The sequence below is a fragment of the Streptomyces hokutonensis genome, assembly GCF_042751305.1.
In the GTDB taxonomy this organism is placed as follows: Bacteria; Actinomycetota; Actinomycetes; order Streptomycetales; family Streptomycetaceae; genus Streptomyces; species Streptomyces hokutonensis_A.
In genome coordinates, this window is record NZ_JBHYWD010000006.1 from 311,629 (window position 1) to 368,392 (window position 56,764).

General features: G+C 70.3%; 47 protein-coding genes (2 of these 47 running past the window's edge). 30 read left to right on the forward strand and 17 right to left on the reverse strand.

Annotation, left to right across the window (positions count from 1 at the left end; genetic code table 11):
• Both ACFXC1_RS18965 and purU read left to right on the forward strand, forming a co-directional pair.
• On the forward strand, positions 1 to 446 hold the 3' portion of the coding sequence (locus ACFXC1_RS18965) for an SCO4402 family protein (protein WP_026179576.1). It extends 55 nt beyond the left edge of the window; the window shows 446 of its 501 coding nt (coding positions 56-501); its start codon lies off the left edge, out of view; it ends in the stop codon at positions 444 to 446.
• Positions 447 to 553: 107 nt separating this feature from the next.
• A complete protein-coding gene (gene purU, locus ACFXC1_RS18970; protein ID WP_019075657.1) occupies positions 554 to 1,435 on the forward strand; it encodes a formyltetrahydrofolate deformylase in 882 nt (293 codons plus the stop codon).
• 233 nt (positions 1,436 to 1,668) lie between these two features.
• On the opposite strand, the gene ACFXC1_RS18975 is transcribed toward purU, so the two are convergent.
• Both ACFXC1_RS18975 and ACFXC1_RS18980 read right to left on the reverse strand, forming a co-directional pair.
• Positions 1,669 to 2,859, reverse strand: coding sequence for a maleylpyruvate isomerase N-terminal domain-containing protein (locus ACFXC1_RS18975; RefSeq protein WP_381244316.1), 1,191 nt, complete (start codon positions 2,857 to 2,859; stop codon positions 1,669 to 1,671).
• A 59-nt stretch (positions 2,860 to 2,918) separates the two neighbouring features.
• Positions 2,919 to 3,500: a sigma-70 family RNA polymerase sigma factor gene (locus ACFXC1_RS18980; RefSeq protein WP_359606971.1), complete on the reverse strand. Its 582-nt coding sequence runs from the start codon at positions 3,498 to 3,500 to the stop codon at positions 2,919 to 2,921.
• Between the two features lie 321 nt (positions 3,501 to 3,821).
• On the opposite strand from ACFXC1_RS18980, the gene ACFXC1_RS18985 reads away from it, so the two are divergent.
• Both ACFXC1_RS18985 and ACFXC1_RS18990 read left to right on the forward strand, forming a co-directional pair.
• A complete protein-coding gene (locus tag ACFXC1_RS18985) occupies positions 3,822 to 4,211 on the forward strand; it encodes an STAS domain-containing protein (protein WP_381244072.1) in 390 nt (129 codons plus the stop codon).
• 141 nt (positions 4,212 to 4,352) lie between these two features.
• Positions 4,353 to 4,865 carry an EF-hand domain-containing protein gene (locus ACFXC1_RS18990; protein ID WP_381244074.1) on the forward strand — a complete coding sequence of 171 codons (513 nt, stop codon included), beginning with the start codon at positions 4,353 to 4,355 and terminating at the stop codon, positions 4,863 to 4,865.
• Here the strand turns inward: ACFXC1_RS18990 and ACFXC1_RS18995 are convergent.
• A complete protein-coding gene (locus ACFXC1_RS18995) occupies positions 4,849 to 6,402 on the reverse strand; it encodes a class I adenylate-forming enzyme family protein (protein WP_381244076.1) in 1,554 nt (517 codons plus the stop codon). The two genes, ACFXC1_RS18990 and ACFXC1_RS18995, sit on opposite strands and share 17 nt — an antisense overlap.
• A gap of 86 nt (positions 6,403 to 6,488) precedes the next feature.
• Here ACFXC1_RS18995 and ACFXC1_RS19000 point away from each other — a divergent pair, with 86 nt between their 5' ends.
• From ACFXC1_RS19000 to ACFXC1_RS19015, 4 genes are all read left to right on the forward strand, one after another.
• Positions 6,489 to 7,685, forward strand: coding sequence for an amidohydrolase family protein (locus tag ACFXC1_RS19000; protein ID WP_381244078.1), 1,197 nt, complete (start codon positions 6,489 to 6,491; stop codon positions 7,683 to 7,685).
• Positions 7,685 to 8,818: an acyl-CoA dehydrogenase family protein gene (locus ACFXC1_RS19005; RefSeq protein WP_381244080.1), complete on the forward strand. Its 1,134-nt coding sequence runs from the start codon at positions 7,685 to 7,687 to the stop codon at positions 8,816 to 8,818. Before ACFXC1_RS19000 ends, ACFXC1_RS19005 begins: the two co-directional genes overlap by 1 nt.
• A 1-nt stretch (position 8,819) precedes the next feature.
• On the forward strand, positions 8,820 to 9,734 hold the full coding sequence (locus ACFXC1_RS19010) for an acyl-CoA dehydrogenase family protein (RefSeq protein WP_381244082.1): 915 nt from the start codon (positions 8,820 to 8,822) through the stop codon (positions 9,732 to 9,734).
• A 509-nt stretch (positions 9,735 to 10,243) separates the two neighbouring features.
• Positions 10,244 to 10,714, forward strand: a complete 471-nt coding sequence (locus ACFXC1_RS19015) for an ATP-binding protein (RefSeq protein ID WP_019075564.1) — start codon at positions 10,244 to 10,246, stop codon at positions 10,712 to 10,714.
• A gap of 341 nt (positions 10,715 to 11,055) precedes the next feature.
• Here the strand turns inward: ACFXC1_RS19015 and ACFXC1_RS19020 are convergent, their stop codons facing one another.
• Positions 11,056 to 12,003, reverse strand: coding sequence for a cyclase family protein (locus tag ACFXC1_RS19020; RefSeq protein WP_381244084.1), 948 nt, complete (start codon positions 12,001 to 12,003; stop codon positions 11,056 to 11,058).
• Between the two features lie 95 nt (positions 12,004 to 12,098).
• On the opposite strand from ACFXC1_RS19020, the gene ACFXC1_RS19025 reads away from it, so the two are divergent.
• The 5 genes from ACFXC1_RS19025 to ACFXC1_RS19045 all read left to right on the forward strand — a co-directional run bounded on the left by ACFXC1_RS19025 (position 12,099) and on the right by ACFXC1_RS19045 (position 18,141).
• Positions 12,099 to 13,010 carry an SDR family NAD(P)-dependent oxidoreductase gene (locus tag ACFXC1_RS19025; protein WP_381244086.1) on the forward strand — a complete coding sequence of 304 codons (912 nt, stop codon included), beginning with the start codon at positions 12,099 to 12,101 and terminating at the stop codon, positions 13,008 to 13,010.
• Positions 13,011 to 13,119: 109 nt separating this feature from the next.
• Positions 13,120 to 14,268: an acyl-CoA dehydrogenase family protein gene (locus tag ACFXC1_RS19030; RefSeq protein WP_381244088.1), complete on the forward strand. Its 1,149-nt coding sequence runs from the start codon at positions 13,120 to 13,122 to the stop codon at positions 14,266 to 14,268.
• The gene (locus tag ACFXC1_RS19035) at positions 14,268 to 15,317 is read left to right on the forward strand and encodes a Zn-dependent alcohol dehydrogenase (RefSeq protein ID WP_381244090.1); all 1,050 of its coding nucleotides are present in this window, start codon (positions 14,268 to 14,270) and stop codon (positions 15,315 to 15,317) included. The genes ACFXC1_RS19030 and ACFXC1_RS19035 overlap by 1 nt, the downstream gene beginning before the upstream one ends.
• 101 nt (positions 15,318 to 15,418) lie before the next feature.
• Entirely contained in the window at positions 15,419 to 16,711 is a 1,293-nt protein-coding gene (locus ACFXC1_RS19040; RefSeq protein ID WP_381244092.1) for an MFS transporter, read from the forward strand.
• 251 nt (positions 16,712 to 16,962) lie between these two features.
• Entirely contained in the window at positions 16,963 to 18,141 is a 1,179-nt protein-coding gene (locus ACFXC1_RS19045; RefSeq protein WP_381244093.1) for a lactonase family protein, read from the forward strand.
• Positions 18,142 to 18,168: 27 nt separating this feature from the next.
• Here the strand turns inward: ACFXC1_RS19045 and ACFXC1_RS19050 are convergent, their stop codons facing one another.
• Complete coding sequence (locus ACFXC1_RS19050) at positions 18,169 to 19,230, reverse strand: GlxA family transcriptional regulator (protein ID WP_381244095.1); 1,062 nt, start codon at positions 19,228 to 19,230, stop codon at positions 18,169 to 18,171.
• 84 nt (positions 19,231 to 19,314) lie between these two features.
• Here ACFXC1_RS19050 and ACFXC1_RS19055 point away from each other — a divergent pair, with 84 nt between their 5' ends.
• Positions 19,315 to 20,628, forward strand: a complete 1,314-nt coding sequence (locus tag ACFXC1_RS19055; protein WP_381244097.1) for an MFS transporter — start codon at positions 19,315 to 19,317, stop codon at positions 20,626 to 20,628.
• A 3-nt stretch (positions 20,629 to 20,631) separates the two neighbouring features.
• Here ACFXC1_RS19055 and ACFXC1_RS19060 read toward each other — a convergent pair whose 3' ends face one another.
• Positions 20,632 to 20,925, reverse strand: coding sequence for an SCO0607 family lipoprotein (locus tag ACFXC1_RS19060; RefSeq protein WP_381244099.1), 294 nt, complete (start codon positions 20,923 to 20,925; stop codon positions 20,632 to 20,634).
• A 126-nt stretch (positions 20,926 to 21,051) separates the two neighbouring features.
• On the reverse strand, positions 21,052 to 21,660 hold the full coding sequence (locus ACFXC1_RS19065; RefSeq protein ID WP_381244101.1) for a flavin reductase family protein: 609 nt from the start codon (positions 21,658 to 21,660) through the stop codon (positions 21,052 to 21,054).
• A 215-nt stretch (positions 21,661 to 21,875) separates the two neighbouring features.
• Here ACFXC1_RS19065 and ACFXC1_RS19070 point away from each other — a divergent pair, with 215 nt between their 5' ends.
• Entirely contained in the window at positions 21,876 to 22,469 is a 594-nt protein-coding gene (locus tag ACFXC1_RS19070; RefSeq protein ID WP_381244104.1) for an HAD family acid phosphatase, read from the forward strand.
• 55 nt (positions 22,470 to 22,524) lie between these two features.
• On the opposite strand, the gene ACFXC1_RS19075 is transcribed toward ACFXC1_RS19070, so the two are convergent.
• The 4 genes from ACFXC1_RS19075 to ACFXC1_RS19090 all read right to left on the reverse strand — a co-directional run bounded on the left by ACFXC1_RS19075 (position 22,525) and on the right by ACFXC1_RS19090 (position 28,380).
• Positions 22,525 to 24,012 (reverse strand): oxidoreductase, encoded by a 1,488-nt coding sequence (locus ACFXC1_RS19075; protein WP_381244107.1) that lies wholly within the window; start codon positions 24,010 to 24,012, stop codon positions 22,525 to 22,527.
• Positions 24,013 to 24,049: 37 nt separating this feature from the next.
• The gene (locus ACFXC1_RS19080; protein WP_381244109.1) at positions 24,050 to 24,838 is read right to left on the reverse strand and encodes an enoyl-CoA hydratase/isomerase family protein; all 789 of its coding nucleotides are present in this window, start codon (positions 24,836 to 24,838) and stop codon (positions 24,050 to 24,052) included.
• Entirely contained in the window at positions 24,835 to 27,060 is a 2,226-nt protein-coding gene (locus ACFXC1_RS19085) for an acetate--CoA ligase family protein (RefSeq protein ID WP_381244111.1), read from the reverse strand. Before ACFXC1_RS19085 ends, ACFXC1_RS19080 begins: the two co-directional genes overlap by 4 nt.
• 126 nt (positions 27,061 to 27,186) lie before the next feature.
• Complete coding sequence (locus ACFXC1_RS19090) at positions 27,187 to 28,380, reverse strand: flavin-containing monooxygenase (protein ID WP_381244113.1); 1,194 nt, start codon at positions 28,378 to 28,380, stop codon at positions 27,187 to 27,189.
• 259 nt (positions 28,381 to 28,639) lie between these two features.
• On the opposite strand from ACFXC1_RS19090, the gene ACFXC1_RS19095 reads away from it, so the two are divergent.
• Genes ACFXC1_RS19095 through ACFXC1_RS19115 form a run of 5 tightly spaced genes read left to right on the forward strand, consistent with a single transcriptional unit; the run spans position 28,640 to position 31,699 of the window.
• A complete protein-coding gene (locus ACFXC1_RS19095; RefSeq protein ID WP_381244115.1) occupies positions 28,640 to 29,092 on the forward strand; it encodes a DoxX family protein in 453 nt (150 codons plus the stop codon).
• A complete protein-coding gene (locus ACFXC1_RS19100) occupies positions 29,089 to 29,496 on the forward strand; it encodes a Zn-ribbon domain-containing OB-fold protein (protein ID WP_381244117.1) in 408 nt (135 codons plus the stop codon). Before ACFXC1_RS19095 ends, ACFXC1_RS19100 begins: the two co-directional genes overlap by 4 nt.
• A 37-nt stretch (positions 29,497 to 29,533) precedes the next feature.
• Positions 29,534 to 30,133 carry a GNAT family N-acetyltransferase gene (locus ACFXC1_RS19105; RefSeq protein WP_381244119.1) on the forward strand — a complete coding sequence of 200 codons (600 nt, stop codon included), beginning with the start codon at positions 29,534 to 29,536 and terminating at the stop codon, positions 30,131 to 30,133.
• Complete coding sequence (locus tag ACFXC1_RS19110) at positions 30,130 to 31,011, forward strand: GNAT family N-acetyltransferase (protein WP_381244121.1); 882 nt, start codon at positions 30,130 to 30,132, stop codon at positions 31,009 to 31,011. The genes ACFXC1_RS19105 and ACFXC1_RS19110 overlap by 4 nt, the downstream gene beginning before the upstream one ends.
• A 10-nt stretch (positions 31,012 to 31,021) precedes the next feature.
• Positions 31,022 to 31,699, forward strand: a complete 678-nt coding sequence (locus tag ACFXC1_RS19115) for a pyridoxine/pyridoxamine 5'-phosphate oxidase (protein WP_381244122.1) — start codon at positions 31,022 to 31,024, stop codon at positions 31,697 to 31,699.
• Between the two features lie 13 nt (positions 31,700 to 31,712).
• Here ACFXC1_RS19115 and ACFXC1_RS19120 read toward each other — a convergent pair whose 3' ends face one another.
• Positions 31,713 to 35,216, reverse strand: coding sequence for a DNRLRE domain-containing protein (locus ACFXC1_RS19120; protein ID WP_381244123.1), 3,504 nt, complete (start codon positions 35,214 to 35,216; stop codon positions 31,713 to 31,715).
• A gap of 276 nt (positions 35,217 to 35,492) precedes the next feature.
• On the opposite strand from ACFXC1_RS19120, the gene ACFXC1_RS19125 reads away from it, so the two are divergent.
• The 3 genes from ACFXC1_RS19125 to ACFXC1_RS19135 all read left to right on the forward strand — a co-directional run bounded on the left by ACFXC1_RS19125 (position 35,493) and on the right by ACFXC1_RS19135 (position 44,850).
• Entirely contained in the window at positions 35,493 to 43,694 is an 8,202-nt protein-coding gene (locus tag ACFXC1_RS19125; RefSeq protein WP_381244318.1) for an RHS repeat-associated core domain-containing protein, read from the forward strand.
• A gap of 8 nt (positions 43,695 to 43,702) precedes the next feature.
• The gene (locus ACFXC1_RS19130) at positions 43,703 to 44,095 is read left to right on the forward strand and encodes a hypothetical protein (protein ID WP_381244125.1); all 393 of its coding nucleotides are present in this window, start codon (positions 43,703 to 43,705) and stop codon (positions 44,093 to 44,095) included.
• Positions 44,096 to 44,469: 374 nt separating this feature from the next.
• Positions 44,470 to 44,850 (forward strand): Imm32 family immunity protein, encoded by a 381-nt coding sequence (locus ACFXC1_RS19135; RefSeq protein WP_381244126.1) that lies wholly within the window; start codon positions 44,470 to 44,472, stop codon positions 44,848 to 44,850.
• Between the two features lie 99 nt (positions 44,851 to 44,949).
• Here ACFXC1_RS19135 and ACFXC1_RS19140 read toward each other — a convergent pair whose 3' ends face one another.
• Positions 44,950 to 46,122, reverse strand: coding sequence for a thiolase C-terminal domain-containing protein (locus ACFXC1_RS19140; protein ID WP_381244128.1), 1,173 nt, complete (start codon positions 46,120 to 46,122; stop codon positions 44,950 to 44,952).
• Positions 46,123 to 46,198: 76 nt separating this feature from the next.
• Between ACFXC1_RS19140 and ACFXC1_RS19145 the strand changes: the two genes are divergently transcribed.
• Both ACFXC1_RS19145 and ACFXC1_RS19150 read left to right on the forward strand, forming a co-directional pair.
• Complete coding sequence (locus tag ACFXC1_RS19145; protein ID WP_381244130.1) at positions 46,199 to 47,389, forward strand: acyl-CoA dehydrogenase family protein; 1,191 nt, start codon at positions 46,199 to 46,201, stop codon at positions 47,387 to 47,389.
• Entirely contained in the window at positions 47,386 to 47,871 is a 486-nt protein-coding gene (locus ACFXC1_RS19150; protein ID WP_381244132.1) for a nitroreductase/quinone reductase family protein, read from the forward strand. The genes ACFXC1_RS19145 and ACFXC1_RS19150 overlap by 4 nt, the downstream gene beginning before the upstream one ends.
• Positions 47,872 to 47,932: 61 nt before the next feature.
• On the opposite strand, the gene ACFXC1_RS19155 is transcribed toward ACFXC1_RS19150, so the two are convergent.
• Positions 47,933 to 48,568: a TetR family transcriptional regulator gene (locus tag ACFXC1_RS19155; RefSeq protein WP_381244320.1), complete on the reverse strand. Its 636-nt coding sequence runs from the start codon at positions 48,566 to 48,568 to the stop codon at positions 47,933 to 47,935.
• A gap of 134 nt (positions 48,569 to 48,702) precedes the next feature.
• On the opposite strand from ACFXC1_RS19155, the gene ACFXC1_RS19160 reads away from it, so the two are divergent.
• The 3 genes from ACFXC1_RS19160 (at position 48,703) to ACFXC1_RS19170 (ending at position 52,516) form a co-directional block, all read left to right on the forward strand.
• A complete protein-coding gene (locus ACFXC1_RS19160) occupies positions 48,703 to 49,425 on the forward strand; it encodes a VOC family protein (protein WP_381244133.1) in 723 nt (240 codons plus the stop codon).
• A gap of 179 nt (positions 49,426 to 49,604) precedes the next feature.
• Entirely contained in the window at positions 49,605 to 51,950 is a 2,346-nt protein-coding gene (locus ACFXC1_RS19165) for an outer membrane protein assembly factor BamB family protein (RefSeq protein ID WP_381244135.1), read from the forward strand.
• A 32-nt stretch (positions 51,951 to 51,982) separates the two neighbouring features.
• A complete protein-coding gene (locus ACFXC1_RS19170) occupies positions 51,983 to 52,516 on the forward strand; it encodes a hypothetical protein (protein ID WP_381244136.1) in 534 nt (177 codons plus the stop codon).
• A gap of 6 nt (positions 52,517 to 52,522) precedes the next feature.
• On the opposite strand, the gene ACFXC1_RS19175 is transcribed toward ACFXC1_RS19170, so the two are convergent.
• Genes ACFXC1_RS19175 through ACFXC1_RS19185 form a run of 3 tightly spaced genes read right to left on the reverse strand, consistent with a single transcriptional unit; the run spans position 52,523 to position 54,863 of the window.
• Positions 52,523 to 53,296, reverse strand: a complete 774-nt coding sequence (locus ACFXC1_RS19175; RefSeq protein ID WP_381244138.1) for an enoyl-CoA hydratase/isomerase family protein — start codon at positions 53,294 to 53,296, stop codon at positions 52,523 to 52,525.
• The gene (locus tag ACFXC1_RS19180) at positions 53,293 to 53,709 is read right to left on the reverse strand and encodes a Zn-ribbon domain-containing OB-fold protein (RefSeq protein WP_381244140.1); all 417 of its coding nucleotides are present in this window, start codon (positions 53,707 to 53,709) and stop codon (positions 53,293 to 53,295) included. The genes ACFXC1_RS19175 and ACFXC1_RS19180 overlap by 4 nt, the downstream gene beginning before the upstream one ends.
• A gap of 5 nt (positions 53,710 to 53,714) precedes the next feature.
• On the reverse strand, positions 53,715 to 54,863 hold the full coding sequence (locus tag ACFXC1_RS19185; RefSeq protein WP_381244321.1) for a lipid-transfer protein: 1,149 nt from the start codon (positions 54,861 to 54,863) through the stop codon (positions 53,715 to 53,717).
• A 114-nt stretch (positions 54,864 to 54,977) separates the two neighbouring features.
• Here ACFXC1_RS19185 and ACFXC1_RS19190 point away from each other — a divergent pair, with 114 nt between their 5' ends.
• Entirely contained in the window at positions 54,978 to 56,558 is a 1,581-nt protein-coding gene (locus ACFXC1_RS19190) for a FadD3 family acyl-CoA ligase (protein WP_381244141.1), read from the forward strand.
• A 30-nt stretch (positions 56,559 to 56,588) separates the two neighbouring features.
• Positions 56,589 to 56,764, forward strand: partial view of a ribbon-helix-helix domain-containing protein gene (locus ACFXC1_RS19195; RefSeq protein ID WP_381244143.1) — the 5' portion only. It continues 103 nt past the right edge of the window; the window shows 176 of its 279 coding nt (coding positions 1-176); it begins with the start codon at positions 56,589 to 56,591; its stop codon lies off the right edge, out of view.

A 56,764-nucleotide genomic window follows, 5' to 3' on the forward strand; every position in this document is an offset into this window, starting at 1 on the left:
TGGGCGGCATGCCACTGAACGACATGCCGTGGTGGCGCTGGCGCAGCAACGTGCGTTCCGCGCTGCACATGCTCTCCGATCCGGTGTTCCAGCAGAACGTCTGGCTGGCCGGTGTCGACGGGTACGGGGACGTCACCGACGCCGTCTACCGCCTCGTCGAGGACACCTGGCTGGACAACTGGTCCGCCGAGAAATACGTCGGCACGATCTTCCGCGACTCCCAGGAGGCGGCCCTCGTCGACTCCGCCGTCCTGCGCGTGCTGCGGATCATGCACCAGGTCGGGCCCGACGCCCCGGTCTCCGCGTACGTCGACCACCAGGCGTGGCCCGAGGCGGTGCGGGCGGCCCGCGACGCGCACGTCCGCATGGCGTCCAGCGACGGGGAGGACCCGGACGCGCCGCCACGCACGCTCGAGGTGCTGCAGATCATGACGCGCTCGGCGTAGCCCGCGGGTCGGCTACGGCGACTCGTCTCCACGGCCGCGCGTCCGCCGCCGGTCCGGGTGGCGGACGCCGGTCCCCCCTCCCAGGGGGATATGGGACCCTGTCCTGCATGAACGCGCAGTCCACCCGAGCCGCGGCGCCCGCCGACCAGTACGTCCTGACCCTGTCCTGCCCCGACAAACAGGGCATCGTGCACGCCGTGTCGAGCTACCTCTTCATGACCGGCTGCAACATCGAGGACAGCCAGCAGTTCGGCGACCACGACACGGGACTGTTCTTCATGCGCGTCCACTTCTCGGCGGAACCCCCAGTGACCGTGGACAAGCTGCGCGCGAGCTTCGCGGCGATCGGTGACTCCTTCCACATGGACTGGCAGATCAACCGGGCCGACGAGAAGATGCGCATCGTCCTCATGGTCAGCAAGTTCGGCCACTGCCTGAACGACCTGCTGTTCCGCGCGCGGATCGGGGCGCTGCCCGTGGAGATCGCGGCCGTGGTCTCCAACCACACCGACTTCGCCGAGCTGGTGGACTCGTACCACATCCCCTTCCACCACATCCCCGTGACGAAGGACAACAAGGCCGAGGCCGAGGCGCGGGTCCTGGACCTGGTCCGCGAGGAGAACGTCGAACTCGTCGTCCTCGCCCGCTACATGCAGGTCCTCTCCGACGACCTCTGCAAGGCGCTCAGCGGCCGGATCATCAACATCCACCACTCCTTCCTGCCGAGCTTCAAGGGCGCGAAGCCGTATCACCAGGCGCACGCGCGGGGCGTGAAACTCATTGGGGCGACGGCACATTACGTGACCGCCGACCTCGACGAGGGCCCGATCATCGAGCAGGAGGTCGAGCGGGTGGGGCACGACGTGACCCCGGACCAGCTGGTGGCGATCGGGCGTGACGTGGAGTGCCAGGCGCTGGCGCGGGCGGTCAAGTGGCACGCCGAGCGGCGGATTCTGCTCAACGGGCGACGGACGGTTGTGTTCGCCTAGGAGCTCGGGGGGTCGGGTGCGTGGGCGGCTGCGGGTGCGTTGTGGCTGGTCGCGCAGTTCCCCGCGCCCCTTCTTGACTCGGGCCCAGTTTCGTCTTCAGGGGCGCGGGGAACTGCGCGAGCAACCACGGACTACCCGCACCCGCACTGAAACCGAAGCCCCCCAAGGGGCGCGGGGAACTGCGCGAACGGCCCCCACCGGCCCGCAGCCGCCCACGAAACCGCAACCCACCCCTACATCCGGCTCAAGCTCGCCGTCGCGAACAGAACGTCCCTGATCGCCCCCCGATCCCCCAACTGCCCGGCCGCCGCGTCCTCCGGCGACACATGCCCGGCCGCCAGATGACAGAACTCCACGCCGTCCAGGGCGATATGGGCCACTTCACGCTCAGCGGACCCCACCGCCCCCGGTGAGTCGAGAGGGATCAGCCACTCGCCCCCACCGTGCCCCTCGATCTCCAGCCGCAGGGTGCGTCCGGGATCCCCGGCCGGGACCAGGTGCCGCCCCTCGGCCGGCGCAGCCAACCCGTGGCGCCGGCGCTCGGCGAGCACCGCGGGCAGCATGCGGGCCGCGAGGTCGATCATGCGGTTCAGGCTGCGCGGTGCCGGCGGCTCGTAGGGATAGTCGACCGCGTCCGCGATGTCCTCCGCGTGGACCCAGCACTCGAAGGCCCGGTCGAGCATCGCGTCGTGCAGCGGCAGCTCGAAGTCGCCGTAGGAGACGGCCCGTTTGCCGGTGGTGGTGCCGGTGAAGGACACCGTGCGGACGATGGTGTGGCTCTGCTCGCGCCAGGGTGCGCGGATGGAGCGGGTGGGCGGGAAGTACGAGGCCCGCCAGTACGCCTCGGTGCGCGCAGCGGGGTTCGTGGCCTTGTCGGCCGACTCCCCGGTCAGCGGGTCGTCGAGGCCCAGCGCCGTCGCGACCAGGCCGTCGACGGTCAGCAGGTGCGCGATGACCCCGGCGACGGTCGTACGGCGGCTCGCGGGGGCCCGGCCGTCGAACCAGCGCAGTCGCACGGGCGCGTGCCACTCGGCGTCGCCTATGTCCTGCAGCAGGGCGTCAAGGCGCGCGGTCTCGGCGTCGTACGGCGTCGCCCACTCGGGGACCGGGATGCGCGGCGGCCGGCGGTCGAAGGAGCCGGTGAGGACGCGGGTGCGCAGGCCGGGGTCGAGGTCGAGGGGTTCGACGGGGTGGAGGAGGCCGACCGCTCCGCGCAGGCGCAGCGCCTCGTCCGCGCAGGCGCCGCACTCGCCGAGGTGTTCCTCCACGGCGGCCGTCTCGGCCGCCGAGCACGCGGCCAGCGCCCACGCGCCGAGCAGCGCCTTCAGCACGGGGTGCTCCAGCACCAGCGGCGCGGGCCGGGACGCGGTCTCGTCGAGCTCGGGCAAGGGCTGGCCACCGTCCTCGACCGAGGCCCGGGGCATGGGAATGCGCGGCGGCACGGAAGCCTCTTCGTACGACTCGTGCTCGTCGTTCGCGTCGCTCACACCGCACCCCCTGGTCCCGCTGGTTCCGGCGGTGCGCCGGTGTCGTGGGCGGTGGACAGGAGCTGGAGGCCCAGGCGCAGCCGGCGGCGGGCCTCGTCCTCGGTGACGCCGAGGTCGACGGCCGTCTGGCGGTAGTCGCGGCGCTGGAAGTAGGCCAGCTCCAGGGCGGCCCGCAGCGGGGCGGGCATGGACGTGACGATGTAGTCGGCGCGGGCGGCGACGGAGGCGCGGCGGACCTTGCGCTCCAGTTCCTCGGTGGAGCCCTGGCCGCCCTGGGCGAGGGCGGCGGTCTCGGTGGCGCGCAGCCGCTGCACGGCGAGGCGGGCGGTCAGCGCGGCCACCCAGGAGCGCAGCGGGCCCTGCTTGGGGTCGTAGGTGTCGGGGTGTTCCCAGACGTGGGCGAAGACCTCGCGGGTGATGCCGTCGGCGGCGCGCTCGTCGCCGAGGACGCGGTGGGCGAGGGCGTGCACGAGGGAGGCGAAGCGGTCGTAGAGCTCACCGAGGGCCGCCGCCTCGCCGCGGGCCAGCCGCTGCTGCATCTTGCGGTCCCAACGGGGCGGTGCGTCCTTCGTCGCCATGCGGCCCCCTCACCGTGTCCGTGCCCAAGTCAAGCGTGCGCCCACCGTCTCTTCGAATGTAGTCGGCACCTCGGACAGCGCACGCCCCTTCGTGCAATCGCACGCCCCCGAGGGGGCGCTGGTGGTAGCGGACGGTTGCCTACCCGGTCCACAACTGATCGAACAGGATCGAAGGCGACTAAAACAAGCCTCTTCGGACCGGTTTCCGTTTCTGTCCCCGTGTTTCAGGGAACGGCCGCTGGGCAGCCGCGCTGCAAGGAAGCGTAGGTACGGCTTCCGTTTCCGGACGGTCTCCGGGAGTTCCGGCTAGCGAAAGGCGCGATGGTGGCCTTCAAAGTGAACGACGGCGAGCGCGGCGGCTGGTCCGTGCTCCTCGTGTCCGGCGAACTGGACCTGGTGACCTCGCCGGTGCTGCGCCAGCGGGTGCACGACGTGGTGGCGGACGGTCACCACAGCCTGGTCGTGGACCTCTCCGAGGTGCTGTTCTGCGACTCGAGCGGCGTCGGGGTCCTGATCGCCGCCCGCCGGCTGATCCGCTCCTGCCAGGGGCATCTGCGGCTGATCCTGCCGGCCCAGGGCGCCGTCGACGGCTCGCACGTCAACCGGGTGCTCGGCGCCCTCGGAGTGCGCCGCCTCTTCGACGTCTACCCCGATGTGATGACCGCCACAGAAGAGGGCCCCGAGGAAGAGGCGGACCCCCTCTCGGCGTGACACGTCGGTTTCCGGGGTGACGCCGTTGTTTCGGAATTTCCCCGGTCTTGGTACAAGCGACGTTTTCGGCTCCCGGACCCGCCCGGGCGTCGTACGCTCCAGCCAAGTGCACCCCCACATGAGTAAGGCGGCCCGAAAGACATGGTCAGCACCGAGTACGAGCGACGCATCGCCGCCCGGTTCGCCACCTTCGACCAGGACGGCAACGGCTTCATCGACCGCGAGGACTTCAACTCGGCGGCCAAGGCGCTGCTCGCGGAGTTCGGTACGGCGGCCCGCTCCGACAAGGGCCAGGCCCTGTACATCGGCGCGGAGGCGTTCTGGCAGGGCATGGCGGGCATCGCGGACCGGGATGGCGACCAGCGGGTCAGCCGGGAGGAGTTCGTGGGCGGCGCGGTCAAGCGGCTGCGCGACAACCCGGAGCGCTTCGCCGAGATCGGCCGCCCCTTCCTGCACGCGGCCCTCGACGTCGCGGACCCGGACGGCGACGGCTCGGCCACCATCGCCGACACGGTGCGCGTCCTCAAGGCCCTCGGGGTGCCCGACGACGTCGCCGCCATGGCCGCCGACGCCCTCGACACGGACAGCGACGGCAAGGTCGGCGAGGCGGAGATCGTCTCCGCCTTCGCCCGCTACTTCACCGTCCCGGAATAGTCCCGGGATTCGTCCTGGGATCGGTCCTGGGATCCGAATAGCGCTCCCGCAGCTTGTACTTGAGCACTTTGCGCAGTGTCTCGTTGCGCGGAAGGGCGTCCACGATCTCCAGCTGCTCCGGCAGCTTGTGCACGGACAGCCCTTCCGCGCGCAGATAGTCCGTCACCGCCGACAAGGTCAACTCCCCGGTGCCCGGCGGCTGTTCGACCACCGCGCACACCCGCTCCCCGCGCTCCGCGTCCGGCAGCCCCACGACGGCCACGTCACCGATGTCCGGATGCGCGGCGAGCAGATCCTCGATCTCCTTCGCGGAGATGTTCTCCCCCTTGCGGATGATCACGTCCTTGAGCCGCCCGGTGAGGATCAGATGCCCGCTGTCGGTCACGGTCCCGAGGTCACCGGTGCGCAGAAACCCGTCCGCGTCGAAGGCCTCGGCCGTCTGCGCCGGGTCCAAGTACCCCTGGCAGACGGCCTCCCCGCGCAGCCGCACCTCCCCGCCTTCGGCGATCCGTATCTCCATCCCCTCGGGCGGCCGTCCCTCGGTCGTGGCGAGGTTCTCGGTCGTGTCCTCCGGGTCGCCCATGGTGATCATCGGCACCTCGGTCATGCCGTAGCCGTGGGTGAGCTGGACCCCCATCTCCCGTACGACGGAGTGGTAGACCTCCGGCGGCTTGGGCGCCCCGCCGCCGGCGAGCAGCCGTAGCGAGGGAATGACCTTCGTCCCTGGCTGCTTGCGCTGCTCGGCAAGGAACATGGAATAGAAGGCGGTTGAGCCGCCGGCCACCGTCACCCCGTGCTTGCGGTACCCCTCCAGGGCGTCCGGCAGCGCGAACTGCTCGAACATCACCGCCGGGAAGCCGTAGAGCAGCAGCATCACCGTGTAGTCGGGCCCCGCGATGTGCGCGTACGGGAAGGCCATCGAGCCCACGTCGTCCGCCGTCAGCCGCAGCGCGTGCGCGAGGCACGAGCCGCCCGCGATCAGCGAACGGTCAGTGTGCAGCACGCCCTTGGGGTCGGAGGTCGTGCCGGAGGTCCAGTAGATCCAGCGGACGGAAGTGCCGTCGGCGGGCGGAGGCGGGAGCAACGACGGCTCTCCGTCCGGGAGTCGGGCGTCGTCGTACGCCTCGAAGATCCCCCGCGCGCCGAGCCGCCGTGCCATCTCCGTGTGGTCGAAACCGCGCCAGGTGCCGGGTACGGCGAAGTACTCGGCCTTCGACTCCCGCAGCGCGAAGCCGACTTCGCGCTCGCGGTAGAAGGGGATCACCGGCGTCTGTACGGCGCCCAGGCGGGCCAGCGCGAAGGAGAGCAGGGCGGTCTCGATCCGGGTGGGCAGCTGCCAGGCGACGACCGTGCCGGGGCGCACGCCCATGCCGTACAGGCCCGCCGCGACCCGCTCGGCCCGGTCCCGCAACCCGCCGAAGGTCAGGGCGCGGTCGTCCTGGAGGAAAACGGGCCGGTCGGGGGTCAAGTCGGCGCGGCGGACGACCAGTTCCCAGAGCGTGGGGGCGGAACTCAGGGAGTGCGGCGTCTCGTTCATGGTGCCCCCTCCTTGGCTGACGACTCGTCAGGTGACATGCTATCTGACGGGTCATCAGATAAGTACCGTCCGGCGGAGGGGAACCCATGACCACCGAACTGCCCCGCATCATCAGCGTCGACGACCACGTGATCGAACCCGCGCACCTCTTCGAGACCTGGCTGCCGGCGAAGTACCGCGAACGCGGCCCCCAGCCCCTCACCGCCGGAATCGGCGAACTCGCCTACGTGGCGGGCAAATACCAGATCACGATGGACCCGGACGGCCCGCCCACCGACTGGTGGATCTACGAGGACCTCAAGTTCCCGTACAAGCGCAACATCGCCGCCGTCGGCTTCGACCGCGACGAGATGACCCTGGAGGGCATCACCCGCGAACAGATGCGCCGCGGCTGCTGGGACCCCAAGGCGCGGCTCGCGGACATGGACCTCAACCATGTCGAGGGCTCGCTCTGCTTCCCGACCTTCCCGCGCTTCTGCGGCCAGACCTTCGCCGAGGCGCACGACAAGGAGGTCGCGCTCGCCTGCGTGCGCGCCTACAACGACTGGATGGTCGAGGAGTGGTGCGGCGACAGCGGCGGCCGGCTCATCCCGCTCTGCCTGATCCCTTTGTGGGACGTCGAGTCGGCGGTCGAGGAGATCCGGCGCAACGCGGCACGCGGGGTCCGCGCGGTCACCTTCTCCGAGATCCCGACCTACCTCGGGCTGCCGTCCATCCACTCCGGCTACTGGGACCCTTTCTTCGCCGTCTGCCAGGAGACCGGCACGGTCGTCAACATGCACATCGGCAGCAGCTCCCAGATGCCCGCCGCCTCCCCGGACGCACCCCCCGCCGTACAGGCCTCCCTCTCCTTCAACAACGCCATGGCCTCGATGATGGACTTCCTCTTCAGCGGCGTCCTGGTGAAGTTCCCGACCCTCAAACTCGCCTACAGCGAAGGGCAGATGGGCTGGATCCCGTACGCCCTGGAGCGCGCCGACGACGTGTGGGAAGAGCACCGCGCGTGGGGCGGGGTCCGCGACCTCATCCCGGACCCGCCCTCCACGTACTACTACCGCCAGATGTTCTGCTGCTTCTTCCGCGACAAGCACGGGGTCGCCTCGCTGGACGTCGTGGGGCGGGACAACGCGACCTTCGAGACCGACTACCCGCACGTCGACTCGACCTTCCCGCACACCAAGGAAGTCGCCCTGGACCACGTCAAGGGCCTCGACGAGGAGACGATCTACAAGCTCATGCGGGGCAACGCGATCCGCATGCTGGGCCTGGACCTCGACCGGTAATGGACCTCTCGTACACGGCCGAGGAGGACGAGTACCGGGCCCGCTTGCGGGAGTGGCTCGCCAAGGTGCTCCCCACCCTGCCCGCGAAGCCGTCCCCGGACGACTGGCCGGGCAGGCGCGCCTACGACCTCGGCTGGCAGCGGATGTTGTACGACGCCGGGTACGGCGATGTGCACTGGGACGCGTCCCCGACCACCCGCCTGATCTTCCTGGAGGAGACGGAGGAGGCGGGCGCGCCCTACGTAGGGGCCAACTTCGTGGGGCTGCTGCACGCTGGCCCGACGATCGCCGCCGAGGGCACGGCCGAGCAGCGGGAGCGGTGGCTGCCGCCCGTGCTGCGCGGCGACGAGGTGTGGTGCCAGGGGTTCAGCGAACCCGAGGCCGGTTCCGACCTCGCGTCGTTGCGCACGCGCGCGTGGCGGGACGGCGACGACTACGTGGTGACCGGTTCCAAGATCTGGACCTCGCACGCCGAAGTCGCCGACTGGTGCGAGCTGTTGGTGCGGACGGATCCTGCGGCGCCGAAGCATCGGGGGATCAGCTGGCTCGCGATGCCGATGGACGCGGCGGGCATCACCGTACGGCCGCTGCGGACGCTCGCCGGGTCCGCCGAGTTCGCCGAGGTGTTCCTCGACGAGGTGCGGGTGCCTGTCGGCAACCGGGTGGGCGACGAGAACGACGGCTGGCGCGTGACGATGGTGACGCTGTCCTTCGAGCGCGGGACGGCCTTCGTGGGGGAGGTCGTCGCCTGTCGGCGGGTGTTGGGTGAACTCGCTGTCGAGGCGCGGCGGAACGGGCGGTGGGACGATCCCGTGCTCCGACGGCAACTGGGGCGGTTGAACGCGGAGTTCCGCGCCTTGTGGCGGCTCACCCAGTGGAACGTGAGTGAGGCGGAGGCCTCCGGCGGCGTTCCGGGCGTGGGCGGGTCGGTCTTCAAACTCCGGTACTCGCACGCCCGTCAGGAGTTGTATGACGTGGCGGCGGAGGTGCTGGGGGTGGAGTCGCTGGATCTGGAGCGGGCTTGGGTGCTTGATCGGCTGTCGTCGCTGTCGTACACGATCGCTGCGGGGACCTCGCAGATTCAGCAGAACATCGTGGCCGAGCGGATTCTTGGGCTGCCGAAGGGTCGCTGACATGCGTTTTCAACTCACGGATGATCAAAGGGCGTTGCGGGCTGCTGTGCGGGATGTGGTCGGTCGGTGGTCGGGTGCAGGTGCGTTGGGGCTGGTCGCGCCCCGCGGCGGAGCCGCTGATGTATACAGCCCCGCGCCCCTGGAAGCTCCTCGGCTGGACCGGGGTTTGTGGCGGGCCCTCGGTGACCTTGGGCTGTTCTCCCTGCGACTGTCCGAAGCCGACGGCGGAGCCGGACTCGGGCTGCCCGAAGCCGTGTTGGCGTTCGAAGAGGTCGGGGCGGCCTTGGTGCCGGGGCCGTTGGTCGCCACGCATCTTGCTGCCGGGGTGGTTCCGGGGGCCGCCACCGGGGAGACCGTGGTCGCCGCTGCCGACGGCCGGCTCGTGGAGTGGCTGGACGAGGCCGATGTCGTGTTGCCGGGGGCCGAGGGGGCCGTAGCACTGCGGTCGGTGGATCCGTTGACGCCGGTGCATCGGGTGCCGGCGCCGGCGCGCGTCGATCCGGTGGCCGTGCTGCTCACCGCTGCCGAGCAGCTTGGTACCGCTGGGCGGGTGTGTGGGCTCGCGGTGCAACACGCCCGGACGCGGGAGCAGTTCGGGCAGCCGATCGGGGCGTTCCAGGCCGTGAAGCAGCTGTGCGCGGGGTCGCTGGTGCGGGTGGAGGTGGCGCGGGCCGCGGTGTACGCGGCGGCCGTGACCGGGGATCCGGTGGACATCGCGGCGGCCCGGCTGCTGGCCGACGAGGCGGCCGTGCGCGGGGCACGGGACTGTCTGCAGGTGCATGGCGGGATGGGCTTCACCTGGGAGTCCGAGGTGCATCTGCACTTGAAACGGGCGTGGGTGCGGGCCCAGCGTGGTGGCGGGAACACGGAGAGTGAGGAGCTGCTCGCGGCCGATCTGGTGGGCGGAGCGGTGTGATGGGGCGCCTGCCTGCGGGGACCGGAACGGCTCCGACAACGGTGTCGCGGATCGTGGCACACAGGAATCACACAGCGTTGATATCGGGTTGTGTCCCAGGCGTGACTCGTCACGGCCCGGAGTCGCCCCGGGGCTCCGGTACCTTGTGTGGGATGCGAGTGGTTCAAGGTACGAGCCATGCCGGTGTTGCCTGTGGGGCGGCTCCGGATCGGGCGGTGCGCTCCGCAGTTCGTATGGCAGAACGGGCTTTCACCCCTGCCTGTTCGACTCCCCGCGATGAGCGTCGCACAGTATCCCGCACGCGTACTCCTTCGCGCTGGAATATGCCCGAAGCGCTTGTTGGGGTGACGGAACGTCAATCATGCTGTCTCGCAAGGGATTCACGTTCCGTGACCCTGGCTCCGGTCGTTGTTCTGGCCATGCAGAAAATGGCTACGATCGTGGCCCTCGTGAGGCGCGAGGCTATGTGTCCGCCGGTTCGGATGGTGTGAGCGGTGCAGGTGCTTCAAGTGCAGCTGGAGATCCGGCCCGACCCCGCAGAGGTGGGGCGGGCCAGGAGATGGGCGCGCTCCCGGCTCGCCGGGTCCGGGATAGAAGCAGACGAACCGCTCGCGGAGACGCTGATCCTGCTGGTCTCCGAGCTCGTCACCAACGCGGTGGTGCACACCGGTTGTCCGGCCGTGCTGCGGCTCTCCCTGCCGGACGAGGCGGACGAGTCGGCCACGGTCCGCCTTGAGGTCGCAGACACCAGCTGTACGGCTCCCGTGCCGCGTTGCGCGGACGGTGACGAGACCGGCGGTCGGGGACTGGCGCTGGTGGACGGCCTCGCCGACCGCTGGGGCTGGAGCGCCGAGGGCACCGGCAAGCGCATCTGGTGCGAGCTGGACCGGGGCAGCCAACCCCGGGACGCGGCCGCCGCGTTCGGGGGCGGTGTCACGGCGTACGGGGGCTTCGAGGGCTTCGCGTACGAAGCCGTGTAGGTGCTGTCTGCAAGTGCCCGGCGGAGATGCGCCGGGCCGTGCTTCCGTGCGCGCCCTGCGACAAAGTGGTGCTTAAGGAACAAATCCCCGGATGGGCGTTGACGCGACGTGACCGTTTGGTCACGCTTGTGGGCAGCGATTCGCCGCGAGGGGACGACGAGGGCTTCGGTGACGGGAGCCCTCGGCGAGTGTGGGTCGTGTTCGGCGTGGGTTCCCTCGGGGCCGGGGGCCGGGACGGGTGCGCCGGAGTCGGATGGCGGCAGCGCGGTGCCGTGCTCGGGGCGGGCAGCAGCGCGCCGCCATCCGACCGTAAGCCCGGCCCTCGTCAAAACCGGACTGCCTCAGAGGATGGCGATCGGGGCCACCGGGGTTCCCGTCGCGCCCACGAAAGGTTCGGGCATCGCCGACAGGAAGAACGTGAAGCGGTTCTCTTGTCCACAAGCTGTGGACAACTCTTCGAGATTCCAGTTCTGCCCTTGCAGCATCCCCATCTCGACCAGGTCGAGCGCGTGCACCGGCAGCCACAAGTCCTCGATCTCCGGCGGAAATATCTCGAACGTGAGGGTGTCGTTGGCGACCGCAGCGACATCCCGCGCGTGGAACCACTCCGGCGTACGGATCGAGAGACCGGGCGAGGGGTAGCCGTAACCGTGCTTGTCGCCGGCCAGATACACCTGCACCTGGCCGGTCCGTACGAGCACGATGTCGCCCGCGCGGACCTGGGCGCCGGCGAACTGCTCGGCGGCCTCCAGGTCCTCCGGGGTCACCGCGTGCCCGCCTTCGAGACGGTCGACGCCACGCGCGCGTGCCACGTCCAGCAGCACCCCGCGCGAGACGATGTGCCGCGCCTTGTCGATCCCGCTGAACTCGGCGCCCCCGTGCGGGGTCACGGTGCCGGCCGGGCGGCCGTTGTAGAGCTTCCCCGAGTGCGAGACATGGGTCAGCGCGTCCCAGTGGGTGCCCGCCTGCAGCCCCATCGTCACGGCGTCGTCGCTGCACGCCACCGTCCCCGGGCCGAAGAGCTCCTGGTTTATCTGCACCATCGCGTGCAGCGGGTTGACCCGGCCCGGGATCATCCCCGTCTGGACGCCGTCGTGTTGGAGGGGGAGGGCGAGCGGGACGCGGCGGCCGGTCCGGATCTCGGCGGCCGCCTCGCGGACCACCTCGTCGGTGATCAGGTTCAGCGTGCCGATCTCGTCGTCCGGTCCCCAACGGCCCCAGTTGTTCACGCGCTTGGCGATGTCGTGGAACTCCGGACCAAGTGACGGCGGTGACGTCGGCAGTGACATCGGGGCCTCCCCGGGGCTTGTCCTCAGGCATCTGACGGGTCGTAGAATCTGAGTCGAATCTAACGGACCGTCAGAAACTGCGGGAGGGGCCGGACATGGGGAACTTCTTGGCAGGCAAGGTCGTCGCCGTCACGGGCGCGGGCCGGGGCATCGGGCGGGCCGTCGCGCTCGCGGCCGCCACCGAGGGGGCGCGGGTCGTCGTCAACGACTACGGCGTCTCGATGGACGGCGCGTCGCCTACGAGCGAGATCGCCGAAGGGGTCGTCAAGGAGATCGAGGCGGCGGGGGGCGAGGCCGTCGCCGTCGCCGACGACATTTCCACGATGGCGGGCGGGCAGCGGGTTGTTGACGTCGCGCTGTCCTCGTACGGGCGCCTCGACGGTGTGGTGTGTGTTGCCGGGATTCTGCGGGAGCGGATGCTCTTCAACATGTCCGAGGAGGAGTGGGATCCCGTTCTCGCCACGCATTTGAAGGGGACGTTCACTGTTTTCCGGGCGGCGTCGGCCGTCATGCGGAAGCAGCGGGGCGGGACCTTGATCGGGTTCACCAGTGGGAATCATCAAGGGTCGGTTTCGCAGGCCAACTACAGCGCGGCGAAGGGCGGGATCATCTCGCTGGTGCGGAGCGCTGCGCTGGGGCTGAACAAGTACGGGGTGACTGCCAATGCGGTGGCGCCTGTTGCTCGTACGCGGATGTCGGCGAACGTCCCCATGGAGTTGGCGGAGATCGGGTCGGCGGAGGATGTTGCCGCGTTGGTGGTGTATTTGCTGTCGGATTCTGCTCGGGAGGTGGGGATCACCGGGCAGGTTTACACCGTTGCGGGGCCGAAGATCGCGGTGTGGGCGCAGCCTCGGGAGTTGCGGGCTGCGTATGCCTCCGGCGGTTGGACGGCTGAGAAGATCGCGGAGTTTCTGCCGGGGTCTGTGGGGGTGGATCCGATGCCGATGCTGGCTCGGTTGCAGGAGATGGAGAGGGCTGCGCGGGAAGGGAGTCGACCTAACGCCTAATGGGGTGGGGCGGTGCGTTGTGTGGCGGGTGCGGGTGCGTTGGGGCTGGTCGCGCAGTTCCCCGCGCCCCTTGGGTGGGTGGACTTGACGGTGTTGATAGGGGAGCCCTGTGGATTTTGGATTCACTGACGCGGATGAGGGGTTTCGGGCTGAGGCTCGGGGCTGGCTCCTTGAGCATGCCGAAGCCGGTCAGGACCGTCGAACTTGGGAACGCACTCTCGGCAAAAGCGGCTGGATAGGGCTGGGTTGGTCCGAATCCGGATACGGGAATCGCAGCGCCACTCTCACCCAACAGGTCGCCTGGGCCGAGGAATACGCTCGATCGGCCGCACCCCCTCGGTCCGGGCACATAGGCGAGAACCTGCTCGCTCCCACCCTCATCGCACACGGCACCGACGCGCAGAAGTCCCGTTTCCTGCCTGCCATTGCCGCCGGGGACGAGTTGTGGTGTCAGGGGTACAGCGAGCCGGGGGCGGGGTCCGATCTGGCCGGGGTGCGGACCGTGGCCGTGCGGGAGGGGGACGGGTATCGGATCAGTGGGCAGAAGATCTGGACCTCGCTCGCGCATGAGGCCGACTGGTGTTTTGTGCTGGCGCGCACCGAGGAGGGGTCGCGGCGGCATCACGGGCTGAGTTTTCTGCTGGTGCCCATGGATCAGCCGGGGCGTATCGAGGTGCGGCCGATACGGCAGTTGACCGGGACCAGTGAGTTCAACGAGGTGTTCTTCGACGGGGCGTTGGCGCGGGGCGAGCATCTTGTGGGGGGTGAGGGCGGGGGCTGGGGCGTTGCCATGAATCTGCTCGGGTTTGAGCGGGGGGTGTCGACGCTGGCCCAACAGGTCGGGTTCGCCCGGGAGTTGGGGCGGGTTGTCGAGGCCGCTGTCGCTTCGGGTGCCGTGCTCGATCCTGTCCTACGTGATCGACTCGTGCGGCAGTGGGCCGAGTTGCGGACCATGCGGTGGAACGCCCTGCGGACGCTGGGGCGGGCCGGGGACGCCGGGGCGCCGAGTGTGGCCAAGCTGTTGTGGGGCGGGTGGCATCAGCGGCTCGGGGAGCTGGCGATGTCGGTGCGGGGGGCCGCGGCTGCGGTGGGGCCGGTGGACTGGTCGCCGAGTGTGTCGTACGAACTCGACGTGTTTCAGCACCTGTTCCTCTTTTCGCGGGCCGACACGATCTACGGCGGCTCGGACCAGGTTCAGCGCACGATCATCGCCGAGCGGGTGCTCGGTCTGCCCAGGGAACCCAAGGGGGTCGTCTGATGCGCGGTGTGGTCTTCGACGGCAAGCAGATCCAGGTCGTGGACGATTTGGAGGTGCGGGAGCCGGGGGCGGGGGAAGTACTGGTCGCCATTTCCGCGGCCGGGTTGTGTCACAGCGATCTGTCCGTGGTGGACGGGACCATACCTTTTCCCGTTCCTGTGGTGTTGGGGCATGAGGGGGCGGGGGTGGTGGAGGCCGTGGGTGTAGGCGTCACCCATGTGGCGCCCGGAGATCACGTGGCCCTGTCCACGCTCGCCAACTGCGGGACCTGCGCCGAGTGCGACCGGGGGCGGCCGACCATGTGCCGGCAGGCCATCGGGCGGCCGGGGAAGCCGTTCACGCGGGGCGGGCAGCCGGTCTACCAGTTCGCCTCCAACTCCGCCTTCGCCGAACGGACCGTGGTGAAAGCCGTGCAGGCCGTGCGGATACCCGAGGACATTCCGATGCCGTCCGCCGCGCTCATCGGGTGCGGGGTGCTGACCGGGGTCGGCGCCGTGCTGAACCGGGCGCGGGTCGGTCAGGGGGAGAGTGTCGTCGTCATCGGGACCGGGGGGATCGGGCTCAATGTCATTCAAGGGGCGCGGATCGCGGGGGCGTCGCGGATCGTCGCGGTCGACGCGAACCCGGCGAAGGAGGAGGCGGCGCGGAAGTTCGGCGCGACCGATTTCCTGAAGTCCACGGAAGGGGTGCGGGACCTGCTGCCCACGGGGGCGGACCACGCCTTCGAGTGCGTCGGGCGGGTCGAACTGGTCCGGCAGGCCGTCGACCTCCTCGACCGCCACGGCCAGGCGATCCTGCTCGGCACGGCACCGGCGACGGCGGAGGCGTCCTTCCTCGTCTCGTCGATGTTCCTGGACAAGTCGATCCTCGGCTGCCGGTATGGATCGTCACGACCCCAGCGGGACATCCCGCTGTACACCCAGTTCTACCGTCAAGGGCGGCTGCTGCTCGACGAGTTGGTCACCAGGACGTATCCGGTGGAGGACTTCGAGAAGGCGGTGGGGGACCTGGAGGCGGGGCGGGTCGCGCGGGGGGTACTGACGTTCTGACGACCGTACGGACCGCCGCCTGACGGTGGCATGACGGGAGTTGTCCACAGCTGGGGAAAATCCCGTGGGGTGTTGTCGGTGACGGCCCGTAGCGTGCTGCCATGACCTACCGCGACGTTGTCTCCCGACAGGTCCTGACCTGGGCCTGCACCGCCGTCGGCGCCCGTATGCCCGTGGCCATGGCCCCGCTCGCCCTGGTCTTCCTGGTGCGCGAGCGGCCCGGGGGCTACTCGCTGGGCGCGATCATCGCGGCGGCGTACGTCCTCGGGGAGATTGTCGGCGCCCCGGTGCTCGGGATGCGGCTGCGGCCCGAGCGGGCCCGGCGGCAGCTCGCGGTCGGGCTCGGGCTCGGCGCGGCGGGATTTCTGGGGCTCGGGGTGTTCCCCGGCGCGCATCCCGTCGTCCTCGCCGGGTTCGCGTGTCTCGCCGGGGCCGCCCCGTCCGCCGCGACCGGAGCGCTGCGCACCCTGCTCGGCTCTCTGGTGCCGGAGCGGTCCGTGGCACAGGCGCTGTCCGTCGAGTCGATACTCACGGCGGGGGTCTGGGCGCTCTCCCCGGCCGCCGTGGCCGGTCTGGCGCTCGGTGTCGCGCCGCGCGTTCCGCTGCTGCTCGCGGCCGGTCTGATGGCGTCCTCGGCCGGGGGGTTGTGGCTGCTGCCGGCGGGGTGGGGCGCGGGCGGTACGGAGGGCAAGGACGAGGCAGGCGGGACCGGTGCACCGCTGCTCCGGGTGCTGGTCGGTGCCTGGCCGGTCTATGTCACGGGCGCGGCGAGCCTGACCCTGCTCGGACTGTCCGAACTCGTGCTGCCCGCCCTCCTCGAACAGCGCGGCATCGGTGTCGGCTGGTCCGGTCCGCTGCTGGCCGGGATGGCGGTGGGCGGCGGCCTCGGTGCCTTCCTCTACGGCCTGCGCGGCTGGCCGGGACTGCTGCGCACCCGCAGCCTGGTGCTGACGGCCGGGACCTCGGCCTGTGTGACGCTCGCCGCGCTGATACCGAGCACACCCGGGATCGCGGTCGCGCTCGTCGTGGGCGGCACGCTCCAGTCGGGCGCGATGATCACCCGCAATCTGTCCCTGCGCGAGGTGCTGCCGCCCGGCGCCCTGGCCGCCGGTTACTCGGTCATGTACGCGGCGGCGGGGGCGGGTTACGCGGCGACGGGGTCGCTGGCCGGGGCGCTGCTCCAGGTGACGGCGCCGTCGACGGCGATCCTGGCGGGGGTGGGCCTCACCGCGCTGCTGACCGTGACCGGGTGGTGGGGCGAGGTGCGGCGCGCGGGCCGGGGAGCGGGGGCGGCCCGGGTGTCGGCGGGCGCCGATGTCGCCGTGGCGGATGGGGGTGCCGACGGCGGGACGGTGGCCGACGGCGGGGACCGGGCCAGACCGCTCGGTCTGTGAAGTCTCGCGTCACGAAGGGGAGTTGGCGGCGTTCGCGACGCGAGTCGGCGGAGTCGGCGGTGATTCTTACGAAGCTCGGACGTCGGACCTTGGCGTGACTTTTGTCCGCTTATGCACTGCGCTCGCGGGCTAGCGTTGCAGCCGTCCGGCAGTGAGCGCGAGTCGCTCCGCCGGCCCCTGTCCCGCGTTCCGTTTTCCGCAAGCTTCCGCATTTCCGCGTTTCCGCGTTTCCGCAAGAGGAGTACCCATACATGGCTCTCGCCAAGGCCCGCGCCTCCCGCACCTCCCGCACCGTCCGGATCGCCCGCACGGCGGGTACGGGCGCCCTCGCGCTCGCCGCCGCGGCCCTCTTCGCCGCTCCCGCCGCCACCGCCGCCGACGCGCACCGCGGCTCCGACTCCCGCGCCCACCACGGCAGTTCGACCGTCTTCGTCCAGACCGACGACACGACTGCCAACTCCGTGGTCGCCTATGAGCGCGCCGCCGACGGCACCCTCGGCCAGAAGGGCGTCTACCGCACCGGGGGCAAGGGCGGCGTACTGCCCGGCACCGTCGCCGACCACCTGGCCTCGCAGGGGTCGCTCGCCTACGACCGGCACCACCAGCTGCTCTACGCCGTCAACGCGGGCAGCGACACCGTGACCGTCTTCGCCGTGCACGGCACCCGGTTGCGCCGCGTCCAGGAGATCTCCAGCGGCGGGCAGTTCCCGGTCGGTGTCACCTTCCACGGCGACCGGGTCTACGTCGCCAACGCGCTCGGCGGCGGTTCGATACAGGGCTTCGTGCGGACCGGCGACGGGCTGGTCAAGGTCCCCTCCTGGCACCGCGAACTCGGCCTGGCCGCGACCGCTTCGGCCGTGGGACAGATCTCCTTCACGCCCGACGGCTCGAAGCTCGTGGTCACCACCAAGGCCGCCGGGCAGAGCATCGACGTCTTCCCGGTCGGCCGGTACGGCGGTCCGTCCGCACGGCCCGTGGTGACCTCGCTGCCGGGGGCCGTGCCGTTCGGCTTCGACTTCGACTCCGCCGGACGGATCCATGTGACGGAGGCCGGGACGAACTCGGTGGGCACCTTCGCCATCGCCCGTGACGGCGCACTGACCGCAAAGGGCACGGTGGCGACCGGCCAGACCGCGACCTGCTGGGCAGTCACCGCCGCGGGCAACGTGTACGTCTCCAACGCGGCCAGCGGCACGGTGTCCGGCTACCGGGTGGGCGCCGAGGGCAAGTTGACCGCGCTGGGCAACACGGCCACCGACGCCGGCACGGTGGACGCGGCGGCCTCCTCCGACGGCCGCTACCTCTACGTCCAGACCGGTATCAAGGGCATCGTGGACGAGTTCCGGGTCGGCAAGGACGGGTCGCTCACCGAGATCGGCTCGGTCGTGGTGCCGGGTGCCGTCGGCGGGGAGGGCATCGTCGCGGGCTGACGGGGGCGACACACGCGGGGCACGGGTTCAGGGCGCGGCGCCGACACCGCCGTAACTCTCGGACCCGCTGCCCCGGCCACCGCTGCCGGTGCGGAACGTCCGGCGGTAGGTCGTCGGGGTGACCCCGAGCGCCGCCTGCAGATGCTGGCGCATCGACTGGGCGGTGCCGAAGCCCGCGTCCGTGGCCACCTGGTCGATGGACAGGTCGGTGGACTCCAGGAGGTGCCGGGCGCGTTCGACGCGCTGCTGGGTGAGCCACTGGCCGGGGCTGACCCCGACCTCCTCGCGGAAGCGGCGGGTGAAGGTGCGCACGGACATCGCCTCCTGCTCCGCCATGTCACGCAGCTGGATCGGCTCGTGCAGCCGGCCCAGCGCCCAGGCGCGGGCGGCGGTCGTGGTCGCCAACTGCGGGTCGGGGACCGGACGGTGGATGTACTGCGCCTGCCCGCCGTCGCGGTGCGGCGGTACGACCGTGCGGCGGGCCACGTCGTTGGCGACCGCCGTGCCGAAGTCGCGGCGCACCATGTGCAGGCACAGATCGATCCCGGCCGCGACACCCGCCGAGGTCAGCACGTCGCCGTCGTCGATGAACAGCACGTCCGCGTCCACCTCGATGCGCGGGAAGAGCTGCTGGAACCGCTCGGCCTCCGCCCAGTGCGTGGTCGCCGGGCGCCCGTCGAGGAGACCGGCGGCGGCGAGGACGTAGACGCCCGTGCAGATCGACGCGAGGCGGGTGCCGGGGCGGATGTGGGCGAAGGCGGCGGTGAGTTCGGGGGTGAGGACGCCCTCCTCGAAGACCGGGCCGAGTTCGTACGACGCCGGGACGATCACCGTGTCGGCGGTGGCCAGCGTCTCCGGGCCGTTCGGGACGTGGATGGCGAAGTCGGCGTCGGTGTCGACGGGCCCCGGCGGCCGGACCGAACACGTCACGACCTCGTAGAGCAGCCGCCCCTCGGCGTCCCTGGGGCGGCCGAAGATCCGGTGCGGGATGCCCAGCTCGAAGGGGAGCAGGCCGTCGAGGGCGAGCACGACGACGCGGTGCGGGCGGAAACCGTCGGTGGCGGTGGCGGTCGGGGGGACTGTGGCCATGACCCGATTGTATGGCCCGATCCTAATGAATGCTGTCCTTCGGGCCAATGGACCGGATCGGACGCAGGCCGGAAGCTGTATGGCGTGACCCAGACAACCGAACCGACCACCGTCGTGAACGAGGCCCGGCCCACCCGAAGGCACCGCATCCACCGCGCCTGGTTCGTCGCGGCCGTCACCTTCGTGACGATCATCGGCGCGGCGGCCTTCCGTTCGCTGCCCGGGCTGCTGATCGATCCGCTGCACCAGGAGTTCGGCTGGTCACGCGGGACGATCGGGGCCGCGGCCTCCATCAACCTCGCGCTGTACGGACTGACGGCCCCCTTCGCGGCGGCGCTGATGGACCGCTTCGGCATCCGGCGCGTCGTCGCCGTCGCGCTGACCGTGATCGCGCTCGGCTCCGGCCTGACGGTGTGGATGACCGCGCCCTGGCAACTCCTGCTGTGCTGGGGCCTGTTGGTGGGTCTGGGCAGCGGTTCGATGGCGCTGGCCTTCGCCGCGACCGTCACCAACCGCTGGTTCACCGAACGCAAGGGCCTGGTCACCGGCATCCTCACCGCGGCCTCGGCGTCCGGCCAGCTGATCTTCCTGCCGCTGCTGTCCTGGATAGTCGAGGAGCACAGCTGGCGCCCGGCGGCCGTGACCGTCTCCCTCGCGGCCCTCGCCGTCGTCCCCTTCGTGTGGCTGCTGCTGCGCGACCACCCGGCGGACGTGGGCGCGAAGCCGTACGGCGCGACGGAATTCGTACCGAAGCCGCAGCCCGTTCCGGGCGCGGCCCGCCGCACGGTCTCGGTGCTCTTCAAGGCGGTCCGCACCGGCCCCTTCTGGCTGCTGGCCGGCACCTTCGCGATCTGCGGCGCCTCCACCAACGGCCTGATCCAGACCCACTTCGTGCCCGCCGCCCACGACCACGGCATGCCCATCACGGCCGCGGCCTCGCTGCTCGCGGTGATCGGCGTCTTCGACGTCGTCGGCACGATCGCCTCCGGCTGGTTCACCGACCGCTTCGAACCCCGCCGCCTGCTCGCCGTCTACTACGCCCTGCGCGGCATCTCCCTCCTCTTCCTCCCCATGCTGCTGGCCCCGACGGTCCACCCGCCCATGCTCTTCTTCATCGTCTTCTACGGCCTCGACTGGGTCGCCACCGTCCCCCCGACCCTCGCCCTGTGCCGCGAGCAGTACGGCGAGGACAGCGCGATCGTCTTCGGCTGGGTCCTGGCCTCGCACCAGATCGGCGCGGCACTCGTCGCCTTCCTCGGCGGGGTCGCACGGGACGCGTTCGGGTCGTACGACATGGTCTGGTACGTGTCCGGGGCGCTGTGCGCGGTGGCGGCGCTGATGGCGCTGGTCATCCGGCGGCGGCCGGTCCTGAAGATGGGCGCGGTCGCGGTGGCATGAGGCCTACGGCGCCGAGGTGACGTTGCCCTTCGCGTCCACGGTGTGGGTCTCCCAGTACGTGTCCCACTTGTCGCCGACATGCTGCGGCACCTTCCCCTTCGGGTAGCGCGTGTAGCCGCTCGGCGGGGTGTCGCCGTTCTTCACGCAGGCGCCGCCCATGGTGCTGCCCACGGCCAGGACCGGGTACTCGCCCGAGCTGCACATGGCGTCCGCCACGGAGAACGAGCAGGCGGACAGCAGTCCGGCGGTGGATATGAGGATGGCTGAGAGAACGGCGACTCGCGTGTGCTTGCTCATGGTTGGGGTCCCCGGGTCAGTTGCTCGAATCGGTATGAGAGCAAGGCTGGCGGAGGAGGGGCGGACGTTCATGAGTACGGGGGCTCAGAATCGGAGTGCGGGTTACTCAGGGGAACTGAGGAGCAATCAGAGGAACCGGCCCCGGTGGAACAGCAGCGGTGCCCCGTCCCCGTCGTCCGCCGTCCCGAGCGCGTCGACCCGGCCCACCACGATCAGATGGTCGCCCCCGGTGTGCACCGCGTGGATCGTGCAGTCGATCCAGGCGGCGGTGCCGGTCAGGCGTGGGGAGCCGGAGACCGGGGACGCGTCGTACGGCACGCCCGCGAACTTGTCGGTGCCGCTGATCGCGAAGCCGCGGCACAACTCGCCCTGGTGGGCGCCGAGTACGTTGACGCAGAAGACGCCGGCGCGGGCGATGCGCGGCCAGGTCGCGGATGTACGGCCGACCATGAAGACGACGAGCGGCGGGTCGAGGGAGAGCGCGGAGAACGACTGGCAGGCGAAGCCGGCGGGGCCGGGTTCACCGGCCGCCGCGGGGGCGGTGATCACCGTCACGCCGGTCGCGAAGTGGCCCAGTACGCGCCGGAATTCACCGTGGTCGACCGGCGCGCGCTCGTCGTCCGCGACGCACCGGAGCTCCGGCCGCGGCAGCGCCTCGACAGGCTGCGCGGCCGGAGCGCTTCCGGACGACCTGAGGTAGCGGACGGCGGCGGCGGCCGCTCCTGCTTGTCCCATCACACCACCCATTGAAGCTGACGGGTCATCAGATAGGAAGGGCGGCGAAGGTGCGATGACGGCTCATTCACAGACTCCCGGTCAGAACATGGGAGTTGTGTCGCCGCACGGACCTCCCCGGGTCACTCCCCGCACACCCGCCCGTAGCAGAGTCGCGCAACGACCGCCGCCGGTACGGAGCCGGTGGCCGCCGTGACCCGAGGAGCATCCAGCCGATGAACCGTCTCACCGCACGCGGTACGGCAGTCGCCGCCGTGGCAGGCCTGGCCCTGACGCTCGCCGCCGCCCTGCCCGCGCAGGCCGCCGACTCGACCGTCACCGAGGCCCAGTGGCTGTCCGACGTCGCCGCCGTCACCGGCCCCGCGCAGACCTACATCGACTCCCGCGCCGCCGCCAACACCTCGGGCGCCAAACTGGCGATCGTCCTCGACATCGACAACACCTCGCTGGCGTCCTACTTCGAGGGCGGCTACCCCACCCCGGCCACCGCACCGGTCCTCGCCCTCGCCAAGGACGCGCACGCCAAGGGCGTCAGCGTCTTCTTCGTCAGCGCCCGCACCAACCTGATCGACGTGGCCACCAAGTACAACCTGACGAACGTCGGCTACACCGTCGACGGCCTCTACACCCGCACGCTCATCGACATCGCGAGCGAGAGCGTCGCCGACTTCAAGACCTCCCAGCGCAAGGCGATCGAGGCGAAGGGCTACGACATCGTGGCCAACATCGGCAACAACACGACCGACCTGACGGGCGGATACGCCGACACGACGTACAAACTCCCGGACTACGACGGTCTGTTGGACTGACGAGCGCCGTACGCCTGGCCCGCGTGGACCCCTGCCGATTGCGTCGGCGGGGGTCTCAGTTCTTGTTCAGCGACCGGGTGACGCCCGCGACGACCGCCGTCGTCAGCAGCCAGCCGGCCGCGATCAGGCCGTAGGAGAGCCATTGCGAGAGGCTTCCCTCCGGCCAGTACCAGGCGGTGCGCTGGCCGAGGCCGCCGATCGGGATCAGCAGGTCGAGGGTGTAGACGAGGGTGTTGAACGGCGGGCCCTGCCCGGGCTGAACCTGGATCGGCTTCTGGTGGCCGAAGACGACCATGCCGAGGACGGCCAGGGCCACGATCCACACTCCGGCCAGCCAGGGCCGGTAGCCGTAGCCGACCAGGGCATCGAGCACCCGCCCCCACACCCGGCCGGCCGGGTGCAGGGTGCTGCGGCGATGGCGCTGCTTGGCCAGCAGCACCCTGCGCGCGTCGTCCTCGTGGCCGACCTGCCGGTACCAGCTCGCCAACTGCTCGTAGGGTTGCGGGGCGTAGCCGGGCTCGCGGCGGACCCACTCGACGCGGCGGGTCACGTCGTAGCCGTGCGGACCGTCCTCGGACTGGATGGAGGCGTAGCCGAACCCCTGGAGCCGTACGACGTCCGGCCAGCTGTCCTTGCCGTCGTGCAGGACCGAGACATGGGCCCCGTGCAGGTCCACCGCACCGGAAGGGGGTGCGGCGGGCGTGAAGTGGAGCTCCCCCGCCTGCATTCGTGAGCAGTCCAGGGCCACGTCCGGGCCGCTCAAAAAGGCGCCGTCGAAGGTGAGTTGGTCGGATATCTGGGCGCCGCGCAGCTGGACGGTCCCGGTGGCGGTGAATCCCTGCGAGAAGACCAGGGTCTGGGCCACGGCGTTGTCCGCGACGAGCGCAGGGCCGTCGGGATTGTCCAGCCGGGCGCCCTCCATGAACAGGCCGCCGGGCAGGTGGGCCCCCAGCAGACGTATGCCCCCGTGGGCCGTGAATCCCCGACGGCAGAAGACCCCGCCCTCCATGACCAGACCGCCGGCGAACAGCGCCCAGCCCTCTGGGTCCGACAACACCGCCCCGCCCAGCTGGAGTTCACCCGCGATCCGCGCCCGCATGAGCGACAGCCTGCCGTGCAGGACCGAACACCTCAGGTCGAGGGTGCCCTCGACGGAGGCCAACGTGGCGTCGATGCCCGGTACTTGGCAGCCGACGATCCCGATCGTCCGGGTGGCGGCTCCGCGGAGACTCGGACCCTCCTCGAACCAGCAGCCCTCGAACCGCAGCAGGTGTCCGATCTCCGCGTCGGCCAGGTCGAGTCGGCCGGTGATCCGCGCGCCGATGACCCGCAGCGCGGTGACCGCCCCCGGCGGTGCGGCGTTCGCTCCTCGCGCCACTGCCGTCACGACAGCGGCTCGAAGCGTGCGCTCGGGTCCCCAGTCCGCCCCCTCCGCCGGATCGTTCTCATCCGGTGCGCCCACGCGCAGGTCCACCAGGCGGCCTTCGGGGAAGGCGTTCCACAACTCCCGTTCGGGCGGGGTCATTTCCTCGTACGACAGCATCGACACAGCGTAGAGACCAAGGTCCGCGGCGCGCGCGTCAGCGTCCCCGGTACTCCGGACTCCGCCGCGCCACGAAGCTCGCCACGCCCTCCCTCGCGTCCTCCGTCGTCATGTTGATCTCCTGGGCCGCCGCCTCCGCCGCGAACGCGGTCGTCCGGTCGCTGTCCAGGGAGGCGTTGACGAGCTGTTTGGTGAGAGCGAGGGCGCGGGTCGGGCCGGTGGCCAGGCGTTGTGCCCACTCGCGGGCCGTCTTCTCCAACTCCCCGTCCGGTACTACCCGGTTGACGAGTCCGAGGCGTTCCGCGTCCGTGGCGGTCAGGGCGTCGCCGAAGAACATCAGCTCCTTGGCCCGTTGCGGGCCGATCAGGCGGGGGAGCAGGTAGGCGCCGCCGCTGTCCGGGACCAGGCCCCGGCGTACGAACACCTCGATGAACCGTGCCGACTCCGCGGCCAGGACGAGATCGCAGGCGAGGGCCAGATGCGCGCCCAGGCCCGCCGCGGTGCCGTTCACCGCCGCGATCACCGGTTTCTCGCAGTCCAGGACGGCGGCGATCAGACGTTGCGCGCCCAGGCGGATCGTGCGGGCGACGTCTCCGGCCACCCGTTCGCCGTTCGCCGTCGCGCCGCCCCTCAGGTCGGCGCCCGCGCAGAAGCCGCGTCCGGTGCCGGTGAGGACCACCGCCCGTACGGAAGGGTCGGCCGACGCCCCCTCCAACAGGTCGATCAGACGGTTCCGTTGGTCCGGGGTGATCGCGTTCATGGCCTCGGGGCGGTTGAGGGTGAGGTGAGCGACCTGGCCCGAGACGGTGTGCACGACCTCGCTCATCGGCACACCGCCAGCGCGTCCAACGCCACCGCGCCCTGTCCCCGGGGCAGCACCATCAGCGGGTTGATGTCCAACTCGGAGAGCACGTCGCCCAGTTCGAGGGCCATGCGCTGCACCCGCAGGATCACCTCCACCAGCGCGTCCAGATCCGCCGGCGGTCGCCCCCGCACCCCGTCGAGCAGCGGTCGGCCGCGCAGCTCGCCGAGCATCGCGGCCGCCTGGTCCTCGCCGAACGGCGGCACCCGTACGGCCACGTCCCGCAGCACCTCGACCAGCACCCCGCCGAGACCGACCGTCACGGTCGGCCCGAACAGGTCGTCCTGGGTGACGCCCACCACCATCTCGACGCCCCGCTCGACCATCTGGCAGACCAGGACACCGTCGAGGGTCACGTCCTCGTAGCGGGCGATGTCGGTCAACTCGCGGTAGGCGTCGCGGACTTGGCTGGCCGATGTCAGTCCGACCTTCACCAGGCCCAGTTCCGTCTTGTGCGCGATCTGGCCGCCCGACGCCTTCATCACCACCGGGTAGCCCACCAGGCCCGCCGCCCGTACGGCCGCCGCCGCGCTGGTCACCAGCTGCTCGCGGGGCACCCGGATGCCGTAGGCACGCAGGAGTTGTTTCGCCGCGTGCTCGCTCAGCTGCTGGCCGGGGCGCATCAGGGCCTGGGCCTTGCGGAAGGACGGGGAGAGGGTGCGGGGGGCCTCGTCGAAGGGGGAGCGGTAGGCGTGGACGAAGCGGTGGTGGGAGAAGTAGGCGCGCAGTGCCGTGATGCAGTTGCCGACCGTGCGGAAGGTGGCCACCCGGGAGGAGCCCAACAGGACGTCCCGGTAGGCCGGTTCGGTGCCGACCGGCGAACCCCACACCACGCACACCAGCTTGTCGGTGCGTTCGGCCGCGGCGACGAGGTCCTCGACCAGCTTGTCGCTCAGCGGCGGGAAGGGACCCGTGATCGGGCACACCAGGACGCCCACCTCCGGGTCGTCGAGGATCGCGTCGATGATCTTCCGGCCGCGCCAGTCGCCCACCGGGTGACCGCCGTTGTCCACCGGGTTGGCCACGCTCAGGTACGGCGGTATCCACTCGTGCAGTTCGGCCTGCTTGGCCGTGGACAGCTGTGGCAGGTGCAGTCCCGCCTCGCTGGCCAGGTCGGCGAAGTGGGCGCCCGTGCCGCCGGAGATCGAGTACACCACGACCCCGTCGGCGACCGGGGGCTTCGCCCGCGCCAACAGGCTTGCCGTGTCCTGGAGTTCGTCGAGGCCGTCGACGCGGAGTACGCCGTACTGGCGCATCGCCGCGTCCACCACCGTGTCCGCGCCGGTGAGTTTGCCCGTGTGGGAGGCGGCCGTGCGGGCGCCGGTCTCGGTGCGGCCGACCTTCACCGCGACGACGGGCACCTTGCGGCGGGCGGCGCGGTCGGCGGCGAGGAGGAAGGCACGGCCGTCCTTGAGGCCCTCCAAGTAGCAGGCGATGGAGCCGACTTCGGGTAGTTCGGCGAAGTAGGAGATGAAGTCGGCCGTCTCCAGGTCGGCCTCGTTGCCGGTGGGCGCCCAGTGGGAGAGCCGGATGCCGAGTTCCTGGAGGGCGAAGACCGGGCGGCCCTGGTGGCCGGACTGGGTGATGAGGGCGATCGCGGGGCCGTCGAGGTCCTCGCGGAAGTTCTCGAAGGCGTTGAGGTTGGTGTTCGGGCCGAGCAGACGGAGACCGGACCGGCCTACGGTGGCGGCCAGTTGCTCCTGTGCCAGTGCGCCCTCCGCGCCCGTCTCCGCGAAGCCGGACGCGAAGGCGACCGCGAACTTCGCCTTGGCCTCGGCCAGTTGCTCGATCACGGGGAGCGGGTCGGCCACCAGCACCACGGCCAGGTCGACCTGTTCGGGGAGATCGGCGACGGACGGGAAGCAGGGGACGCCGAAGACCGTCGTACGGGTGGGATGCACCGGATGCAGACGTGCCCCCACCCGCTCGGCCCAGGCCATGAGTTGGCGGGTGATGCCGGTGTTCGGGCGTCCCTCCGCGTCCGAGGCGCCGATCACGGCGACCGACTCGGGGCGGAAGAAACGGTCCAGGTCGGGTACGCCGGCGTACAACGGCCGCCCACTGACATCGAGATCGTCGACGTCGGCGGGCCTTCCGTGGACGGCGGGGCCGGGTTGCTCACCGCAGGCGATGACCCGGGCCCGGCGGGAGTCGGTGGTGAGGGTGCCGTGGGTTGATCCAAGCATCGGTCCGCCCGCTCCTGTGTGACAGTCGTGACAGCGCAATTAACTGACGCAGTGTCAGATTACTGAACTGACACTGCGTCAGGAACTGTCGTGCACGCAAAGAACGGACGGGCTCCGGGACAGGCTCTAGCTCACGGCACTTTTGCGGACGGACTTGGCGAGCGTCTTCGCGATCTTCTCCGCGTCGATCGCCAGCTCGCGGAGCATGCCGCTGATGGGGTTGGTGAAGCCGGTGAAGTACAGGCCGGGCGCCTCCTTCGGGGAGCGGGCACCGTGCACGACCGGCTTCCCTCGCGCGTCCAGCACACCGAGGTGGCCGACGAGACCCTCCAGCGAACGGACGTAACCCGTGGCCGCCACGACGGCGTCCGGCTCGATCCGCTCACCGCCGGCCAGCACCACCTTGCCGTCCTCGAACGACTCCACGGCCGCCACGACCTCCACCCGCCCCTTGCGCACCGCGTCGATCAGACCGACGTCCTGCACCGGGATCGACCCGTCCTTGACCCGGCTGTACAGCCCGGTGTCGGGCCGCGCGAGCCCTTGCTCCGACAGGTCCGGCACGCTGAGCCTGGCCATCGGCCCCGCGAGCCGGTCGACGAGCCCGACCGGCAGCCGCCGTACGACGATGCCCGTGTACTGGGCCGCCCAGCCCGCGGTCGAGCGGCGCACGATGTGCGGGGTGGTGCGTACGGAGAGCCGTACGCGCGACGCGCCGCCCTCCACCAGGTCGACGGCGATCTCCGCGCCCGTGTTGCCGACGCCGACGACCAGGACGTCCCGGCCCGCGTACGGCCGCGGGTTGCGGTAGTCGGCGGCGTGCAGCAGCTCGCCGGTGTAGGTGTCGCGGCCTGGCCAGTCCGGCAGCCGGGGGGTGTGGTTGGTGCCGGTGGCGACGACGACCGCGCGGCCGGTCAGCTCACGGCCGCCGGTGGCGTGCAGCAGCCAGCCGGTGCCGTCGGCCGAGCGCTCGATGCGGGAGACCTCGACGCCGGTGACGATCTCCAGCTCGTGGACCTCCGCGTACTTCTCCAGATAGCGCACCACGTCGTCGCGCGAGACCCAGCGCCCGAACCGGCGCGGCATCGCGAGGCCCGGCAGGCCCGAGAGCCGCCGGGTGGTGTGCAGGTGGAGGCGGTCGTAGTGCCCGCGCCATGACGCCCCGACCCGGTCCGACCGCTCCAGTACGACGGCACGGATGCCCCGCGCGCGCAGCGCGTACGCGGCGGCGAGTCCGCCGGGGCCGCCGCCGATGACGTACACGGGGCGGTCTGCGTGGTTCTGCGGCACCGGGGTCGGGGACGCTGTGGAGTCGGCCATGAGCGCGAGCGTAATCACGTCCCACGTTGATGGGTCTCGGTCAAGACCGGAATTGGTTGCGGATTGATCACGGGTGTGGAGGACCGGGTGCGGCCTGTGACGTAGAACCTCTGGTTGTGCGCGACGGGTGCGGGTCCGGACATGCCGCGGCGCCGAGCCTGCGACGTACGCGGAGGGGCTCGGCGCCGTGGGGCGGTGACCGGAGGAATTTCATGGCCCCCTCTCGGCTTTCCCCATCTTCTGACGTACCGTCAGATTCATGGATGCGATCTGGCTCGACGGAGCGGAATGGCTCGCGGTCCTCCGCATAGGACTCGGCCTGTGGTGGCTGGAGAGCTGGCGGCACAAGGACAAGAAAGCCTGGTTCGAACGCGGCACCGGCATCGCCTGGGCCGTCGACGTCGCCGCCAAACACCGCTGGACCGCGGTCCGTTCGGGCTTCGACGTGATGGTCGCGCCGCGCCCGCGCACGATGGCGTACGTCGTCGTCTACGCCGAACTCGCCGTAGGGCTCGGCCTGGTGGCGGGATTCCTCACCCCGGTCGCCCTCATCGGGGGCCTGCTCCTCAACGTCCTCTACTTCACCCTCATGATCCACGACTGGGCGGAGCAGGGGCAGAACGCGATGATGGCGCTCATCTCCGTCGTGGCACTGTTCGCGATGTCCTGGCAGGTGTGGTCGCTGGACGACGCGCTCGGATGGTTCCGATGACTGACGAGTTGCGCTTCGACCTCCCCGAGACCGACGCGTTCACCCGCACCTACTGGGACGCGGCCGGCCAGGGCAGACTGCTGATCCGCCGCTGCGCCGACTGCGGCCGGCCCCACCACTACCCGCGCGAGTTCTGCCCCCACTGCTGGAGCGAGAACGTCACCTGGGAGACCGCGAGCGGCCACGCCACCCTCTACACCTGGTCCGTCGTCCACCGCAACGACCTGCCGCCCTTCGGAGGGCGGGTGCCGTACGTCGCCGCCGTCGTCGATCTCGCGGAGGGGCCCCGCATGATGACGGAACTGGTGGACTCCGACCCGGCCGCCCTACGCGCCGGAACGCCGGTCGAGGCGGTGTTCCGGGAGGGAGTACCGGTGTTCAGGGTTCCGCCCGGTGAAAAATGACACACCCCGTGCACGGGGCACTTGATTCAATGGCGTGATGGCCCACATACGCGAGCGGTCCGTTCAGCACCCCCTGCCCGAGCTGAACGGCCACGGACTGCGGCTGCGCCCCTGGGACCCCGACGACGACACCGATGTCGCGGACTGGCTGCGCGGAGTGTCCGACCCCGACTTCCAGCGCTGGAACACCCCACTCCGCCCGATCACGGACCTCACCGGCGCCCGCAACTCGCTCCGCTCCCGCGCCGAGGGTGCCGAGGACGGCGTCAGCGCCTCGTTCCGCGTCATGGACGCCGCCGACGGCAGGACCCTCGGACACATCGGCGTCAACGACATCGACCACGTCATCAGCGTCGGCCGCGTCGGCTACTGGACCCTCCCCGAGGCCCGCGGCCGGCACGTCGCGATCCGCGCCCTCACCCTCGCCGCCCGCTGGGCCCTCACCGACCTGGGCCTGCACCGCCTCGAACTCGGCCACGCCCTCGGCCACCACGCCTCCTGCCACATCGCCGAACGCTGCGGCTTCCCCGCCGAGGGAACACTGCGCGGAGCGATGTTCGAGGCGGGGCGCCGCGACGCGTTCCGCGACGTCCACCTGCACGGCCGCCTGGCAACCGACCCGGAGGCAGAACTGTGACGACGACCCCCGCCTGGCACCTCACCCCGGACCTCGACCAATTCCTGCGCCTGGCAGGCGACTTCCTCAAGTCCCGCCCCGCCCACCACACGATTCAGCTGACGGTGACGGACACCCTGCGCAGACGCGGGCGACACATCTACGGCGACGGCGACCCGGAGTTCGGCGTCCTGGAACGCGACGGCACCGTCACGGCCGCCTACTTCCGCACACCCCCCGGCCGCCTCATGTCGACCCGCCTCACCCCCGACGAGGCCGAAGCGCTGGCGGCCCAACTCGCGGACCAGGGGCTCAAGTTGCCCGGCGTCATGGCCGAACAGGACACGGCGACGGCCTTCGCGGAAGCATGGGGGCGACGCACCGGAACCGAACCCGAGATCGGCGTCCGCCAACGCCTCTACCGCCTGGCCGAGTTGACGATCCCGACCCCCGCCCCTCCCGGCCGCCCCAGAGTCGCGGTGGCAAAGGACCGCGAACAACTCATGTGCTGGCACGACGAGTTCGTGCAGGCGATCGGCGAACACGGCGCCATGATCGGATCGGCCGAATGGGCCGACGCCCGGATCTCCTACGGCGGCGTCACGCTCTGGGAGACGCCGGACGGAACACCGGTGTCGATGGCCGGAGTCACGGCGAAGGTGGCCGGCCAGATCCGCGTCGCCCCCGTCTACACCCCTGTGGACCTGCGGGGCCGCGGCTACGCGGGCGCCGCCACGGCGGAGGTCAGCCGGGCCGCACGCGCGGCGGGCGCGGCCGAGGTGCTCCTCTTCACCGACCTCGCGAACCCGACCAGCAACGCCCTCTACCAACGGATCGGATACCGCCCGGTCGCCGACTTCACCGCATACGACTTCGGACCCGGAACCGGCCGAAGGTGATACTCGACCCATGCCAACGGAACCGGAACCGGACCTCCACGACCTGCTGAAGTCCCTACGGGTATGGGCCCCCGAAACGACCGAACTACGGGCCTTCGACCCGACCACGGCACCGGACACCCCCCTCGACCTCTTCACCACATGGTTCGCGGAGGCGGTGGCGGCGGGGGAAACGGAGCCCCATGTGATGTCACTGGCGACGAGGGACGACGAGGGCCTCCCCGACGTACGCATGGTGATGCTGCACGGCGCGGACACGGAGGGCTGGTCCTTCGCGACCCACGCCACAAGCCGCAAGGGCCACCAGCTGAAGCACTTCGCGTACGCCGCCCTCTCCTTCTACTGGCCCCGCCTGGGCCGCCAGATCCGCCTGCGCGGCCCGGCCCTCCCGGCGACCCCCGACGAATCCCAGGCCGACCTGCACGCCCGCTCGACAGGGGCCCTGGCGGCAGCGCTGACCGGCCACCAGAGCGAAGTCCTCCCGTCCTTGGAGGAGTTGACCCTCTCTTCTGAAGAGGCCTGGGAACTGGCTCAACGCGAGCCGCACACCCCCGTCCCGTCCTGGACCCTGTACCGCGTCTTCCCTGACGAGGCCGAGTTCTTCCAAGGGGACGCGCTACGGCGGCATGTCCGGCTGAGGTATGTGCGTGAGGAGCGGGGCTGGGCCAGGGAACTGCTCTGGCCCTGAGCCCCGCCGGCCATCACCCCAGTCGCCTGACCGTGTCCCAGCCGCTCGACCTGAGCGTGGTCGAGGAGCCGACAGCGGTCGCGCCGCCCTTGTAGAGCAACAGGGCTCCGGCCGCGTTGGTCGTCCAGATGTCGGGGATGCCGTCACCGGTGGCGTCGGGGGTGCCGTGGATCAGCGGGTAGGCGGCGTAGGTGAAGGTGCCGGAGGCGTAGGCGTGGTCGCCGTCCAGGCTCGCGCCCGACGTGCCCAGGCTGGCGAGGACCGTGCCCGTCCCGTCGCTGTCGAGGATCCCCTTGCGCAACTGGATGTTGCCGGCCGCGGTGCGGTACGTCATGTCGGCCGCGCCGTCGCCGTTGTAGTCGGCGATGGCCACGAAGTCCCGTTCGGTGTCGCCCCAGGAGGAGGTCGTCATCTGGGTCGCCCCGCTGAAGCTGCCGCCGCTGTACCCGGTGAACACCCACAGCTCGTTGCCGCCGGCGCCGCCCGCCACGAACAGTTCCGGCCGGCCGTCGCCGGTGATGTCGCCCGCCGACTTGATCTCCGAGAAGGTGGCGGGGTCGGGGGCGTTGGACGGCAGGCGGATCTCGACGCGCTTGCTGACGTCGATCGCGCCGTAGCCGTCGCCGGGGTAGAGGAACAGCCGGCCCTCGGGGGTGCGGATCACCCAGTCGCTGACGCCGTCGCCGGGGGCGAAGTCGCCGTTGTGGGTGACCAGGGCGTAGGTGCCGGTGCCGTCCCAGATGTGCGGGGCGGTGCCGCCGTCCTTGATCAGGGTGCCGTTGTCGTGGGTGCCGAAGGCGCTGGACACCCAGGTGCCGTCCTGGGAGACCGAGTCGATCCAGAGGTTTCCGGCGGCGGTGACATGGCCGAAGTCGGCGTCGCCGTCCCCGTTCAGGTCGCCGGGGCCGTCCGCGGCCGAGCGCGGCTGGACGTAGAAGAAGTGCTTGGTCCCGTTGGGGGAGATGTTGCCCGCCGAGTCGACGGACTTGACGTACAGCGTGTTGGGGCCGGCGGCCGGGGGTTTGATGCCGGTGATGGTGGCCGTCTTGATGGCCGTGGTGCAGGACTTGGTGAGGCCGCCCGAGGTGCCCTGTGCGCCGCCCGAGCAGGCGTAGCCCGCGTAGCTGGTGGAGTTGATGGACCAGACGAACTTCACGATGTCCGTCTCGGAGGCGCTGCCCACCGCGAAGGTGAAACTGCCGCTGTTGCCGAAGGGTTTGGCGGACCACACGTCGGGTTCGCTGTCGCCGTCGTCGTCACCGGGGAAGTCGGTCGAGACGACCGGGGCGGGGGAGTCGGGCAGATCGGTGTCGTAGGTGAACCGGCACACGCCGTCGCCGCCGGTGGGCGCCCAGCCGCTGCTGACCTTGGCGTCCCAGGCGCGTACCCGCCACGAGTAGGTGACGCCGTTGCTCAGCGACGACTTGACGGAGACCCCGCCGACCTCGCCGTCGTCCACGGTCTTGGTGAACGTCTTCGTCGTGGTGTCGGACTTGCCGGTCTGCCAGAGCTGGAACTCCAGCTTGGTCAGGTCGCTGTCCGGGTCGGTCGCCTTGCCGCTGAGGGTGATGGTGTCCCCCTTGCCGACCTTGATGTACGGCGAGGCGGAGGTGTCGCAGGAGCCGGGGCTCATGGTGACGGAGGTCGGCGTGTTCGGCTTGCGGTTGTAGGTGACGGACAGCGAGGGGGAGCCGTCGCCCTCGGCCTTGAACCGCTTCCAGGAGTACGTGTCCGTCTCCAGGCTGCTGGAGGAACCCGTCGGCGCGGAGGACGAGGTGGAGGCGACCAGGCCCAGGTTGAAGCTGGTCGCGCCGGAGTCGGCGGCGTCCTGGGCGAGCGAGGTGACGGTGAAGTTGACATAGGCGTCCGGGCAGGAGCTGTTGGACTTCCAGCCGTAGGCGAAGGACTTCGAGGTGATCTTCCGCTTCCAGGACGGCTGGCGGTTCCAGGTGGTCTTGGAGGTGAAGTCGCCCGTGCCCCACAGCTGGACGGTGCGCTTGCTGCACGACCAGGAGTGGGTCTCCAGGACCTTCAGGGTGGCGCTGGAGACGTCCGCGTTCTTGATGGAGTTCCGCAGCTTCATGCGGAAGAACGAACGGGCCGTGCCCCAGGTGTCCCTCTCGAAGCCGACGCGGGCCTCCTTGGTGTCCTCGTTGTAGTTGGCGCCGTCGTAGAAGCTGGAGCTGGGGTAACGCTTGTAGACCGTGGTCCAGTTGGCGCGGATGCCGGTGGTGGAGGGGTCGAGGAACAGCGGGTAGGTGAGGTCCTCGGTGTCCGTGAGATAGCCGGCCGGCGGGGTGATCGTCAGCACGTCGCCGCTGTACCGGGCGGCGGCGGTGGTGGCGTGGCCGCCGTCGCCGGGGCCGTTCACGGCGGGCAGGGCGAGGGTGTCGGACGCGGACGCCCGCGGGCCGTCGTAGGCGACGGGGTCCGCCTTGCCGCCGGAGCCGTCCGGGTTCTCGTTCGGGACCTCGTCGGGCGGTATGTCGTCCGGGTTCTCGCGCGCCGGTGCCTCCTCGACGACCTCGGGGTTCTCGTTGGTCCCGGTCGCGGCTTCAGGGTCGGCGGACGCGCCGTCCGTGTCGTGCGTGCCCGCCGAGTCCCACAGGAACGGCGTGGGGGAGACGGCGATCTCGTTGCCGTCGCCGTCCTTGGCGGTGAGCACGTCGGTGCCGGGGTCGAGGACGAAGGAGAGGTCGGCGGAGGTGACCCGGTAGCGCGGCGGGTCGGCGGCCAGGTTCTCGGCCGCCTGCGGTGTGTGGACGACCAGGACATGGGTGAAGCCGGTGTCCCGGGCGGTGAGCATCAGGTCGACGCCGGGCCGGACGCCCTCGTACAGCGCGCGGTTGTCCTCGACGACCGGCTCGGGCAGCTCGCCCGGCCACGCGAAGGTGATCTCGTGGCCTTCGGCGGTCATCGTCAGCAGCGGGGTCCACGAGGTGTCGTCGACCTGCTGGGCCACGCGGCTCCCGGTGCGGAACACGGCGGAGCGAACGGCCGTACCTGACCGAACCGCCGTACCGGACCGCCGGGTCGATGTCTCGTTCGTCCCGCCCGTTCCCTTGCCGCCGGCCGAAAAGGTCACCGGATAGGGGCTGTTGACGGTGTGCCAGCCCTCGCCGGTCCTGCGCAGGCCGGTGTCGACCGGTGCCCACGCGCCCTTGGAGTTCCTCGCGCGCAGGGGCGCGACGGAGACCGTGTAGGTGAACGTTCCGTCGGGGTTGGCGTAGGTGGTCGAGAACTCGTCGGTCAGCGTGGCGACTTCGACCTTCTTGCCGCTCCTGCGTGCCCGTGACTGGGCCTCGTCCTCGTCGACCGGCCGGGCGGCCCGCCTGGTCCTGGCGTCGGAGACGGCGTCGCCGTCGTCGCGCAGCGCGAGCAGCGCGCCGCCGCCGGCCAGGAGGGCCAGTGCCACGGCTGTGGCCACGGCACGCCGAACGCGCTTTCTGCCGGGGGGACTTGGTTCCGCGGCGGTGTCGAGGTCGCTCAAGGTGCCCTTCTCCACAACAGGCTGCATGGCGGTTGGAGTATGGACAGCTCTTTCCGGCCTGATCAACACCCTTTGGCCGACGCGAATCGAGTAATCGGCGCGCAAAGACACCCAGGGCTTTTCTTTGCCGTTCTTTGCCTGGTTTTGGACAGTGACATAGCTAACACAAATCCGTCACATCTTGACGGTGATCTTCACGGCGTCTTTATCTTCGTGCCCGGTGCGCAAGCCGTTGCTCACCAAGTGCTGTCGGGACATGTGGGTTTCTGACGAAGTGTCACGGGGGGAAGGTTCGTTTTGACCGTGCGTGCGGTGCTGTCGTGGTGCGGCAGAGGTTCGCTGGCGAGATCGCCGCGCGAGCGCCTGGTCCGTCGCCGGACGCGGGTCGGCGTCGTCGCCGGGCTGGTCCTCGCCCTCAACGTCACCCTGCTGCCCAGCGCCGTCGCGTTCGGCCCCGGTGATCCCCGGACGACGGTCGACCTCGCGGACCTTCAGGAGACGGACGCCGTCCCGCTCGACGAGAAGTTCGCCGACGACCTCGACGATCTCTCGGGCTCCGCCGCGACCGATCCGCAGAAGGCGTACGCGCCGGCGGCCGTCGCCGAGGTGCCCGCGGCCTCCGGTACCAAGGCCGTCGACACCATGACCGCGGGCGCCACGACCGAGGTCGCCAAGTCGGCCGACGGCACGATGAGCATCGGCGTCGGCGCCCCCGACGGTGCCACCGCCGCGCAGGCCGACGCCCTCGAAGGCCAGTGGAGCGTCGCCGCCGCCCCCGAGGCCGACGCCGTCGCGAGCGGCGCCCAGGGCTTCATGCTCGCGGTCGACGCCCCCGACACCGCGACCGGCGACGCGGTCGTCTCCATCGACGCGACCAGACTCGCCGAGACCTACAGCGCGCAGTGGCTCGACCGGCTCTCCTTCACGCTGATGCCGGCCTGCTATGCGACGACGCCCGAGGACGAGGCGTGCTCCACCGGCATACCGGTGACCACCGAGGTCGAGCGCACCGGCGACAGCGTCACCGTGGCGCTGGACGCCGGTGACTCCTCGGGCTCCGAGGCGGACACCGGCGAGGACGGCGCTCCCGACGAGACGCACGGCTCCACCGAGACCACCACCCAGGTCCCCGAGACCCTGGTCAACGTCACCCTGGACACCGCCGACCTCGCGTCGGTCTCCGCCGCCGCGTCCACCGCGAACAGCGCGGTCGCCACGGACACCGGCCAGGTCGACTCCGCCGTCTGGCGCGGCGACAAGGCCGGCGCCGTCCGGCAGATCGCCGGCTCCTCCGGCGGCGGCCTGCTCGTCGGCAGCTCCTACGGCGCCGGCGCCGGCGGCGACTTCTCCGCGAGCCCGATCGTGTCGGCGGGTTCCTGGACGGCGGGCGGTTCCTCCGGCGCCTTCACCTACGCGTACACGATGGCCGCCCCGCAGGTCCCGGCGGGCCCGACGCCCAACGTCACCCTCAGCTACAACTCCCAGACCTCCGACGGCCGTACGTCCGCCACCAACAACCAGGTCTCCTGGGTCGGCGAGGGCTGGGACTACAACCCCGGCTCCATCACCCGCACCTTCGTGGGCTGCGCGGCGGACACCGCCGACGCCAACAACAAGGACCACTTCACCGGCGACCAGTGCTGGGGCTCGTACAACGCGGTGCTCTCCCTGAACGGGACGACCACCGAGCTGGTGCGCGACGACACCACCAAGCAGTGGAAGGGCGCGCGCGGCGAGAACATGCGCGTCGAACTGCTCACCGCGGCCGACTACAAGACCCTCACGGGGATCGACGGCTCCAACAACGGTGACAACAACGGGGAGTTCTGGCGGGTCACCACCGACGACGGCACCCAGTACTACTTCGGTCTGAACCGCCTCCCGGGCTGGACCTCGGGCAAGCCGGAGACCAAGTCGGTGCTCAATGTGCCGGTTGCCGGCAACCACTCCGAAGACCCCTGCCACGCCGCCAAGTTCGCGGACTCCTTCTGCGACCAGGGCTGGCGCTTCCAGCTCGACTACGTCGTGGACACCACGGGCAACGCGATGTCGCTGTGGTGGGAGAAGGAGAAGAACGCCTACGCGCGGGACATGCAGGAGGCCAAGGCGGTCGAGTACGACCGCGCCGGCTACCTCTCCCACATCGACTACGGCCAGCGCGCCACCACGCTCTTCTCCCAGGAGCCGCTGGGCCGGGTGAGGTTCAACGCAAGCGAGCGCTGCTTCGACGACCCCGCGCTGAACGTGGCCTGCTCGAACGCCAACTTCGACTCCAAGCAGTCCGACCGGACCCGGCCCTGGTTCGACACCCCCGCCGACCTCGCCTGCGCGACCGGCAAGAAGTGCGGCACGTACGCGCCCACCTTCTTCTCGCGCAAGCGCCTCGCGTCGGTCGACGCCTGCACCCAGCGCGAGCAGGGCGTGACACTGACCGAGTACTCCTCGGACGCCGACGGCAACGAGAGCGGCCAGCGCAACGCCTGTGGCCTGGACGGGGATGCGACGACCACGACCTCGCTGTCGAAGGTCGACTCCTGGGGCCTCAAGCAGTCCTTCCCCTGGAACCTCACCGGCGAGTACACCGCGCTCTGGCTGGAATCGATCACCCGCACCGGCTACGCGGTGGACGGCTCCACCGACCGCCTCAACCCGGTGGCCTTCGGCCACAACCAGAACCCGCTGCCGAACCGCGTCAAGAACGGCTCCTCCGACACGTCCCCGCTGTTCGCGCGGCTGCGTATCCAGGACGTCGTCTCCGAGTACGGCGGCCGAACCCACATCGACTACAAGGACCCCGAGGGCAAGTGCCTCACCGGCTCCGCCCGTCCGACGATCGACCGGAACCACTCCCTTTGCTACCCGGCGTACTGGCACGCCGACGGTGAGCTGGAGGACAAACGGATCTCCTGGTTCCACAAGTATGTCGTCGACAAGATCACCGAGTTCCCGCGTCTCGCCGACGCGAAGGACATCGTGACGACGTACAGGTACGAGACCGACGACGACGCCGTCGACGGCGCGCTGTGGGCCAAGAGCCAGTCGGAGTTCTCCCGCCCCAAGAAGCGCACCTGGGACGACTTCCGCGGCTTCCCGCTCGTCACCACGACCACCGGCACCACGGACACACCGGACGGCAGCGTCGCCTCCAAGTCCGTCACCCGCTACTTCCGCGGCATGGACGACGACGTCCTCGCCGACGACACCCCGGAGAAGTCCTCCGACGACGTCAAGCGCTCCGTGGTGACGACCGACATCACCGGCGCGACCCTGGCCACCGACCGCAGGGCGTACGCCGGCATGGTCGCCGAGTCGCTCACCTACCCCGACGCGTCGGCCGACACCGCCACGGGCTGGGTCGCCCGCACGGTCAACTACCCGGACGCCCCGGTCCGCCTGGCCACCCGCGACCGCACCGACGGCCCGGACGTGGTCTCCGAACGCGTCACGCTCGGCAGGACCTCGACCATCTCGAAGGCCTCGGGCAAGGCCGCCGACAAACTGACCCTGCACACGGTGACCTCCGAGACCGAGTACGACTCCACGTACGGTCTGCCGACCAAGGTCAAGGAGTACGGCGACACGGCCGTCTCCGGCGACGAGTCGTGCACCGCGACCTCGTACGTGCACAACACCTCGGGCACCAACTACCTCGTCGGCCTGGTCGCCCGGACCGTCGCCACCACCGGCACCAGCACCTGCTCCACCGATCTCTCCAGTTCGACGGGCACCACCCTGGTCAGCGCCTCGCGCATGTTCTACGACGGCGCGAGCTCGTCCACCGCCACACCCACCAAGGGCCTGGTCACCAGGACGGAGGCGCCGACCGGCGCCGGCACCGGCTGGGAGACCACCAACCCCGAGTCGCGCACCGAGTACGACCCCACCGGCCGCGTCACGAAGGTCACCGACCCGACCGGGGTGTTCAACACCACGACGTACACGCCGTCCGACGGCCAGGTCTACAAGATCGAGACGGTCACCGGGAACAAGGTCGTCGACGGCGCCGTGGTCGCGGGCTTCACCGACACCACCTACCTGGAACCCGGACGCGGCACGACCCTCAAGTCCACGGACGCCAACAACCGGACCGAGTCCTACGCGTACGACCCGCTCGGGCGCGCCGTCGCCGCCTGGGACGCCACCCAGCCCGCCACGGACGACCCGACGGTCAAGTACACGTACACCACCGACCCGGGCAAGCCGGTGTCGGTCGTGACCGACTCCCTCGCCGACAACCCGAAGACCACGGCGGGCGACGGAACGTACGAGTCCGCCACCACGATCTACGACGGCCTGGGCCGCGAGCGTCAGACCCAGACCCCGGCCGTGGGCGGCGGCCGGCTGATCACCGACACGCTCCACAACAGCGCCGGCCAGGTCCGCTACACCCGCAACGCGTACTACATGGAGGGCGACCCGACCACGGACCTGGTCGTCCCCTCCTCGGAGTCGCTGGTCCCCAACGCGACCTCGTACACCTACGACGGCCTCGGCCGGGTCCTGACGGTCACGCCGGTGCACAACTCCTACCCGCAGACGGGTGAGACGTTCACCAACGCGGGCAAGGCGGCGACCACCACCGACCGCCGCACCCGCTACGAGTACGCCCTCGACTACACGGTCGTCCGCCAGCCCAAGGGCACGCCCGCCTCCCGGGTCTGGACCGACGCGCTGGGCCGCACGACCCGTCAGGACACCTTCGCCGACACCGCGCTGACCGAGACCGGCGCGATCACCACGACGTACGACTACGACCTGCGCGGCGACATGGTGACCTCCACCGACGACGTCGGCAACACCCGGACGTGGGCGTACGACGCGCTGGGCCGGGTCACGGACACCACGGACCCGGACACGGGCGCGACGCACACCGACTACGACGCCTACGGCCGGGTGGACAAGGCGACCGACGCCCGCGGCCAGGTCGTCTCGTACGGCTACGAGCGGCTGAACCGCGTGGAGCAGGTCAAGGTCACCCCGAAGGGCTCGACGACCTCCACTCTCGCGCAGACGTACGCCTACGACGGCGCGAGCGGCGGCAAGGGGCAGCTCTCCTCGGCGACCCGCTACACGGACGGCAAGGCGTACACGACGACGATCGGCGGCTACACGGCCGACTACCAGCCCACGGACGTGACCGTGGCACTGCCGCCCGGTTCGACGGCCGGCCTGACGGCCGACGGTTTCGCCACGCAGTACAAGTACACGTACAAGTACAACGACGACGGCCAGTTGGAGACCTACACGGCCCCGGCGGCCGGCGGCCTCGACGCCGAGGACGTCATCACCCGCTACAACGCGGCGGGCCTGCCGACCTCGGTCTCCGGCAAGGACTGGTACACGTCGGAGGCCTCCTACTCGCCGTACGGACAGGTGCTGCGCTCCACCATCGGCGAGCAGGGCCACCGGCTGTGGCAGGAGAACACGTTCAACGAGTCGACCGGCGAGCTCTCGACCAGCAGGCTCGTCCGGGAGAGCGCCACGGACACGACGGTCGTGCCGGGCAGCGAGGTCAGCAAGCGCTCGTACTCCTACGACGCGTCGGGCAACGTCCTGTCGGTCGCCGACCGCATGGGCACGACCACCGACCAGCAGTGCTTCACCTACGACACGCTCGGCCAGCTCAAGGAGGCGTGGACGACACCGGGCGGCGGCGCCTGCGTGGCCGCGGGCAAGTCGACGGCCGAGCCCGTCTACTCCGACAACACGGTCAACGTCTCGTCCGGCAACGACGGTTACTGGCAGTCCTACGACTACGACGTGCTGGGCAACCGGACGAAGAAGACGATCCACAAGGCCGACCCGACGTTCATCTCCGGGGCGCGCGACACCAAGGCCGACACGGTCACGGACTACGCCTACGGAACCAGCACCACCGCGAAGAACGCCCAGCCGCACACGCTGACCTCCTACACCACGTCGTCGACGACGGCGGCGGGCGCCCAGGTCACCACCCGCTCGACGCAGACCTACGACGCCGCGGGCGAGATGGAGACCCGCTCCACCGGCGGCGACAGCGCGCAGACGATGACCTGGACGTGGGACGGCAAGGTCGAGTCCGTGACCGGCTTCGGCGCCGACGGCTCAGGGGCCTGGATCGGTGTCGGCGGCCTGTGCATGGACCTGTCGGCCGGCAGCACGACGGCCGGCACGGCGATGCAGGTGTTCGTCTGCAACGGCAGCAGGCCGCAGCAGCTGCGCCTGAAGGCCGCCGACACCAACAGTGACGGCACCGTGGAGGACGCGACGGTCGGTCAGCTGGTGGTGGGCGGGCGCTGCGTCCAGCCGAACGGCACGGCGATCGGCGCGGCCGTCCTGATCCAGGCCTGCGACAACGCGGTGGCCGCGCAGCGCTGGCAGACCCTGAGCACGGGCCAGGTCAAGCACGTCCCGACCGGCCTGTGCCTGGCGGCACCGGCGTCCACGGTCGGCACCGACCTCACGCTCGCCGCGTGCAGCTCGACCGTGGCGGGCCAGCTGTGGAAGCCCGCGTCGAAGACGACCTACGTCTACGACGCGATGGGCAACCGCCTGCTGGAGCGCACCAGCGCGGGCGCGGTGCTCAACCTGCCCGACACGAAGGTGTCGCTGACGACGGCCGGAAAGGTCCGCTACGTCGAGCGGACGTACGCCGGCATCGGCGGCCCGTCGGTCACCCGCTTCCGCGAGGGCGTCGACAACACGGCCGGCGTCAGCGAACACATGTACGCCCAGGCGACGGACCTCAACGGCACCCCGCTGGCGGAGGTCCGCCTCGACGACGGAATGACCGTACGCGTCACGAAGCGGGACCCATGGGGCGAGGACCGCGCGGTGAGCACGGCCCCGCGCTCCCACACCGGTTTCCACACGGGCGACGACGACGCCGAGACGGGCCTCACTCACATGGGCGCCCGCGAGTACGACTCGGCCACGGGCCGTTTCATCTCCGCGGACCCGGTCCTGGACGACAGTGACCCGCTCCAGGCGAACGGCTACTCGTACGCGAACAACAACCCGGTCACGTACGCCGATCCGTCCGGTCTGACGTCGTCGGCGTCGAGCTTCGACGCGTCGATCGCGGCGCTGGACGCGAAGATCGCCGCCTATCAGAAGACCCTGAGCCGTTCGATCGGCGATGTGATCCTGGCGACCGGCTGGGCCGTGTTCAAGGAGTTCATCGGCTGGAACGACGTGGTCGGCTGCTTCACCCAGGGCGACCTGTGGGCGTGCGGCAGCCTGCTGATGGACGCGATTCCCTGGACCAGCGTCTTCTCCAAGGGCAAGAAGATGTGGCGTGCCTTCAAGGGCACGATGAGCGCGGTCAAGGCGTTCAAGGCGGCCAAGCGCGCGGCCGAGATCGGCATGAAGGCGGCCAAGGCCGCGAAGGTCGCCCTGCTCAAGGCGAAGAAGGCCGCGGAGGCCGCGGCGGCCGAAGCCAAACGCAAGGCGAGAGAAGCGGCGAAACGCGCCGCGGAGGCGGTACGGAAGAAAGCCCACACAGGCTCCAAGGGCGCCAAGGGCAACCCGGTCCAGGCAAAGGCCCGCTCCCAGGCCCAGTCCAAGGGCTCCAAGGCCGGCGGCAAGGCGGACGAGAAGTCCGGGGGGTCACGGGACGGGTCGGGGAAGGAGGACAGCGGCGGCGGCGAAGGCGGCGGCTCCGAGGGCGCGAGCTGCACGGCCAACAGCTTCACCCCCGACACCCAGGTCCTGATGGCCGACGGCTCCACCAAGAAGATCAAGGACGTCAAGGCGGGCGACAAGGTCCTGGCGACCGACCCGGAAACGGGCGAGACCGTGGCAGAGACGGTCACTGCCGAGATCCTCGGCAAGGGCGTCAAGCACCTGGTCAAGGTCACCATCGACACGGACGGCAAGAAGGGCACGAAGACCGCTCAGGTCACCGCGACCGCCGGTCACCCGTTCTGGGTCCCGGAACTCGGTGAGTGGATCGACGCGACCGCTCTCCACTCGGGCGAGTGGCTGCGCACCAGCGCCGGCACGTACGTCCAGATCACGGCGGTGGAGCGGTGGACGGCGCTGGATGCGACGGTTCACAACCTGACCGTCGGCGTGCTGCATACGTACTATGTGCTGGCGGGCGGCACGCCCGTATTGGTTCACAACTGCGGCTGGGGTGAGCTCAAGCAATATCGAGCTGATCAAGGGATGCCCGCAGCGGGGAGCGAAGATGACGTTTACACTGCTGCGCGGTTGCAAACGGAAGATGGTCAGGTCTTCTTCGGCAGGAATGCTCATGGCAGGGATGTGAATATCCGCGTGAATGCCCAGACCAAGACTCACGCTGAGGCAGATGTATTTCAGCAGGCCAAAGACGCGGGCGCTGCCGGGACACGGGCTGTCCTTCACGTTGACCGCGATTTCTGTCGGGCCTGTGGTGCTACCGGTGGAGTCGGGTCTCTCATGCGCGGGCTCGGGATTGAAGAACTGCTCGTCCATACGCCGTCAGGAATATTTACCATCAATGCTGTGCGGAGGCCGTCGATTCCGAGGGCTCTGCTGTAGGAGTGTTAGTGATTACGCTTGCAGGAGACGACAGGGTTGGCTCCAGATCTGCTGACTGGAGCTCGGATGATCCTAGCGTTGCCGACGTTACTGAAGCGCTGGCGCGTCTTGACGGGAAGCGACGGACGGAAATCTCCATCGTTGACGATGCGCCATTTCGATTCTTGACCATCTCCGGTGGGCCGGACTTGTTTTTGGTAACCGGAGAGTTGGAGGACGGTGGGATCCTTCATCTGAAGGATCCCAACGGGGACGAGCAGGAAATTGGACTCGTTTGTGGCGGTCAGCTGGGAAAATTCCCGCGATCACATTTGGTAACTGCGAAGGAGGCAGTCCAAGCTGCAGTCGATTTCCTTGGCGGCTTCGTTGGTGGTTTGGGTAAGTACTGGACCGTAGAATGAATACAATCGGCCGAGTTCGGACACTTCCCTCCATGCCGATCCCTTAGGGCTGGCGTGCTTGTGGTGTCTGGAGTCTGGACATTCGACCGCTACGGGAGTACACCGAACAGAGAGGCGGCGTAAGGTCCTGTGTAATTCGAGAGGCGACGGCCTGCCGGACTGGATTGTTATCCCGCCGTCTCGTCCGATGGTTGAACAGGATGGGGAATTCTCCAGCAGGGAAGATTTTCCAGCAAATCAGCCCCGCCTACTATGCCGTGCTCCAGTCTCTCAGAGCGCGTTTGAGATCTGCCGTAGAGCCGACCGAGGCCGAAGGGTCGGCAGGACGATCCCGTCTTGGTGATCGGTACGATCGGCAGGTTGGAGGGGATGTGATGTTGCAGGTTCTGTACAGCGGGAAGACCAGAGAGCTTGAGCTCTCTGGGACGCGTCAAGGGCTGCTGGCGTTCGGGCAGCTGCTGCGGGGGAAGGCCGGAAGCTGTGATCTCCCGGAGGACCGGCGCCCCTTTCCCTACGAGAGGTCGCTGTCCGAGATCGCGTTCCAGGAGGATCCGGAGCGGGCCACCGTTTCGATTGTCACGGAAGCCCAGATCCTGAGGATCCAGGGAGCGCGGGAAGCTCTCGACCTCCTCGCCGACAACATCGAGGGCTTCGCCGCCGAGGCGGATGCAAGCGATCATTGCCACGTCGACTCCCCGACATACGACTACATCGCGCCAGAGTCGGACCCGCTGGTGATTGCGTTCATGAAGTGAGCGGAGAGACTTCGGCCCGCCGAGAACGTCAGACCGGACGGATCGGCATACGTTGCCGGGTTGTTGTTCGCGTACGAGTAGCCGTTCGCCTGGAGCGTGTCACCCCCGCCCCAGCACCACCGTCCCCGACGAGCAGAACCACCCGCCCGTGCCGGAGGCGACGCCGAGGCGCGGCAACTCGCCGTCTCTCCGCGTGACTTGGCGGGCCCCGGCCTCTCCCCGTAGCTGCAGTACCGCCTCCACCAGCAGGAACAGCCCTCGCATGCCAGGGTGTTGGGCCGACAGGCCACCCCCGTCGGTGTTCACCGGCAACTCGCCGCCGGACACTCGCAGCCGTCCCTTCTCCACGAACGCGCCCCCTTCGCCCTTCGCGCAGAAGCCCAGATCCTCCAGCGTCACCAGGGTCATGTAGGTGAACGCGTCGTAGATCTCCGCGAAGTCGATCTCCTCGGGGCGGACTCCGGCTCGTTCGAAGGCAAGTCGGCCGCTCACCGCTGCCGGGGACACCGTGAAGTCGGGCCATTCGGACATCGTGGCGTGCGAGACGTGTTCTCCGGTGCCGAGTATCCAGACCGGTGCCGTGCGGCAGTCTCGTACGTACGATTCCGCGGCCAGCAGGATCGCCGCCCCGCCGTCTGACCGTATGCAGCAGTGCAGTTTGGTGAAGGGGTCCGCGATCATCGGGCCGGAGAGGACGTCGTCGACCGTGATCGGGTCGCGGAACATCGCCTCCGGGTTGAGGGCGGCGTTGGCGCGGGCTTGTACCGCCACCTCCGCCAACTGCTCGACGGTCGTGCCGAATTCGAGCATGTGGCGGCGCGCGGCCATCGCGTACTTGGCGATCAGTGTGTGGCCGTAGGGGACCTCGAACTGGAGCGGGCCCCGTGCGCCGAAGGAGAGGTCGCCGGTTCTGCGGCCCGCCTTGATGTCGGCGCGGGCCGTCGAGCCGTAGACCAACAGCACGGCGTTCGCGTGGCCCGCCGCTATCGCGTCCGCCGCGTGTGCCGCCATGACCTCCCAGGTGGAGCCGCCGACCGCGGTGGAGTCGACCCAGGTGGGGCGCAGGCCCAGGTATTCGGCCACCTCCACCGGCGGCAGCGTGCCCAGGCCCGCCGACGCGAAGCCGTCCACCACGGACCGGTCCAGGCCCGCGTCAGCGACTGCGCGGCGGGCCGCCTGGGCGTGCAGGGCGTAGGGGGTCGTGTCGTCGACCCGTCCGCAGTCGGACAGTGCCACGCCCACCACGGCGACCTTGCGGCTCCCCGGTGTCATGAGGGGCCTCCTCCCTCTGTGCATATCGTGCCCGGACTCCTAATATGACGGACCGTCAGATCTGGAGGGAAGTGTCATGGACGCCAGCTTCACCGCCGAGCAGGACGAGATCCGCCGTACCCTCCGCGAACTGCTCCAAAAGCGGTGCGGTTCCCACGAGTTGCGTGCCGCCGTCGATACCCCCGCCGGACACGACCCCGCCCTCTGGACCGCCCTTGCCCAGCAGCTCGGCCTGCCCGGACTCGCCCTCCCCGAGGCCTACGGCGGTGTCGGCTGCTCGGCTACCGAACTCGCCCTCGCGGCAGAGGAGACCGGCCGTTTCCTGGCGCCCTCGCCGCTCCTCGCCACCGCCGTGCTCGTCGCGCCGCTCGTTCTGGAACTCGGCACCGAGGCCCAGCGCGCCCGGCTGCTGCCCCGCATCGCAGCCGGCTCCCTGACCGCCGCCCTCGCGATACCCGGCCCCGCCCTCACCACCGCCCTCACCCTCACCGGGCCCAGCGGCGGCGAGTGGGCCGGCGGCGGGCGTGCGGGCGGGGTGCAGGCCAGACAAGTGGGGGACGGCGGCTGGCGGTTGTACGGGCAGGTCGCGCAGGTTCTTGACGGGCACAGTGCTCAGCTGCTCCTTGTCGCCGCCCATACCGGCGGGTTCGCCCGGTCGCGGACTCTCCTCTTCCTCGTCGCGGGGGACGCCGACGGGCTCGTACGGACCCGGCAGACCGCCCTTGATGCGACCCGGCCGCAGGCCCGGCTCGAACTGCGGGATGTGGAGGGGGAGTTGCTGGGCGCCGATGACAGCCCGCGGCTGCTACGGGAGCTTTCCGCGCTCGGTGACACCGTCGCGACCGTGCTCGCCGCCGAGGCCGTCGGGGCCGCCGACCGTGCGTTGGAGCGGACGGTTCAACACGTCAAGCAGCGTGAGCAGTTCGGGCGGGCGATCGGGTCGTTCCAGGCGGTGAAGCACCGGCTGGCCGATGTGTATGTGCAGGTGCAGGCGGCCAAGTCGGCCGCCTACTACGCCGCTTGGGCCATCGGCAACGGGGAGCGGGTCGGCGGGATCGCCCTCGCGCAGGCGCTGGAGGCCCTGCGCGTGGCCGCCGCCGAGGGGATCCAGTTGCACGGCGGGATCGGGTTCACCTGGGAGCACGAGGCCCATCTCTATTTCAAGCGTGCCGCCGGCGACGAACTGCTCTTCGGGCCGGTGCACCGGCTGCGGGCACACGCCGCCGAGGGTGCGCGTCTCTTCGAGAGCCGTGAGGTGACGGTGTGATCGGTGTGCGACTGGTGCAGAAGGTTTCGTCGACGCCCGGGTTCGCTCGCGTCGCCCCGCACGTCATCCCCGCCCTCGACCGGGCCGTGCACCGGCTGACGCGCGGGAAGGTGCTGCTCAGCGCCCAGATGCTGCCGGGGGTGATCCTGACGGCGCGGGGTGCGCGGAGCGGTCAGCGGCGGAGTACTCCGCTGGCCTGTATGCCGGTTGAGGACGGGTGGGTTCTGATCGGGTCCAACTTCGGACGCACGGGTCATCCGGCCTGGACCCGCAACCTCATCGTTCACCCTGAGGCCGAGATCAGTTGGAAGGGTGTGGAAATCCCGGTCACCGCGCGGCTGTTGGAGGGGGAGGAGCGGGCGGAGGTGTGGAAGGCGGCGCTGGTCTTCTGGCCGCCGTATGCCACGTACCAGGCGCGGGTGGAGCGGGAGATCCGGCTGTTCCGGATCACACGCAGGGCAGGCGACGGTCCACCTGGGTGAACCGCCGCCCGCGAGACAGGACTTGGGACCTGAGAAGTCAGAACCTGGGAAGCAGGAACCGCTACTTCGTCGGCTTCTTGCCGGTCACGCCCAGGTGGACCAACAGCGCCAGGTTCGGCTTGAGTTCAGCCTGCTTGACGCCCCACGTCTGGAAACCCTTCTGGTGCGAGGCGACCGCCGCCAGCATCGCGACCAGCGAACCGGCGACGGCCGCCGGGTTCACGTCCTTGTCGACCCTGCCCTTGGACTGCAACTCGGTGACCGCGTCCGAGAGGGAGTTGTTCACGGAGTTGAGGATCTTCATGCGGATCTTGTAGAAGCGTTTGTCGCCCTCGGCCGCTCCGAGGTCGACGACCCGCAGGATCGCGTCGTTCCGGCGCCAGAACTCCAGGAATCCGTCCACGAGTTCCTGCGAGGTCTGCCAGCCGGCCTTGCCGACCCATGACCGGCCGGCCAGCAGTTCGGTCAACTGCCCGCCCTCCGTTGCCATTTGCTCGGCGATTTCCAGGACGGCGCCTTCGACGTCCGGGAAGTACTGGTAGAAGGTCGCGGGTGAAGTCCCCGCCTTCCGGGCGACATCGATGACTTTGACGTCCCGGTAGGGGGAGGAGCTGAGCATCTCGCTTAGGCAGTCGAGCAGCTTCTGCCGGGTCGCCTGCCCACGCCGGCCAGCCACGCGGCCGTCGACGGTACGCACTTGTCCTGTCATGCCGTCAGCTTACCGAGGGGTGATCGGAGCGCGATTCGGCCGACTGCAAATGGGGTGCACGAGGGTCCAGAGGGTGGTGTGCCTGGTCTGCGGGGTGCGTGCGGCGCCGTTACTTTGACGGTATGGCCGAAAACAGGGCATCCGCGTACGGAGAGGGCGTCCCCTGCTGGGTGGACGCGCAGCTGCCGGACCTGGCTGCGGGCAGGCGGTTCTACGGTGAGCTCTTCGGGTGGACCTTCGAGGAGGCGTACGGCGGCTCCGTATGGGCCCGCAAGGACGGTGAGGCCGTCGCGGCGCTCGCCCACAAGGCGGACGGGCGGCTGCCGACCGTGTGGACGGTGTACTTCGCGACGCCGGACGTGGTGCGGCTGACCGGGCGGATCCGGGACGCCGGCGGGCAGGTATTCATGGCGCCGATGCCGGTGGGGGAGCTGGGCACGGCCGCTCTGGCCGCCGATCCGGAGGGTGCCGTCTTCGGGCTGTGGCAGGCGGCCCGGTTCCCGGGTTTCGGGCTCCGGCACAAGGCGGGCACCTTCGGCTGGGCCGAGCTGTACGCCCGCGACACGGAGACCGCGAACACTTTCTACGGCGGACTTTTCACAGACGCCCTCTTCGGACCGGAGGCCGCCCCGGACTTCGGGCGGGCGCCGGTCTCCGACGTCTTCCCGGTGGAGATGCCGCCGCACTTCCTCGTTCACTTCCGGGTCGAGGACATCACCGCTGTTCTGGGGGCCGTGCAGCGGCTCGGCGGGCGGGTTCAGGTCCCGCCCTTCGAGACGTCGTACGGAAAAGTGGCCGTCGTCACCGACAATCAAGGGGCGTCGTTCGCGCTACAGCAACGCTGACACCTGGACTTTTGTCCGGAGATATGCCGAGACACCCCGATTGGTCGCCGGGTTCGCAACCTGTGGCCGGGCCAGGAAGAATCAGGGTGCGTGCCGCCATGGCGGTGCGGTGGTGAGACGCTGCACGGGGTCGCGTACATATGTGGGTGACGCGGCTCGTACGGGGAGGTGGCAGGCAAGTGGTGGATCAGCTGACGCAGCACGATCCGCGGCGGATCGGGCCGTTCGAGGTGCTGGGACGGCTGGGCGCGGGCGGCATGGGGCTGGTCTATCTCGCGCGCTCGGCGTCCGGCCGGCGCGTGGCGATCAAGACCGTGCGGACGGAACTCGCCGAGGACCAGCTGTTCCGGGTCCGTTTCACACGCGAGGTCGAGGCCGCGCGGGCCGTCTCCGGGTTCTACACGGCTGCCGTGGTCGACGCCGATCCGCGGGCGGCCGTGCCGTGGCTGGCCACCGCGTACGTTCCGGCGCCCTCCCTCGAAGAGATAGTGAACGAGTGCGGGCCGATGCCGGCCCAGGCGGTGCGCTGGCTCGCGGCGGGGGTCGCGGAGGCGCTCCAGTCCATCCATGGGGCGGGTCTCGTCCACCGTGACCTCAAACCGTCGAACGTGCTCGTTGTCGAGGACGGGCCGCGGGTCATCGACTTCGGTATCGCCTCCGGTGTGTCGAACACCCGTTTGACGATGACGAACGTGGCGGTGGGCACCCCCGCCTACATGTCCCCCGAGCAGGCCAAGGACTCCCGCAGCGTCACCGGCGCGAGCGACGTCTTCTCGCTCGGCTCGATGCTCGTGTTCGCCGCCACCGGACACCCCCCGTTCCACGGCGCCAACCCGGTCGAGACCGTCTTCATGCTGCTGCGCGAGGGCCCCGACCTCACCGGCCTCCCGGACGAACTGCGCCCCCTCATCGAGTCCTGTATGCAGATGGAGGCCACCGGCCGCCCCAACCCGGCCGACCTCCAGGCCCAGCTCGCGCCCCACCTCTTCGGCTCCGGCTCCGACGACAGCGGAACGGCCTCGGCCTGGCTGCCCGAGCGCGCGGTCACCCTCATCGAGACCCGGCGCGGCGGCCGCCCGCCCGTGAAACCCACGCCCACCGCAGGCCGAAGCGGCGGTGGCCGCGCCGCCGTACCGCCGCCGCCCTCCCACGACCCCGTCGTGCCCGTCCCGGTCGGCGCTCCCGACACGGGGCCCGTACGGCTGGCCGGCGCGCCCGTGCCCATCGGCCCCGGCCCCCGGGTCGCCGACGCCCGCGCCGCCGCCGTGAAGGCACCCCCTCCGGAGGCCGGCCTCGTCGCGTCCTGGTCCCGGCCCCGGCCCGGCGTCAACGGCACCGACGCCGCCGTAGGACCCGCCGTACCCGCACCGCCGCCGCTGCCCCCGGAGACCGCCTCCGGCTGGCGCCCCTGGCGGTTCCGCATGTCGAACGACGTATGGGGCACCCCGACCGTCGCCGGCGACCTCGTCTACGTTACCTCCTTCGAGGTGCACGCACTCGACGTGCAGACCGGCCGCCGCTCCTTCAAGACCAGGGACGTCGCCTGGTCGATGGCGGTCGCGGACGGCCGTATCCACGCCTCGGACGGCCCCACTCTCTTCGCCCTGGACGCCCGCGAGGGCGGTGACCTGTGGCGGCTGTCCACCGAGGCCTGGGTGTACTCCCTCAAGGCCGACCGCGGCACCGTCGTCACCGGCACGCGCGGCGGCGGAGTGCAGGCCTGGGAGGCCGCCACCGGGCAGCAGTTGTGGCAGCTGACCGGCGCGCAGACCGACTTCGAGTCTCCGGAGGCGGGCCCCGCGCTGCACGACGGCACGGTCTACGTCTGGCAGGACGCCCGGCTGCGCGCCCTCGACGCCCGGACGGGCAAGGAGCGCTGGGCGTACCCGATCGGCGACGCGGCCTCCTGCGGGGGCGTACCCGTACGGGTCACCGCCGCCCCGGACGGTCACGTCTACGTCGCCGCCGGCACCCGCGTCCTGTCCGTCGAGGTGGCGAGCGGCCGGGTCCGCTGGCACTTCGAGGCCCCCGCGGTCTTCCTCTGCGCCCCGACCTTCGCCCCCGGCCCCGCGGTCACCGGCGGCGGCATCTACCTCGCCGACTACCTCGGCACGGTCTACGCCCTCGACGCCGCCGACGGCCGCGACCGCTGGCGCATCGCGACCGAACCGCGCGCCTCCATCGAACCCGTCCTGGTCGCCGCCGGACACGTCCACGTCGGCAGCGGCAAGGGCCTCTACACGCTCGACGCGGTCACCGGCACCCCCAAATGGCGCTTCCAGGCGGGCGGCGACATCGTGGGCGCCCCCGCCGTCGCCGAGGGCCGGATCCACTTCGGCTCCACCGACCACCTCCTCTACACCCTCAAGGCCGACGACGGCCGGCTCCGCTGGAAGCTCGCCACCGGCGGCGAGATCACCGGGGCACCGGTGGTCCGGGACGGTGTCGTGTACGCGTGCAGCAAGGACCGCTGCGTCTACGCCCTCGACGCGGAGAAGGGGACGGGCACCGCAAGGACCGCGTGAGCGGCGCCCGTTGGGGTCGGTAACATGAGCGGATGCAAACGCGGGGGCGCAGGCTCAGATTCACGGCAGTACTGGCACTGACGGTTCTCACCCTCACCGGCTTCTCCGCCGGACGGCACCACAGCGGCAGCCGGCACCGGAGCGGCGGCGGTGGGGGCGGGTGCAGCAGCTCGAGCCAGGACCACGACACCTCGACCAGCACAACGGGCGGTTCCTCGGGCGGCAGTTCGTACACCCACCGGCCCAACTACCGCTCCACACCCACCTCCACGGCCACCTCGGGCCGTGGCACCAGCAGCCTCCAGGACGGTACGGCGAAGCTGGTGAGCTGTGCGACGGCGAAGAAGCAGTACGCCACCGTCGAGGTCAGCAACCCGAACAGCAGCAAGGCCACCTTCTCCGTCGACGTCACCTTCAAGGACGCCCAGGACAACGAGGTCGACTTCAACTACGCGGACGTCAAGGTCCCGGCCAAGGGCAGGGCGACCGTCCGGGTGCGCGTGCTCGGCACCTCCACCCCGATCGACCACTGCGAGGTCGACCCCAGGGCGACCCCGGGAACCTGACCCCCCTCACCGGGTCCGGAACTCGCCGCTCCGCCGCCCGGCGAACAGCTCCGCCTGCCGTTCGTCGGGCAGATTCCCGAGCGCGATCAGCGGCGGCGCCTGCGCATAGGCCTGCGCCCGCGCCGCCTCCTTCGCCGCCCACAACGCCCGTACGGTGCCCTGGACACCCTCGGTCGGATACCCGGCGACGACGGTCGCACAGGCCACGGCGGCATCCAACGCCCCGCCGGTCGGCGCGAGTTCGGACACGAGCCCGATGTCGTACGCCCGCTGCGCGGAGATCCGCTCCGCCGTCCCCATCAGCATCATCCGCGCCACCTCGCCGTACGGCATCCGGTGTGCCATCAGCACCGACTCGTAGGCGCTGACCATGCCGTAGGTGGTGTGCGGATCGAAGAACACGGCGGTCGGATCGGCGACGACGAACTCGCTCTCGCCCAGCAGATAGAAGGCCCCGCCGCAGGCCATCCCGGACACGGCGGAGATCACCGGCTTCCACAGGTCGTTGGCCTTCGGCCCGATGCGCAGCAGCGGATCGTCCTGCATGAAGGGCGAGTTGGGCTGCGGCACGACCGCGTCCCGGTCGAGTCCGGTGCAGAAGGCCCGGTCCCCGGCCCCGGTGAGAACGACCGTCCGTACGGTGTCGTCGAACCGCAACTCCCGCCATACGGCGGCCAGTTCGGCGGCCGTGGCGAGGTCGACGGCGTTGAGTTTGTGCGGCCGGTCAAGGGTGACGACGGCGACCCCGGTGTCCTTGTCGGCGGCGATCCGCAGCGTCATGACCGCTCCAGAACCCACTGCGGCAGCCCGTCCGCGTCGAACACCACCTGCACCCGCGTCCCGATCCGAATCCGGCCCGGGGAAAGGGAGTTGAGTGCGGCCCCGGCCTCGCTCACGAGGTTCCCGACCAGCCGGATCCGCGGCGCGTCGACGAGCTCGACGACGATCACGTTGTACGGCGCGACGGCGGCGTAGTCCGGCAGCAGCGGCGGATGCGGGAAGACGTACGACCACACCCGCCCCCTCCCGCTCACCTGCCGCCACTCGCTCTCGAAGGACTGGCAGTGGGGGCAGCAGGGGCGGGGCGGGAAGCGGGGTTCGTCGCAGTCGGCACAGGTCTGGACGCGGAGTTCTCCGGCCCGGGCGTACTGCCAGAAGGGGGCGCCGTCGGTGTCGGTGACGGGGGAGAGCATGGCGGTCAACTCCTCAGTAGCAGGGCGGAGGTGGGGACGCCCTCGCCCGCCGTGACCAGGCAGGTGGCGGCGTCCGGGACCTGGGCGGTGCTGGTGCCGCGCAGTTGCCGTACGCCCTCGTTGATCAGGTTGAAGCCGTGGACGTATGCCTCGGAGAGCCCGCCGCCGCCGGTGTTGAGGGGGAGTCGGCCGCCGATCTCGAGGGCGCCCCCTTCCGTGAACGCGCCGCCCTCGCCCCGTCCGCAGAAGCCGTAGCCCTCCAGGGAGAGCGGGACGAGGGCGGTGAACGCGTCGTAGATCTGGGCGACATCGACGTCCTGCGGGGTGAAGTCGGCGTGTTTCCACAGGTGTCGGGCGGCGGTCCAGGCGGGGCCGGTGAGGGGGTCGTCGTTCCAGTAGTTGACCATGCCGTGGTGCTGGGCGGGGAGGCCCTGGGCGGCGGAGTGGACGTAGACCGGGGTGCGGCGGCAGTCGCGGGCGCGCTCGCGCGAGACGACGACACAGGCCAACGCCCCGTCCGTCTCTAGACAGTTGTCGAAGAGGCAGAGGGGCTCGCTGATCCAGCGGGAGGTCATGTACATCTCGCGGGTGAGCGGGCGGTCGTACATGATCGCGGCGGGGTTCTGGTTGGCGCGGTTCCGGCAGGCGAGGGCGACGTTGAACAGGTGGTCGCGGGTGGCGCCGTACTCGTACATGTAGCGGCGGGTGAGCATGGCTATTTCATCCGCCGGCCGGAGGAGCCCGAAAGGGCGGGTCCACTGGGCTGGGGTGGGGAGTTGGCGTGCGGTGTTGGTCCACGGTCTCGCCCCGCTGCCCCTCTTCCGCGACCGCCAGGCCACGCCCACCGTCGCCTGCCCGGCGGCGATGGCGGTGGCGAGATGAGCGACGGTGGCACATGAGCCGCCCCCTCCGTACCCCACCTTGCTGAAGAAGGTGAGATCCCCGAAGCCGACCGCCTTCGCGAGTTCGACCTCGTCGGTCTCCTCCATCGTGTAGGAGGCGAGGGCGTCGACCTCGCCCGGGGCGATGCCCGCGTCGTCGAGGGCGGCGAGTACGGCACGACAGGCCAAGGTCCGTTCGTCCTCGGGGAGTTGCTTCGCGAAGGAGGTCTGTCCGATGCCGACGATCGCGGTCGCGTCCTTCAGTCCGGCCATGCGCTGTCCGGCCATTCTCCGTGCACCTCCGCGTGACACCCGGGGAAGCTGACAGGGCGTCAGGCTACAGCTAATCTGACGGTCAGTCAGCTACTGGGTACAGGGAGGCCGTTCATGCGCGGAGACGAGGAGTGGGGCAGCATCCCGGGCCTGGTCCGGTCGGCCGCCGAACGGTACGCGGACGCCGAGGCGGTGGTCGAGGGCCGGACGCGTATCTCCTACGCCGAACTCGGCGCCCGGGTCGAACGCGCGGCGGCGGCCTGTCTCGCCGCCGGCATCGAGGTCGGCGACCGGGTCGGCATCTGGGCGCCGAACTCGCTGGACTGGATCGTCTCGGCGCTCGGCGCGGTGTCGGCGGGCGCGGTCCTGGTGCCGCTGAACACGCGCTTCAAGGGGACCGAGGCGGCGTATGTGCTGCGCGGCAGCGGGGCGCGACTGCTGTTCGTGACCGGGACGTTCCTGGGCACGTCGTACGTGGCGTCGCTGCGGCGGGCGGCGGGGGAGGGGGCGGGCGAGGGCCCGTTGCCCGGACTACCGGCGCTGGAGCAGGTCGTGGTCCTGGCCGACGACGCCCCCGCCGACTTCCGCACCTGGAAGGACTTCCTGGCGGGCGGCGAGGGCGTGGGCGAGACGGAAGTAGGGGAACGGGCACGGGAGTTGGACGGCTCCACGGTCTCGGACATCATCTTCACGTCCGGCACGACGGGCCGCCCGAAGGGCGCGGTGATCACGCACGCGCAGACACTCCGCGGCTACGAGATCTGGAGCGACCTGGCCGGGCTGCGGCAGGGCGACCGCTACCTCATCGTGAACCCGCTCTTCCACACCTTCGGCTACAAGGCGGGCGTGATCGCATGTCTGATGCGGGGCGCGACGATGATCCCGCAGCCGGTGTTCAACGTGGACACGGTGCTGGCGAACATCGCCGCGGAACGGGTCTCGGTCCTCCCCGGCCCGCCCACCCTCCACCAGTCCCTCCTCGACCACCCGGCCCGCGACGCGCACGACCTCTCCGCACTCCGGCTCGTGGTCACGGGCGCGGCGGTGGTGCCGTTGCGGCTGGTGGAGCGGCTGCGGGGCGAACTGGGCGTGGGCACGGTCCTCACGGCGTACGGCCTCTCGGAGGCCAGCGGCATCGTCACGATGTGCCGGCGCGGGGACGACCCGTCGGTGATCGCGTCGACGTCGGGGCGGGCGATCCCGGGCACGGAGGTCCGGGTGGAGGCGCCCGTCGGCTCCCCCGGCGAGGTACTGGTCCGCGGCTTCAACGTGATGCGCGGCTACTACGAGGACCCGGCGGCGACGGCGGAGGTCCTGACCGAGGACGGCTGGCTGAGGACGGGTGACGTGGGAGTCCTGGACGCTGCCGGCAACCTCCGCATCACCGACCGGATCAAGGACATGTTCATCGTCGGCGGCTTCAACGCGTACCCGGCGGAGATAGAGCAGCTGCTGGGCCTGCATCCCGATGTGTCCGACGTCGCGGTGATCGGCGTACCGGACGCACGGCTCGGCGAGGTCGGCAAGGCGTATGTCGTACGGCGGCCCGGGGTGACCCTCACGTCCGACGACCTGATCGCCTGGGCCCGGCGCGAGATGGCGAACTACAAGGTGCCGAGGGTCGTGGAGTTCGTGGGGGAGCTGCCTCGGAATGCGAGCGGGAAGGTGGTCAAGGGGGAATTGCGGGGGTCGTGACCCGTCGCGACGCGCGGTATGGTGATTGGTATGGCAACGAAGAAGTACACCGTCACGCTGCCGGAAGAGCTTGCCGAGGAGATTCGGCGGGAGGTCGGGAGCGGGGGGTTCAGTGCGTATGTCACCAAGGCCATAGAGCGTCAGCGTGAACAGGACCGGCTGGGCGAGTTGGTGGACCGGCTGGAGAAGGAGCACGGGGCCGTCAC

What these genes read in the sequence shown, in the direction of transcription:
- ACFXC1_RS19105 (WP_381244119.1), top strand. Translation starts at nt 29,534, where the DNA reads ATGGCCCACATACGCGAGCGGTCCGTTCAGCACCCCCTGCCCGAGCTG.
- ACFXC1_RS19145 (WP_381244130.1), top strand. Translation starts at nt 46,199, where the DNA reads ATGGACGCCAGCTTCACCGCCGAGCAGGACGAGATCCGCCGTACCCTC.
- ACFXC1_RS19120 (WP_381244123.1), bottom strand. Translation starts at nt 35,216, where the DNA reads ATGCAGCCTGTTGTGGAGAAGGGCACCTTGAGCGACCTCGACACCGCC.
- ACFXC1_RS19175 (WP_381244138.1), bottom strand. Translation starts at nt 53,296, where the DNA reads ATGACGCTGCGGATCGCCGCCGACAAGGACACCGGGGTCGCCGTCGTC.
- ACFXC1_RS19100 (WP_381244117.1), top strand. Translation starts at nt 29,089, where the DNA reads ATGACTGACGAGTTGCGCTTCGACCTCCCCGAGACCGACGCGTTCACC.
- purU (WP_019075657.1), top strand. Translation starts at nt 554, where the DNA reads ATGAACGCGCAGTCCACCCGAGCCGCGGCGCCCGCCGACCAGTACGTC.
- ACFXC1_RS19185 (WP_381244321.1), bottom strand. Translation starts at nt 54,863, where the DNA reads ATGGCCGGACTGAAGGACGCGACCGCGATCGTCGGCATCGGACAGACC.
- ACFXC1_RS19180 (WP_381244140.1), bottom strand. Translation starts at nt 53,709, where the DNA reads ATGCTCTCCCCCGTCACCGACACCGACGGCGCCCCCTTCTGGCAGTAC.
- ACFXC1_RS19020 (WP_381244084.1), bottom strand. Translation starts at nt 12,003, where the DNA reads ATGTCACTGCCGACGTCACCGCCGTCACTTGGTCCGGAGTTCCACGAC.
- ACFXC1_RS19045 (WP_381244093.1), top strand. Translation starts at nt 16,963, where the DNA reads ATGGCTCTCGCCAAGGCCCGCGCCTCCCGCACCTCCCGCACCGTCCGG.
- ACFXC1_RS18980 (WP_359606971.1), bottom strand. Translation starts at nt 3,500, where the DNA reads ATGGCGACGAAGGACGCACCGCCCCGTTGGGACCGCAAGATGCAGCAG.
- ACFXC1_RS19140 (WP_381244128.1), bottom strand. Translation starts at nt 46,122, where the DNA reads ATGACACCGGGGAGCCGCAAGGTCGCCGTGGTGGGCGTGGCACTGTCC.
- ACFXC1_RS19025 (WP_381244086.1), top strand. Translation starts at nt 12,099, where the DNA reads ATGGGGAACTTCTTGGCAGGCAAGGTCGTCGCCGTCACGGGCGCGGGC.
- ACFXC1_RS19170 (WP_381244136.1), top strand. Translation starts at nt 51,983, where the DNA reads ATGCAAACGCGGGGGCGCAGGCTCAGATTCACGGCAGTACTGGCACTG.
- ACFXC1_RS18990 (WP_381244074.1), top strand. Translation starts at nt 4,353, where the DNA reads ATGGTCAGCACCGAGTACGAGCGACGCATCGCCGCCCGGTTCGCCACC.
- ACFXC1_RS18985 (WP_381244072.1), top strand. Translation starts at nt 3,822, where the DNA reads ATGGTGGCCTTCAAAGTGAACGACGGCGAGCGCGGCGGCTGGTCCGTG.
- ACFXC1_RS19095 (WP_381244115.1), top strand. Translation starts at nt 28,640, where the DNA reads ATGGATGCGATCTGGCTCGACGGAGCGGAATGGCTCGCGGTCCTCCGC.
- ACFXC1_RS19135 (WP_381244126.1), top strand. Translation starts at nt 44,470, where the DNA reads ATGTTGCAGGTTCTGTACAGCGGGAAGACCAGAGAGCTTGAGCTCTCT.
- ACFXC1_RS19160 (WP_381244133.1), top strand. Translation starts at nt 48,703, where the DNA reads ATGGCCGAAAACAGGGCATCCGCGTACGGAGAGGGCGTCCCCTGCTGG.
- ACFXC1_RS19035 (WP_381244090.1), top strand. Translation starts at nt 14,268, where the DNA reads ATGCGCGGTGTGGTCTTCGACGGCAAGCAGATCCAGGTCGTGGACGAT.
- ACFXC1_RS18975 (WP_381244316.1), bottom strand. Translation starts at nt 2,859, where the DNA reads ATGCCCCGGGCCTCGGTCGAGGACGGTGGCCAGCCCTTGCCCGAGCTC.
- ACFXC1_RS19050 (WP_381244095.1), bottom strand. Translation starts at nt 19,230, where the DNA reads ATGGCCACAGTCCCCCCGACCGCCACCGCCACCGACGGTTTCCGCCCG.
- ACFXC1_RS19090 (WP_381244113.1), bottom strand. Translation starts at nt 28,380, where the DNA reads ATGGCCGACTCCACAGCGTCCCCGACCCCGGTGCCGCAGAACCACGCA.
- ACFXC1_RS19005 (WP_381244080.1), top strand. Translation starts at nt 7,685, where the DNA reads ATGGACCTCTCGTACACGGCCGAGGAGGACGAGTACCGGGCCCGCTTG.
- ACFXC1_RS19040 (WP_381244092.1), top strand. Translation starts at nt 15,419, where the DNA reads ATGACCTACCGCGACGTTGTCTCCCGACAGGTCCTGACCTGGGCCTGC.
- ACFXC1_RS19070 (WP_381244104.1), top strand. Translation starts at nt 21,876, where the DNA reads ATGAACCGTCTCACCGCACGCGGTACGGCAGTCGCCGCCGTGGCAGGC.
- ACFXC1_RS19010 (WP_381244082.1), top strand. Translation starts at nt 8,820, where the DNA reads ATGCGTTTTCAACTCACGGATGATCAAAGGGCGTTGCGGGCTGCTGTG.
- ACFXC1_RS19000 (WP_381244078.1), top strand. Translation starts at nt 6,489, where the DNA reads ATGACCACCGAACTGCCCCGCATCATCAGCGTCGACGACCACGTGATC.
- ACFXC1_RS19080 (WP_381244109.1), bottom strand. Translation starts at nt 24,838, where the DNA reads ATGAGCGAGGTCGTGCACACCGTCTCGGGCCAGGTCGCTCACCTCACC.
- ACFXC1_RS19075 (WP_381244107.1), bottom strand. Translation starts at nt 24,012, where the DNA reads ATGCTGTCGTACGAGGAAATGACCCCGCCCGAACGGGAGTTGTGGAAC.
- ACFXC1_RS19060 (WP_381244099.1), bottom strand. Translation starts at nt 20,925, where the DNA reads ATGAGCAAGCACACGCGAGTCGCCGTTCTCTCAGCCATCCTCATATCC.
- ACFXC1_RS19065 (WP_381244101.1), bottom strand. Translation starts at nt 21,660, where the DNA reads ATGGGACAAGCAGGAGCGGCCGCCGCCGCCGTCCGCTACCTCAGGTCG.
- ACFXC1_RS19115 (WP_381244122.1), top strand. Translation starts at nt 31,022, where the DNA reads ATGCCAACGGAACCGGAACCGGACCTCCACGACCTGCTGAAGTCCCTA.
- ACFXC1_RS19085 (WP_381244111.1), bottom strand. Translation starts at nt 27,060, where the DNA reads ATGCTTGGATCAACCCACGGCACCCTCACCACCGACTCCCGCCGGGCC.
- ACFXC1_RS19190 (WP_381244141.1), top strand. Translation starts at nt 54,978, where the DNA reads ATGCGCGGAGACGAGGAGTGGGGCAGCATCCCGGGCCTGGTCCGGTCG.
- ACFXC1_RS18995 (WP_381244076.1), bottom strand. Translation starts at nt 6,402, where the DNA reads ATGAACGAGACGCCGCACTCCCTGAGTTCCGCCCCCACGCTCTGGGAA.